Source organism: Bradyrhizobium sp. AUGA SZCCT0182, from assembly GCF_018130185.1.
Lineage (GTDB): Bacteria > Pseudomonadota > Alphaproteobacteria > Rhizobiales > Xanthobacteraceae > Bradyrhizobium.
Map to the genome: position 1 here is coordinate 1 of NZ_JAFCLY010000005.1, position 56,123 is coordinate 56,123.

Annotated in this window: 56 protein-coding genes and 1 pseudogene (1 of these 57 running past the window's edge); 37 read left to right on the forward strand and 20 right to left on the reverse strand. The window is 62.6% G+C overall.

All coding sequences use genetic code 11. From position 1 onward, the window contains the following. Positions 1-422: AMP-binding protein (locus tag JQ611_RS07380; protein WP_312011875.1), on the reverse strand; the 422-nt coding region annotated here is incomplete at its 3' end. Between the two features lie 325 nt (positions 423-747). Here JQ611_RS07380 and JQ611_RS07385 point away from each other — a divergent pair. The 7 genes from JQ611_RS07385 to JQ611_RS07415 all read left to right on the forward strand — a co-directional run bounded on the left by JQ611_RS07385 (position 748) and on the right by JQ611_RS07415 (position 7,940). After that, complete coding sequence (locus JQ611_RS07385) at positions 748-2,136, forward strand: hypothetical protein (protein WP_212465051.1); 1,389 nt, start codon at positions 748-750, stop codon at positions 2,134-2,136. A 232-nt stretch (positions 2,137-2,368) separates the two neighbouring features. Further along, positions 2,369-3,037 (forward strand): glutathione S-transferase family protein, encoded by a 669-nt coding sequence (locus tag JQ611_RS07390; protein ID WP_212465052.1) that lies wholly within the window; start codon positions 2,369-2,371, stop codon positions 3,035-3,037. Between the two features lie 205 nt (positions 3,038-3,242). Further along, entirely contained in the window at positions 3,243-4,010 is a 768-nt protein-coding gene (locus JQ611_RS07395) for an SDR family oxidoreductase (protein WP_212268174.1), read from the forward strand. Between the two features lie 24 nt (positions 4,011-4,034). Continuing rightward, positions 4,035-5,066 (forward strand): L-idonate 5-dehydrogenase, encoded by a 1,032-nt coding sequence (locus JQ611_RS07400; RefSeq protein WP_212268172.1) that lies wholly within the window; start codon positions 4,035-4,037, stop codon positions 5,064-5,066. A gap of 34 nt (positions 5,067-5,100) precedes the next feature. Then, positions 5,101-6,066 (forward strand): TRAP transporter substrate-binding protein DctP, encoded by a 966-nt coding sequence (gene dctP, locus JQ611_RS07405; protein ID WP_212465053.1) that lies wholly within the window; start codon positions 5,101-5,103, stop codon positions 6,064-6,066. Between the two features lie 36 nt (positions 6,067-6,102). Then, complete coding sequence (locus JQ611_RS07410; RefSeq protein ID WP_212268168.1) at positions 6,103-6,630, forward strand: TRAP transporter small permease; 528 nt, start codon at positions 6,103-6,105, stop codon at positions 6,628-6,630. Next, entirely contained in the window at positions 6,627-7,940 is a 1,314-nt protein-coding gene (locus JQ611_RS07415) for a TRAP transporter large permease subunit (RefSeq protein ID WP_249133011.1), read from the forward strand. The genes JQ611_RS07410 and JQ611_RS07415 overlap by 4 nt, the downstream gene beginning before the upstream one ends. Before the next feature lie 166 nt (positions 7,941-8,106). Here JQ611_RS07415 and JQ611_RS07420 read toward each other — a convergent pair whose 3' ends face one another. Together JQ611_RS07420 and JQ611_RS07425 are read right to left on the reverse strand one after the other, a co-directional pair. Further along, positions 8,107-8,418, reverse strand: a complete 312-nt coding sequence (locus JQ611_RS07420) for a hypothetical protein (RefSeq protein WP_212268166.1) — start codon at positions 8,416-8,418, stop codon at positions 8,107-8,109. Positions 8,419-8,620: 202 nt separating this feature from the next. Continuing rightward, entirely contained in the window at positions 8,621-8,875 is a 255-nt protein-coding gene (locus tag JQ611_RS07425; protein ID WP_212268164.1) for a hypothetical protein, read from the reverse strand. 179 nt (positions 8,876-9,054) lie between these two features. Here JQ611_RS07425 and JQ611_RS07430 point away from each other — a divergent pair, with 179 nt between their 5' ends. Continuing rightward, positions 9,055-10,587 carry a porin gene (locus JQ611_RS07430; protein WP_212268162.1) on the forward strand — a complete coding sequence of 511 codons (1,533 nt, stop codon included), beginning with the start codon at positions 9,055-9,057 and terminating at the stop codon, positions 10,585-10,587. A 7-nt stretch (positions 10,588-10,594) separates the two neighbouring features. Here JQ611_RS07430 and JQ611_RS07435 read toward each other — a convergent pair whose 3' ends face one another. Then, complete coding sequence (locus JQ611_RS07435) at positions 10,595-11,506, reverse strand: LysR substrate-binding domain-containing protein (RefSeq protein ID WP_212268160.1); 912 nt, start codon at positions 11,504-11,506, stop codon at positions 10,595-10,597. A gap of 253 nt (positions 11,507-11,759) precedes the next feature. Between JQ611_RS07435 and JQ611_RS07440 the strand changes: the two genes are divergently transcribed. The 9 genes from JQ611_RS07440 (at position 11,760) to JQ611_RS07480 (ending at position 20,020) form a co-directional block, all read left to right on the forward strand. Then, positions 11,760-12,794 (forward strand): ABC transporter substrate-binding protein, encoded by a 1,035-nt coding sequence (locus tag JQ611_RS07440; protein ID WP_192734967.1) that lies wholly within the window; start codon positions 11,760-11,762, stop codon positions 12,792-12,794. 111 nt (positions 12,795-12,905) lie between these two features. Continuing rightward, on the forward strand, positions 12,906-13,949 hold the full coding sequence (locus JQ611_RS07445) for an ABC transporter ATP-binding protein (RefSeq protein WP_212268158.1): 1,044 nt from the start codon (positions 12,906-12,908) through the stop codon (positions 13,947-13,949). Continuing rightward, entirely contained in the window at positions 13,946-14,827 is an 882-nt protein-coding gene (locus JQ611_RS07450) for an ABC transporter permease (protein WP_212268156.1), read from the forward strand. The genes JQ611_RS07445 and JQ611_RS07450 overlap by 4 nt, the downstream gene beginning before the upstream one ends. Continuing rightward, positions 14,824-15,630, forward strand: coding sequence for an ABC transporter permease (locus JQ611_RS07455; RefSeq protein ID WP_212268154.1), 807 nt, complete (start codon positions 14,824-14,826; stop codon positions 15,628-15,630). The genes JQ611_RS07450 and JQ611_RS07455 overlap by 4 nt, the downstream gene beginning before the upstream one ends. 10 nt (positions 15,631-15,640) lie before the next feature. Next, entirely contained in the window at positions 15,641-16,780 is a 1,140-nt protein-coding gene (locus tag JQ611_RS07460) for an FAD-binding oxidoreductase (RefSeq protein WP_212268152.1), read from the forward strand. A gap of 44 nt (positions 16,781-16,824) precedes the next feature. Further along, positions 16,825-17,121, forward strand: coding sequence for a (2Fe-2S)-binding protein (locus tag JQ611_RS07465; protein WP_212268150.1), 297 nt, complete (start codon positions 16,825-16,827; stop codon positions 17,119-17,121). After that, positions 17,118-18,536, forward strand: coding sequence for an NAD(P)/FAD-dependent oxidoreductase (locus JQ611_RS07470; RefSeq protein ID WP_212268148.1), 1,419 nt, complete (start codon positions 17,118-17,120; stop codon positions 18,534-18,536). Before JQ611_RS07465 ends, JQ611_RS07470 begins: the two co-directional genes overlap by 4 nt. Then, entirely contained in the window at positions 18,533-19,654 is a 1,122-nt protein-coding gene (locus JQ611_RS07475) for an FAD-binding oxidoreductase (protein WP_212268146.1), read from the forward strand. The genes JQ611_RS07470 and JQ611_RS07475 overlap by 4 nt, the downstream gene beginning before the upstream one ends. A gap of 18 nt (positions 19,655-19,672) precedes the next feature. Next, positions 19,673-20,020, forward strand: coding sequence for a RidA family protein (locus JQ611_RS07480; RefSeq protein WP_212268144.1), 348 nt, complete (start codon positions 19,673-19,675; stop codon positions 20,018-20,020). Between the two features lie 557 nt (positions 20,021-20,577). Here the strand turns inward: JQ611_RS07480 and JQ611_RS07485 are convergent. The 5 genes from JQ611_RS07485 to JQ611_RS07510 form a co-directional block, all read right to left on the reverse strand. After that, on the reverse strand, positions 20,578-21,318 hold the full coding sequence (locus JQ611_RS07485) for a DUF3750 domain-containing protein (RefSeq protein WP_249133012.1): 741 nt from the start codon (positions 21,316-21,318) through the stop codon (positions 20,578-20,580). Between the two features lie 192 nt (positions 21,319-21,510). Continuing rightward, positions 21,511-21,960, reverse strand: coding sequence for a nuclear transport factor 2 family protein (locus tag JQ611_RS07490; protein WP_212001960.1), 450 nt, complete (start codon positions 21,958-21,960; stop codon positions 21,511-21,513). 306 nt (positions 21,961-22,266) lie between these two features. Next, complete coding sequence (locus JQ611_RS07495; protein ID WP_212268142.1) at positions 22,267-22,461, reverse strand: hypothetical protein; 195 nt, start codon at positions 22,459-22,461, stop codon at positions 22,267-22,269. A 78-nt stretch (positions 22,462-22,539) separates the two neighbouring features. Then, the gene (locus JQ611_RS07500; RefSeq protein WP_212268140.1) at positions 22,540-22,872 is read right to left on the reverse strand and encodes a hypothetical protein; all 333 of its coding nucleotides are present in this window, start codon (positions 22,870-22,872) and stop codon (positions 22,540-22,542) included. Between the two features lie 297 nt (positions 22,873-23,169). Next, positions 23,170-24,639 carry a mannitol dehydrogenase family protein gene (locus tag JQ611_RS07510; RefSeq protein ID WP_212268138.1) on the reverse strand — a complete coding sequence of 490 codons (1,470 nt, stop codon included), beginning with the start codon at positions 24,637-24,639 and terminating at the stop codon, positions 23,170-23,172. Between the two features lie 188 nt (positions 24,640-24,827). Here JQ611_RS07510 and JQ611_RS07515 point away from each other — a divergent pair, with 188 nt between their 5' ends. From JQ611_RS07515 to uxuA, 6 genes are all read left to right on the forward strand, one after another. Continuing rightward, positions 24,828-25,562, forward strand: coding sequence for a FadR/GntR family transcriptional regulator (locus tag JQ611_RS07515; protein WP_212268136.1), 735 nt, complete (start codon positions 24,828-24,830; stop codon positions 25,560-25,562). 77 nt (positions 25,563-25,639) lie between these two features. Next, a complete protein-coding gene (locus JQ611_RS07520) occupies positions 25,640-26,617 on the forward strand; it encodes a sialic acid TRAP transporter substrate-binding protein SiaP (RefSeq protein ID WP_212268133.1) in 978 nt (325 codons plus the stop codon). Between the two features lie 129 nt (positions 26,618-26,746). Continuing rightward, a complete protein-coding gene (locus tag JQ611_RS07525) occupies positions 26,747-27,325 on the forward strand; it encodes a TRAP transporter small permease (protein WP_212465054.1) in 579 nt (192 codons plus the stop codon). A 4-nt stretch (positions 27,326-27,329) separates the two neighbouring features. Next, positions 27,330-28,736 (forward strand): TRAP transporter large permease, encoded by a 1,407-nt coding sequence (locus JQ611_RS07530; protein ID WP_212268129.1) that lies wholly within the window; start codon positions 27,330-27,332, stop codon positions 28,734-28,736. Then, a complete protein-coding gene (locus JQ611_RS07535; protein WP_212268127.1) occupies positions 28,733-29,773 on the forward strand; it encodes an L-idonate 5-dehydrogenase in 1,041 nt (346 codons plus the stop codon). The genes JQ611_RS07530 and JQ611_RS07535 overlap by 4 nt, the downstream gene beginning before the upstream one ends. 25 nt (positions 29,774-29,798) lie before the next feature. After that, positions 29,799-30,992, forward strand: coding sequence for a mannonate dehydratase (gene uxuA / locus JQ611_RS07540; protein WP_212268125.1), 1,194 nt, complete (start codon positions 29,799-29,801; stop codon positions 30,990-30,992). 37 nt (positions 30,993-31,029) lie between these two features. Here uxuA and JQ611_RS07545 read toward each other — a convergent pair whose 3' ends face one another. Together JQ611_RS07545 and nirK are read right to left on the reverse strand one after the other, a co-directional pair. Next, positions 31,030-31,887, reverse strand: coding sequence for an SUMF1/EgtB/PvdO family nonheme iron enzyme (locus JQ611_RS07545; RefSeq protein WP_212465055.1), 858 nt, complete (start codon positions 31,885-31,887; stop codon positions 31,030-31,032). 55 nt (positions 31,888-31,942) lie between these two features. Continuing rightward, positions 31,943-33,064: a copper-containing nitrite reductase gene (gene nirK, locus JQ611_RS07550; RefSeq protein ID WP_212268121.1), complete on the reverse strand. Its 1,122-nt coding sequence runs from the start codon at positions 33,062-33,064 to the stop codon at positions 31,943-31,945. 176 nt (positions 33,065-33,240) lie between these two features. On the opposite strand from nirK, the gene JQ611_RS07555 reads away from it, so the two are divergent. Then, positions 33,241-33,435, forward strand: a complete 195-nt coding sequence (locus tag JQ611_RS07555) for a DUF1858 domain-containing protein (RefSeq protein ID WP_212465056.1) — start codon at positions 33,241-33,243, stop codon at positions 33,433-33,435. Between the two features lie 33 nt (positions 33,436-33,468). Here the strand turns inward: JQ611_RS07555 and JQ611_RS07560 are convergent, their stop codons facing one another. Beyond that, positions 33,469-34,167 carry a Crp/Fnr family transcriptional regulator gene (locus tag JQ611_RS07560; protein WP_212268118.1) on the reverse strand — a complete coding sequence of 233 codons (699 nt, stop codon included), beginning with the start codon at positions 34,165-34,167 and terminating at the stop codon, positions 33,469-33,471. A 208-nt stretch (positions 34,168-34,375) separates the two neighbouring features. Between JQ611_RS07560 and JQ611_RS07565 the strand changes: the two genes are divergently transcribed. The 5 genes and pseudogenes from JQ611_RS07565 (at position 34,376) to JQ611_RS07585 (ending at position 39,628) form a co-directional block, all read left to right on the forward strand. Further along, positions 34,376-34,831, forward strand: coding sequence for a pseudoazurin (locus tag JQ611_RS07565; protein WP_212268116.1), 456 nt, complete (start codon positions 34,376-34,378; stop codon positions 34,829-34,831). A gap of 382 nt (positions 34,832-35,213) precedes the next feature. After that, positions 35,214-36,389 carry an NnrS family protein gene (locus JQ611_RS07570; RefSeq protein WP_249133013.1) on the forward strand — a complete coding sequence of 392 codons (1,176 nt, stop codon included), beginning with the start codon at positions 35,214-35,216 and terminating at the stop codon, positions 36,387-36,389. 245 nt (positions 36,390-36,634) lie between these two features. Then, entirely contained in the window at positions 36,635-37,537 is a 903-nt protein-coding gene (locus tag JQ611_RS07575) for a CHAD domain-containing protein (RefSeq protein WP_212268114.1), read from the forward strand. Positions 37,538-37,648: 111 nt separating this feature from the next. Next, positions 37,649-38,884 (forward strand): annotated as a pseudogene (locus JQ611_RS07580) (SulP family inorganic anion transporter); the annotation flags it as partial. A gap of 117 nt (positions 38,885-39,001) precedes the next feature. Then, entirely contained in the window at positions 39,002-39,628 is a 627-nt protein-coding gene (locus tag JQ611_RS07585; protein WP_212465057.1) for a pyridoxamine 5'-phosphate oxidase family protein, read from the forward strand. Positions 39,629-39,637: 9 nt separating this feature from the next. Here JQ611_RS07585 and JQ611_RS07590 read toward each other — a convergent pair whose 3' ends face one another. The 4 genes from JQ611_RS07590 to JQ611_RS07605 form a co-directional block, all read right to left on the reverse strand. Continuing rightward, positions 39,638-41,872, reverse strand: coding sequence for a hypothetical protein (locus tag JQ611_RS07590; RefSeq protein ID WP_212465058.1), 2,235 nt, complete (start codon positions 41,870-41,872; stop codon positions 39,638-39,640). Between the two features lie 250 nt (positions 41,873-42,122). Further along, entirely contained in the window at positions 42,123-42,710 is a 588-nt protein-coding gene (locus tag JQ611_RS07595) for a DUF2889 domain-containing protein (RefSeq protein ID WP_212465059.1), read from the reverse strand. Between the two features lie 10 nt (positions 42,711-42,720). After that, positions 42,721-43,698 (reverse strand): NADPH:quinone oxidoreductase family protein, encoded by a 978-nt coding sequence (locus tag JQ611_RS07600; protein WP_212465060.1) that lies wholly within the window; start codon positions 43,696-43,698, stop codon positions 42,721-42,723. Between the two features lie 79 nt (positions 43,699-43,777). Further along, positions 43,778-44,851: an LLM class flavin-dependent oxidoreductase gene (locus tag JQ611_RS07605; RefSeq protein WP_212465061.1), complete on the reverse strand. Its 1,074-nt coding sequence runs from the start codon at positions 44,849-44,851 to the stop codon at positions 43,778-43,780. Between the two features lie 195 nt (positions 44,852-45,046). Here JQ611_RS07605 and JQ611_RS07610 point away from each other — a divergent pair, with 195 nt between their 5' ends. The 4 genes from JQ611_RS07610 to uraD all read left to right on the forward strand — a co-directional run bounded on the left by JQ611_RS07610 (position 45,047) and on the right by uraD (position 48,315). Beyond that, positions 45,047-45,916 (forward strand): aldose 1-epimerase family protein, encoded by an 870-nt coding sequence (locus JQ611_RS07610; protein ID WP_212465062.1) that lies wholly within the window; start codon positions 45,047-45,049, stop codon positions 45,914-45,916. A gap of 153 nt (positions 45,917-46,069) precedes the next feature. Beyond that, positions 46,070-46,483 (forward strand): DUF3830 family protein, encoded by a 414-nt coding sequence (locus JQ611_RS07615; RefSeq protein ID WP_212385963.1) that lies wholly within the window; start codon positions 46,070-46,072, stop codon positions 46,481-46,483. Beyond that, entirely contained in the window at positions 46,484-47,422 is a 939-nt protein-coding gene (puuE, locus tag JQ611_RS07620) for an allantoinase PuuE (protein WP_212465063.1), read from the forward strand. A gap of 8 nt (positions 47,423-47,430) precedes the next feature. Continuing rightward, complete coding sequence (gene uraD, locus JQ611_RS07625; RefSeq protein WP_212465064.1) at positions 47,431-48,315, forward strand: 2-oxo-4-hydroxy-4-carboxy-5-ureidoimidazoline decarboxylase; 885 nt, start codon at positions 47,431-47,433, stop codon at positions 48,313-48,315. 3 nt (positions 48,316-48,318) lie between these two features. On the opposite strand, the gene JQ611_RS07630 is transcribed toward uraD, so the two are convergent. Beyond that, positions 48,319-49,722, reverse strand: a complete 1,404-nt coding sequence (locus JQ611_RS07630) for a nucleobase:cation symporter-2 family protein (protein WP_212465065.1) — start codon at positions 49,720-49,722, stop codon at positions 48,319-48,321. A 179-nt stretch (positions 49,723-49,901) separates the two neighbouring features. Here JQ611_RS07630 and pucL point away from each other — a divergent pair, with 179 nt between their 5' ends. The 3 genes from pucL to JQ611_RS07645 all read left to right on the forward strand — a co-directional run bounded on the left by pucL (position 49,902) and on the right by JQ611_RS07645 (position 51,751). Continuing rightward, positions 49,902-50,744 carry a factor-independent urate hydroxylase gene (pucL, locus tag JQ611_RS07635; protein ID WP_212465066.1) on the forward strand — a complete coding sequence of 281 codons (843 nt, stop codon included), beginning with the start codon at positions 49,902-49,904 and terminating at the stop codon, positions 50,742-50,744. Between the two features lie 217 nt (positions 50,745-50,961). After that, the gene (locus tag JQ611_RS07640) at positions 50,962-51,291 is read left to right on the forward strand and encodes a cupin domain-containing protein (RefSeq protein WP_249133014.1); all 330 of its coding nucleotides are present in this window, start codon (positions 50,962-50,964) and stop codon (positions 51,289-51,291) included. 193 nt (positions 51,292-51,484) lie between these two features. Next, entirely contained in the window at positions 51,485-51,751 is a 267-nt protein-coding gene (locus tag JQ611_RS07645; protein ID WP_212268088.1) for a DUF3551 domain-containing protein, read from the forward strand. A gap of 17 nt (positions 51,752-51,768) precedes the next feature. Here the strand turns inward: JQ611_RS07645 and JQ611_RS07650 are convergent, their stop codons facing one another. From JQ611_RS07650 to JQ611_RS07660, 3 genes are all read right to left on the reverse strand, one after another. Further along, a complete protein-coding gene (locus tag JQ611_RS07650) occupies positions 51,769-52,041 on the reverse strand; it encodes a hypothetical protein (RefSeq protein WP_212465067.1) in 273 nt (90 codons plus the stop codon). A 222-nt stretch (positions 52,042-52,263) separates the two neighbouring features. Continuing rightward, positions 52,264-54,990, reverse strand: a complete 2,727-nt coding sequence (locus JQ611_RS07655) for a molybdopterin cofactor-binding domain-containing protein (protein ID WP_212465068.1) — start codon at positions 54,988-54,990, stop codon at positions 52,264-52,266. Beyond that, complete coding sequence (locus JQ611_RS07660; protein ID WP_212268082.1) at positions 54,987-55,820, reverse strand: FAD binding domain-containing protein; 834 nt, start codon at positions 55,818-55,820, stop codon at positions 54,987-54,989. The genes JQ611_RS07655 and JQ611_RS07660 overlap by 4 nt, the downstream gene beginning before the upstream one ends. A 144-nt stretch (positions 55,821-55,964) precedes the next feature. Here JQ611_RS07660 and JQ611_RS07665 point away from each other — a divergent pair, with 144 nt between their 5' ends. Next, positions 55,965-56,123 carry the start of an 8-oxoguanine deaminase gene (locus JQ611_RS07665; RefSeq protein WP_212465069.1) on the forward strand. The gene runs 1,191 nt beyond the window's last position, so 159 of the gene's 1,350 nt are visible here — the first part of the coding sequence; the start codon lies at positions 55,965-55,967; its stop codon lies beyond the right edge, outside the window.

Genomic DNA, 56,123 nt, shown 5'->3' on the forward strand with positions numbered 1-56,123 from the left:
GCCCTGCCTTGCGGCACGAGAAGCGCGTCCAGGCGCAGCATGTCGAGACGTTGATCGAATTCCGCCTCGGACAGTCGCGGATCGAGAGGAACCGCGATGCTGCAGCAGGCCACTGCCACGATGGCGAGAACCGCCTCCGCGCCGTTCGGCATCAGTACCCCGATGCGGGCCTTGCAATCGAACCCGGCCAAACGAAGCTGCCGGCGGATGCCGTCCAACTGGCCCTGAAGATCGCAGTACGTCAGCGGCGCAAACTTGGTGGAGACGATCGCAGGCTGGTCCGGGAACCGGCTGGCAGTCCGACCTATGACTTGGCCCAGCGTGCATTGGACCTCGGGCTCTGCGCCGTCGCGGACGGACGAGGCTCCCTCGGACCAGATCGCGCGAGCGGAGTTCGCGTTCTCCAGGAGCAAATTCGTCACACAAGCCTCCCGTGACCACAAGAATGTGACCGCTGTGTGCCGCCGCTACACCAAGCCACTGCAATCGCCAGTGGCAAGGATTACATCCACCTCCCCACTGACCGGACAACTGGCAATGATGAGTACCTCGGATGGGTAGGTGAATTCTGCCTATGGAGTTCTGTATCCGTTGGCAGCGTATCGGGCACGCGATAGAGCTCTGGAAGGCACATGGCCTTTCCTACGAAAATGGTCGCAGGCAGGCGTTGCTCGTCATGTAACAGGGGTCGCCCGCCTTGTTTGCTCACGTGCGGCCGGCCAGGCTCCGATGGGCGCGGATGATTCTATGTCTCTATTCCGGTTTCACCCACCACTGGCAATTCGCAAGCGAGGCCTGAGAAGTGCAATACTAGCGGGCCTGGGCCGCGGCACGCATAGCTGGCCAGCTCTTCTTGTGCTGAAGGGGCTCAATGCCGCACTTATGGCGGTATCGAATTTTGTCCTCGCGTATGTGCTGATTCGAACAGTTGGCCTCGAGTCGTATGCTTTTATTGCGGGCTTGCTGGCGGTCGCTGCTCTCGTGGTGCAATGCGATCTCGGAATTACCGTTCTGACATTTTCCGAACTGCGGTCTCACTACCTGAGTGAGGCTCACAAACGTAAGGCGAACCAGGGTGACCATGACCTGGTGCGAGCGACCGTGACGATCTACACCGCGATCGCTGCCATCGCCGTCACAATTCTGGGTGTGGCGTTGATTGCCGGCATTGTTCCTGTCGCACATCATGGCATCGCCTACTTCCTGATTTTCGCCGGAGCTGTCTGTCCGTTGCCACGTATGCCGCTTCGCGCGGCCATCAACGCCAGGGATGGCTTTGTTTGGACGGAGGGCGTTGATCTGGTGAGACGTGTTGCGATCCTGGCGGTGACCATCGCGATGCTTTTTGGCCTTTCGTTTGTCGCATATGGCGCGCTGAGCTTGTTCATATGGGTGACGTCGATAGCGGCTCTGGTCTGGCTCGCCCGCCCACACGGCTTTGCATTGCAGAGTGGAGTGTTTTTCAAGGGTTTGCTTTTTCTGAGGCGAAAATTTCGGAAGGCGCGCGCGGCGGTCGTGTCGTCATCGGCTGAGTTTGTGATCAGCATTTTTCCGTATTACTTGCTGTCTGCAACAGGGGATGGATCGGCAATTGTCGCGTTCGATATGTTCCATAAGGTGTCGCGCTTCGCGATGGTGACCTACCTGATTGGCGCAGAAACGGCCCTCCCTCATCAAACGCGCGCGCTACATAACGCAAATGCGTCCGGATTGGGTAGGGCAACTGCGGCCGGATTCCTGTTGGGTTTATTGCCGATGACCCTGGGCATTGTCGCGGTCTCCATGTTCGGCGAAAGGATATTTGGTACTATTTTGAACCATAGCGGAATAGTCTCGCCGACCATGCGCACCGCACTTTGTGCAATGCTCGTGTTCATGCTGATACAAACAACGTGCGCATTTGTGCTGGTCGGCGCGGGAAAATTTGAGGCGCTCGCCCGTCGCGCCAACATTACCCTTGCGGGGATGGTGCTGATCAGCGCTCTTATGTTTCTGTTTCATTGGAGCATCGACACGTTTATCGTCGCCTATGTGTGTGTCTATGGAGGAGGCGCTTTGCTGTACGCGGCGTGTCTGTATTCGCTGAGCAGATCCTTGTGGGAAAAGAGCTCTCACGCCTTCAAAATGGGAACGTAAATCGGCGATGGAAATGTGCCAATCTGCGGTGGCGCCGGCGGCTTCTCACGAAAGCAGGGGAGAGGCAATCGCCCGCAAGGACGCTCGACGGGATTGTCGCGCGTATCCGGCCAGGCTTCGATCACTTCACAGTATCCTGCGGTTTTGCGTTGACATCAAACTGTGATGCATTGGACCATGGCGCACGCGTTCATCGCACCGGCCGCAAACTCAGAACAACAAGAAGCTGAAAATGATGATCCTCTATTCCGCAGCGCTTAGCATGTTTGGTGCCAAGGTCCAGATCGCCCTGATCGAGAAGGCAATCGATTTCCAGCTGGTCATGGTGCCATACGATCGCGATCGCGGCTACGAGCCGAAACATCCCGAGGTGCTGCGGGTCAATCCGAAGCGGCAGGTGCCGGTGCTGATCGACGGTGACGTGGAGATTTTCGACTCGACACAGATCGTCGAGTACCTGGAGGACGTGCAACCGGCGCCGCCGCTGTGGCCCCGCAAGCCCGCCGCGCGGGCCGCCGCACGCCTGCTCGAGATGAAGTCCGATGAAGTTTACTTCCCGCACGTCGTTAAGTTAATGGGACTGCAGGACAGGGCCGACGACCCGGCCGCAGTCGCAGCACGTGACCGTGCGTCACGCTATTACTTGGAGATGGATGCGCTTCTGGCTGATCGCGAATGGCTCGCTGGCGATTACACCTACGCAGACATTGCGTTCTACATGGCTTCCCTGTTCGGCGAACGCATGGGAGCGGTGCTGGGGCAGGAGACACCGAGGCTGCTTGCATGGCGCGACCGCATGACCTTGCGGCCCGCCGTGATGCCGGTTGTCACCGCGCTGGCGCGTTACCTGTCGAGTCAGGGGCGACCGGTGCCGGGGTGGCTCGATGCAGCCGTGAGATAGCCGAGCGGCGTTCACCCCAGGCGCCAACGCGCATCATGAGCCGCGATACGGTCCAGGCGCTTTTGGTCGTCGACAAAGCCGAGCTCGTCGCGTTCGAGCCAGCCCGCAACACCATTCCGCCCCCTTCCTGCGGCCTGGATTGAGCGGTATCAAGGAGCTGCTCGGGCGGTGAGCTGTTGCCCCCGACGCCAGCAGGGGTCGTTACATGGCATTTGAACTGTTCCAACTGACCGGCCAAAGGGCGCTCATTACCGGCTCGTCGCAGGGCATCGGCTTCGCGCTGGCGCAGGGCCTTGCCGAACACGGCGCCGAGATCGTCCTCAACGGCCGCGACGCCGGCAAGCTGGAGGCGGCCGCGGCGAAACTCAAGTCCGCCGGACACAAGGTATCGGTCGCCGGCTTCGACGTCACGAACGCGCAAGCCGCCAAGGATGGCGTCGGGGCGATCGAGCAGAATACCGGGCCGATCGATGTCCTGATCAATAACGCCGGCATGCAGTTCCGCTCGCCGCTCGAAGACTTTCCCATCGAGAGGTGGGAGCAATTGCTCGCCACCAACATTTCGAGCGCGTTCTATGTCGGCCAGGCCGTCGCCCGCCACATGATCCCGCGCGGCCGGGGCAAGATCATCAACATCGCCTCGGTGCAGAGCGAGCTCGCGCGCCCGGGTATTGCGCCCTACACCGCAACCAAGGGGGCGATCAAGAACCTGACCCGCGGCATGTGCACCGACTGGGCCAAATACGGCCTGCAGATCAACGCGCTCGCGCCGGGTTACTTCAAGACCCCGCTCAACCAGGCGCTGGTGGACAATCCGGAATTCTCGGGCTGGCTCGAAAAGCGAACCCCTGCCGGACGCTGGGGCAATGTCGAGGAGTTGGTCGGCGCCGCCGTGTTCCTGTCCGGCAAGGCGTCGTCCTTTGTCAACGGGCACACGCTCTATGTCGATGGCGGGATCACCACCAGTCTGTAAGGTTCGTGCCGCGGGAGTTTCACCATGAAAGCCGTCGTCATCCATGCCGCCCGCGATCTGCGGGTCGAGGAACGCGAACCCGAGGCTGCCGGCGCGGGACAGGTCGAGATCGCCGTCGAGGCCGGCGGCATCTGCGGCTCGGATCTGCATTATTTCAACCATGGCGGCTTCGGCACGGTGCGGGTGCGCGAGCCGATGATCCTCGGTCACGAAGTGGCCGGGACCATCAGGGCGCTGGGGGCGTCGGTATCAGGGCTTGCGATCGGCGACCGCGTCGCGGTGTCGCCGAGCCGGCCCTGCAACGCCTGCGACTATTGCCTGAAGGGCCAGCAGAACCAGTGCCTCAACATGCGCTTCTACGGCAGCGCGATGCCGATGCCGCATATCCAGGGTGCGTTTCGCCAGCGCCTCGTCGCGGAAGCCTGGCAATGCCACAAGGTCGCCGACGGCGTCTCGATCAACGAGGCGGCTTTTGCCGAGCCGTTCGCCGTTGTCCTGCATGCGGTCAACCGCGCCGGATCGCTGCTCGGCAAGCGGGTGCTGGTAACGGGATGCGGCCCGATCGGCGCCCTGGCGATCGTGGCGGCGCGTCTGCACGGTGCGCGGGAGATCGTTGCGACCGACGTCATGGCCGCGGTTCTCCAGAAAGCGCTCGGGCTCGGCGCCGACCGGGTGATCAATGTCGCTGAAGCCCCCGATCAACTCGGCGCCTATTCGGCCAACAAGGGCTATTTCGATGTCCAGTTCGAGGCGTCCGGCAACGAACGGGCGGTCCGCTCGGGGCTGGAGGTGCTCAAGCCGCGCGGCATACTGGTTCAGCTCGGCCTCGGCGGCGACGTTTCGATCCCGCAGAACATGGTGGTGGCCAAGGAGATCGAAATGCGCGGCACCTTCCGCTTCCATGAAGAATTCGGACTCGCCGTCGACCTCATCAACCAGAAACGGGTGGATCTGGCGCCGCTGCTGACCGGCGTTTTTGGACTGGAAGAGGCGATACACGCCTTCGAGGTTGCGGGAGATCGCAGCCGATCCATGAAGGTTCAGCTAAGCTTCTGAAGATACCGGACAAAGATAATAGGGGGAGTACAAAATGAAGCTCGTACGTCTGTTGGGTGCGGTGGCGTGCCTGATCCTGTTTCAGGCTTCGGCAATGGCGCAGGAAGTGTCGCTGCGTCTCGTTACGGCCTTTCCGGAAAACAGTTTTTACGTTTCCCATCTTTTGAAGTGGGTGAAATCGGTAAACGAGCGCGGCAAAGGGGTCCTGCAGATAAACTTCATTGGCGGCCCGCGCGCCATTCCCACATTTGAAGTCGGCAACGCGGTGAAGACGGGTGTCGTCGACATAGCCCTGTCGACGGGGGCTTTTTACACCAATGTCATGCCCGAAGCCGACATGTTGAAGCTCGCTGAAAGGCCGGTCGCTGAGCAACGAAGGAACGGAGCCTTCGACTACATCAACAAGGTGTGGAACGAGAAGGCCAACATGCAGTACCTGGCACGGATGGTCGAGAACCAGCCGTTCCATCTCTATCTCAACAAGAAGATCGACAAGGCGGACCTTACCGGCCTCAAGATCCGGATCACGCCGGTTTATCGCGAGTTTTTTCAGGCGCTCAATGCGAATGTCGTCACGACGGCTCCAGGTGAAGTCTATACAGCGCTGGAGCGAGGGGTTGTTGATGGCTATGGCTGGCCGATCGGCGGGTTGTTCGACCTGAACTGGCAGCAGCACACCAAATTTCGCGTCGATCCGGGCTTTTACGATGCGGAGGTTTCCATCATCGTCAATCTGGACAAATGGAAGGGCCTTACCGAGAAGCAGCGTGACTTCCTGAACGGCATGGCGTTGGAGCTGGAGGCCGGCAACGGCTTCTGGAAGCAGTACGCCGTCGATGAGGAAAAGCGGCAGGCGGATGCCGGCATCCAGACGATCAAGCTGGATGGCGACAAAGCGAAGGTCTTCGTCGATACCGCCTATAGCGTCGCTTGGGCGGCTGCGAGCAAGGCGAGCCCGGTGCATGCTGAAAAGCTGAAAGCGTTGTTCGGGAATCGCTGATATTTGCGACGTCCGCCAGTGTCGAGAGTGTGGTCAATGGATGTGCTGGATCGGTCGATTGGCAAGCTTTGCCTCGCGTTGGTATCCCTGGCATGTGCGTTACTGTTCGGGATGATGTTGGTCATTTGCGTTGACGTGTTCTTGCGCAATGTGGCCGTGCCAGGGATGCCGCGCGGCTTCGCTTTGGCCAGCGACTTGTCCGAGTCTGCGATCTACCTGATGACCTTGCTGTCGGCGCCGTATCTGTTGCGAAGCGGTCGGCATATCCGGATCGATATTTTGCTCCACATGGTGCCGGCGCGGATCGGCTGGCTGATGGAGTTGTTTGCTGCCTGCGCGATGCTGGCTTGTTGCGTTACGATGATCTGGTACGGCTTCGTTGTTACCGGGCGAAGCGCGGGCAGTAGCGCAATGCTCATTAAAACGGTGGTTTATCCGGAGTGGTGGAGCCTGCTGCCGCTGCCGTGTGTGTTCGTGCTGTTGTCGCTCGAGGCAATCTTCCGGCTGCGAAGCCTCATTGACGGGCCGCGGCAGCCGCGCAACGAGCAGGTGTCGGTGTCATGATGAGTTGGGAAGCTGCAGCCTGGTTGCTGCTTGGTGGATCAACCGTTCTGATGTTCGCCGGATTGCCGGTCGGCTTTGCGTTTCTCCTCATCAATCTGATTGGAGCTTACCTTTTTATGGCCGGTGAAGCCGGCCTGTCCCAACTCGTGCGCAGCTCGGTCTCCTCGATCACCACGTTCTCCCTGACGCCGATTCCGCTTTTTGTCCTGATGGGTGAAGTCCTTTTTCACACCGGTTTGGCGGTCAAGGTCATCGACGGAATTGAGAGGGTCATCAAGCACGTCCCGGGCAGACTTGCGGTGGTCGCGGTCGTGGCCGGAACCGTGTTCAGCGCGATTTCGGGATCGACAATCGCAACGACGGCGATGCTCGGCAGCCTGATGGTGCCGATCATGCTGTCGAGGGGCTATCATCCCACGATGGCAACGGGCCCCATCATGGCGATTGGCGCGGTCGATATGCTGATTCCGCCGAGCGCCCTTGCCGTTCTGTTGGGGAGTCTCTCCGGCATTTCGATCTCCAAACTCCTCATCGGGGGAGTTATGCCGGGCATCATTCTTTCGGTTCTCTTCGTGGGGTGGATTATCCTGCGCACGCTATCCAAGCCGGAATTGGCGCCCGATAGCGATTTCAAGGAATACAGCGGATGGGCGAGGTTCAGTCCCCTCGTACTTTACGTGGTGCCGCTGGTTTCGATCTTCGGGCTCGTGGTCGGTGCGATGGTGGCCGGCTGGGCAACGCCGACAGAGTCTGCTGCGATCGGCGCTTTCGCGACGATCGTCCTCGCGGGCGTCTACCGAGCGTTGACGCCGAAAGTTCTGTGGCAATCCCTGCATGGCACGGTGCTTATTTCCGGGATGATTCTCTTCATCATCATCGGAGCAACGACCTTTTCTCAAATATTGTCGTTTTCCGGCGCCACGAATGGAATCGTCAACATCATCACGCAAAGCGGGCTTTCGGCCAACGCCCTGGTCATCGTCATGTTGTTGATCCTGATCGCGCTCGGCGTCTTCATCGATCAGGTCAGCATGATGCTGATCACGCTTCCCATCTTCATGCCTCTGGTGAACTCACTTGCGATCGACCCGGTGTGGTTTGGGGTGCTGTTCCTGATCTGCATGCAACTTGGAATGCTGCTGCCGCCCCACGGCCTGTTGCTGATGACGATGAAGGGGGTGACGCCGCCTCAAGTATCGATGGGGCATATCTTCCAGGCGGTCGTTCCATACCTCGTCATCAGCATTGCAGTTCTCGCGCTGGTCTATCTGGTGCCTGGAGTGGCGACCTGGATGACGAAGGCGTTGTAGCGCATGAGACCTGGCACGATGCCGGCAAGGGATCGTTTTGGTCGCATAGCCAGGCTCCCGGTTTAAGCGAAACGCGACATGACGGATTGGGTACTCAAGAAGGATTACTGAGCTCCCTCGATCTCGGCGGTGTGAGTGTTGAGGACGACAATGGTCCCGCTACAGCTCAGCGCCGGACAGCGGTTTCCAAGAACTCCTGCACCGAGTGCGGCACCTCATCGAATTCAGGAAAGCGCCGACGCAACTCGTCGGCAATATCCACCGTGACGTCGCGCGACCAGCCCTCGGCCGTATTGAAGGCGACGATCCGCACCGGATGGCTAAACTGGTCTTCCAGAAGACGGCGGATCAGCGCCTCGCGGTCGGTGCCTTCCTCGTCTGCCTCGCACCAGGCGCGTCCGAGCCTGCCAAAATCGTTTAGCACCAGATAGATGTCGTGATCGCCGCGATGCGGCACGATGGACGGGGAGCGAGGCATGCGGAATAACTCCCGCGCGAGAACAGGGTATGGAACCTTACTCTGTTCCAATCCCTTGTGTTTGGAAAATCCGAGGTAAATCAAACGGATGATAGATGAGGGCGCGATGGGAGCCTATGCTCACGCCGCTGGGCTTTCAGCGCATCTGGTCCAGCAAGCCTTGGCCTCAGCTCGCAAGCCTCCGAGCTGGGGCTTTTTCCTTCTACGAACAGTGGCGTTGCCCTGAGCATTTCCAGGGCCTGAGGTGCCAAAACGATCCCGGTTGCTGAAGTCCCGGTGACGACAACCACTCATCGCGATGAGCGGTAGTGTCGACTGCCTGATCTTTTTCGATGGCCGTCTCAGCAGCGGCCGGCATCGTTGCAATCTGTGCCTCCAGCAGCGCCCGCTCGGCTTCCGCGATCATCGCCAGCGCAAGGCGCGCAGCACTGCAAACGACGCAGAGCAGTGCTTCCATTTTATGAGGGAAGCCGGTCCCTGTGCCTTTCGCGTAACACTCTCCAGGAAAGAAGTCTGAAGACACATGTGCTGACTGTCTGGTGCTTGGATCGTTACCTAAATCTGTGACCTAAGATAATCGAATCGTTTCGGAGCGAGGCCTGAACGAGGTCCCTCCGAAACAGCAGGAAGCGGACCATGAAGTCAATCAACAGCGCAGTGCTTGCCTCGGTAGCATGTCTCGTCGCCACGGGCGGAGCCCAGGCCGCGGATCTTCCAGTCAAGGCCAAGGCGGTCGAATATGTCAGGATATGCTCCCTCTATGGAAATGGCTTCTACTTCATCCCGGGTACCGACACCTGCTTCAAGCTCGGCGGATACCTGCGCGCCGATGTCACCTTCAACGGCGGTGGCATTCAGGGCACCCCGGCCTGGAGTGGCGCCGCGGGTCAAAAAAGCCGGCTGAGCAACTACTATTTCGCGCGCGCCCGCGAAAACCTCAACATCGATACGCGTACCGCGACCGAATATGGTGTGCTCCGTACATACTTCGATGCGAATTTCTCCTGGACCTCGGGTACCTATGCCTCCACCGGCGCTGGCGGCACCGTTTACTCTGCGGCCGCCCAGGCTGGTGGCTTTGGTGGTGTTGGTAACCCCTCTGACGGCGGTCTATCCGGTGGTTCGTTCGCCCTCAACCTCGCGTTCATCCAGTTCGCCGGCTTCACGATCGGCAGGGCAATATCCCAGTTCGACACACCATTCGCCGGCTATCCCGCCAACATCACTGACGCGCTGCTCGGCGGCCACTCCGACACGACAGGCGTGAACCAGTTCTCCTATACGGCGGATTTTGGTCAGGGCATCACCGGTGCGATCTCGTTGCAGGATCAAGTCACCTACTACCAGACCAATTTGTGGAACGCGTCCACCCTCACCGCGGCCAACTTCGCGGGCGGCGTGTATGGCGCCAATGCCTTCGGCGGCACGCGGTCTCCGGACATCGTCGGCATGCTTCGCGTCGACCAGGCTTGGGGCATGTTCCAGGCCTCGGTAGCCGCGCACAACATCCACGCGGCCTATTACGGCGGGACAGAAACTTCAGGTCATCCCAGCGACAAGTGGGGCTGGGCTGGTCAACTGGCCATGACGATCAAGAACCTGCCGACCGGCCCGGGCGACGACATCGATATTTCATTTGGCTATTCGGACGGTGCCAGCCGTTACGTCTGGCAGAGTCTGGTCGCGCCCACCGTCGCCATGTATGGCAGCAGCGGCCTGGCTGGCGTTTACCAAGGGCTGAGTATTGGGGGCGTTTCTGACGGCATTTTCACGACCGGCAATGGGATCGAGACGACCAAGCTGTGGGGCTTTCGTACTGGCTACACGCACAACTGGAACAGCCAGTGGAATTCAGCGCTCTTCGGCTCCTACACGTCGGTCAGCTACAATGCCACGGCAAGAGGTTATATCTGCGCCACCGTCGCCACCTTCCTGACGCCCGGCTCGACCTGCAACCCGAACTTCAACGTCGCGCAGATCGGTGCGAACACGCGCTGGTCCCCGGTGAAGAACCTCACTTTCACGAGTGAGCTGATGTACACACTGGTAGATCAGCAATATTCCGGCGTCGCCGCCTTGCCGGCCGTCAGTGTCAAGCCGGCAGCCCTGTACGAACTCAAGGACCAGGGCACATTGTCACTCGCCTTCCGCGCGCAGCGTAACTGGTAAGACGGGCCTACGCTTGCGGCGGGTTGCTCATCTCGCTGAGCGACTGCCGCATGGCTTCCACTAGGTCCAAAGCCACTGGCGAGGGACTGCGCTGCGGCGGAAACACCGCAGCGAATTCGAAATCGATCCGCGGCAGGAAAGGGCGCGCCACGACGCCGCGGCTCTCGAACTCCTGTGCCGTAAAGGGATCGCAGATCGCAACCCCGAGCCCGGATGACACCAGCCCGCACATGATCTCGGACAGGCTGGTCTCGACCCGAAGAACCCGGCGGACATCGTCGCGATTGAAGGCCTGGTCGATCAGATGTCGGCCGGTCGATCCCGCCGTCAGGGACACGAAGGTCTCGCCTTCGAAATCGCGCGGCTGCAGCGTCGCCTTGGCCGCGAGCCGGTGTCCGGCTGGCAGAACCGCGACGCGGGCCGGCGCAGGCAACCGCACGCTCGACAGGCCTGCATGGGCGATCGGCACTTCGGCGAAACCGATGTCACATTGGTTGTTCAGCACCCAGTCGACCACAATCGGTGAGATCACGCCGAAGAACGACAGATTGAGGTTTGGCCGCTCCATCAGGAATCGCCCGGAGAGCCTCGGCAGATAGCCGTTGGACAGCGCCGGCAGGGCCGCGATCCGCAGCGTGCCGGTCCGGCGGCTGCGGATTTCCTCGGCTGCCGCCGCGATCCGCTCCAGACCGACGAAGGACCGTTCGACCTCCATGTAGAGCGCCGTCGCGGCAGCCCTCGGCACCAGTCCGGTGCCGCGCTTGTCGAACAGCTCCATTTTCAGCAGCGCCTGGAAGTCGCGCAGCAACCGGCTGACGGCCGGCTGCGTCACAGCCATCAGCTTTGCCGCTTCCGTCACGCTGCCTGTCAGCATCATCGCGCGGAAGGCCTCGACCTGCCGCGAATTGATCCGCGCCATCTTCATTCCATCCATAATATTCCGGCATGAAGAGGGTGCCATTATTAATTGGACGACGAAAGCGTGGATTGCGATCTTTTTCATCAAGGGTGGAGGTAGCTGATTTTTTGGGCGACGCCGGTCGGGAGCGGACCGGTGAAGGCCAAATTTCCACGCGGATCCGACGTTGCGTCGTACCGCGATACCGAGAGCCGGTCAGAACAAGGATGCGCTCCGGGTGTCACCTAGCAAACGGATACGGAGATCGATCGATATGAAGCATCTCGCCCTTGTCGGAGCCGTCAGCATTGCCGCGATCGCCTTAGCCCCGTCGGCGGGTTTGGCGCAGCAGAAGACGCTCTATGTCGCCGGTTACGGCGGCTCGTTTGAGAAGACGATCCGCGACGAGGTCATCCCGGCCTTCGAAAAGGCGAACGGCGTCAAGGTCGAATATGTCGCCGGCAACTCGACCGACACGCTCGCCAAGCTGCAGGCGCAGAAGGGCAATCAGCAGATCGATGTGGCGATCGTCGATGACGGTCCGATGTACCAGGCCATCCAGCTCGGCTTCTGCGGCAAGCTCGAAGGCCTTCCCGCTGATATCTACGAGGCCGCACGCTTCAAGGACGACCGCGCGGTTGGCATTGGTCTGGTCGCAACCGGCCTGATGTACAACACCAAGATCTTCGCTGAGAAAGGCTGGGCACCGCCGACCTCCTGGAACGATCTCAAGGATCCAAAATATCAGAAGCAACTGGTCATTCCGCCCATCAACAACACCTATGGTCTGCACACATTGCTGATGCTCGCCCGGATGAACGGTGGCAGCGAGGCCAACGTCGACGCGGGCTTCAAGATCATCAAGGCCGACGTCAATCCCAACGTGCTGGCCTATGAGCCTTCGCCGGGCAAGATGACCGAGCTGTTCCAGTCCGGCCAGGCCGTGTTGGCCGTGTGGGGTACGGCCCGGGTCCAGAGCTTCGCCAACACCGGCTTCCCCGTCGACTTCGTCTATCCGAAGGAAGGTGCGGCCACGCTGCTGACGACCGCCTGTCCGATCACCAAGCCAAACGCATCGCCGCTTGCCTCGGCATTCGTCAAGACGCTGCTCGAGCCGAAAATACAGCTCGTGCTGCTGAAGGACTACGGCTACGGCCCGGTATTGAAGTCGGTCGTGGTCCCGCCGGAGCTCGGCAAGATGGCGCCGATCGGCGAGCGCGCCGCAAAACTCTATACGCCCGACTGGACCGTCATCAACGACAAGCGCGAGGAATGGACCAAGCGCTGGAATCGCGAGGTCGAGCGCTGAGCCAAGAGCTGAGCCACAGCTCGGCGCCGGCGGACACGATTTCGGCGATGGCTCCGCGCGACGCCGCAGGCCCATCGTCGCGCTTTGCCACAGCAGCACCCGGAAGCATCCATGTCCTTTCTTGAGCTCGACCGTGTCGCAAAACAGTTCGGCGCGCAGACTGTGGTCGATGACTTCAGTCTGACCGTCGGCAAGGGCGAGTTCGTCTCCTTCCTCGGTCCGTCGGGCTGTGGCAAGACCACGACACTGCAGATGATCGCGGGCTTCCTCGATCCCACGCGCGGCGCGATTCGGCTCGAGGGACACGACCTGACCGTGGTGCAGCCGGCGAAGCGCGGGCTCGGCATCGTATTTCAGAGTTATGCGCTGTTCCCGCATATGACGGCGGCCGAGAACGTCGCCTTTGGCCTCGAGATGCGGCGCGTGCCGCGGTCCGAGTGCAGCGAGCGCGTCCGCGCCACGCTGGCCATGGTCGGGCTCGCCGGCTACGAGGAGCGTTATCCGCGCCGGATGTCCGGCGGTCAGCAGCAACGCGTCGCGCTTGCCCGCGCGCTCGTGATCCGGCCGAGCGTGCTGCTGCTCGACGAGCCGCTGTCGAACCTCGACGCCAAGCTGCGCGAGGAGATGCAGATCGAGCTGCGCCAGATCCAGCGAAATCTCGGCACCACCACGATTCTCGTCACCCACGACCAGAACGAGGCGATGTCGCTGTCCGACCGGATTGTGGTGATGAGCCAGGGCCGCATCGAGCAGATCGGAACGCCGCAGGAAACCTATGAGCGGCCGGCTTCCGCCTTCGTGTCCCAGTTCCTCGGCAAGACCAATGATTTCGCCGCGACCATCGACCGGACCGCCACGCCGGGACAGCTGATCGCGGGCTCCTGGAGCGCGCCGGCGCCGGCCGGCCTTGCGGGTCCGGTGACGGTCAGCATCCGCCCCGAAAGGATCGGCTTCGGCGACGCCGGGCTCGCGGCGAAGATCGTCACCCGCATCTTCCAGGGCAATCACTGGCTGTTCCAGTGCGAGAGCGAATGCGGCTCGGTGATCGTGATCCGCCAGAACGACGGCCAGCCACAGCCCGTGGAGGGCGAGGCCGTCCGGCTCGCCTGGCGGCCGGAGGACATGAGCCTGCGCCGCGCCGGAGGCGCCGCATGAGCGCGAAACCTGCGACGGACGGGCGCGATGCGCGCACGGCGTGGCTGCTGACCGCGCCCGCGCTGATGCTGTTCGTCGGCGTTCTGGTGATTCCGCTCGCCATGACGGTGATGCTCTCGTTCCACGACTGGGGCCAGTACAAGGGCATCGAGCCGGTCTTCATCCTGAAGAACTGGCACGAGGTCGCGACCGATCCTTATTTTGCCGAGATGTTCTGGCGGACGTTCCGCATCGCGCTGCTGACGACGCTGATCACCGCCGTGCTCGGCGCGCCGGAGGCCTACATCCTCAACCGCATGAGTGGACGCTGGAAGAGCTTCTTCCTGCTCGTGATCCTTGGCCCGTTGCTGATCTCCGTGGTGGCGCGCACGCTGGGCTGGGCGCTGCTGTTCGGCGGCAATAACGGCCTGGTCAACAAGCTCCTGATGTCGCTCGGGCTGATCGGATCGCCGCTGCCCTTCATGTTCACCGAGACCGGCATCGTGATCGCACTCGCGCATGTGATGATGCCGTTCATGGTGCTGTCGGTCTGGGCCGCGCTGCAGCGCGTCGACCCGCAGATCGAGAACGCCGCTCTGTCGCTCGGCGCCGGCCCGTTCACGATCATCCGCCGCATCGTGCTGCCGCAGATCATGCCGGGCGTGCTGTCGGGCGCGATCATCGTGTTCTCGCTGTCGGCCAGCGCTTTCGCGACGCCCGCCATCATCGGTGGCCGCCGGCTCAAGGTCGCGGCGACGCTGGCCTATGACGAGTTTCTCAACACGCTGAACTGGCCGCTCGGTGCGGCGGTGGCGGTGCTGCTGCTGGTGGCGCTGGTGCTGATCGTCGTCGGCAGCAACGCGCTGATCGAGCGGCGCTATGCCGAGGTGTTCCGATGAGGACCAACGGCCCGCTCGCGCTGATCTTCCATACGATCTTCGTTGTCGTCATGCTGGCGCCGATCCTGGTGGTCTGCCTCGTCGCTTTCACGCCCGAGGGCTATTTGTCGCTGCCGACCACCAGTTTCTCGCTGCGCTGGTTCAGGGCGATCGCGAACTATCCCGAGTTCGTCCATGCGTTCTGGGTGAGCCTCGGGTTGGGTGCGCTGTCCTCGCTGGTGGCGGTGCTGTTCGCGGTGCCGGCGGCGCTTGCCATCGCGCGTTACAGTTTTCGTGGCCGCGACACGCTCGCAGCGTTGTTCCTGTCGCCGCTGATGATCCCGCATGTCGTGCTCGGCATCGCCTTCCTGCGCTTCTTCACGGCGATCGGCATTGGCGGCAGTTTCGCAGGATTGCTGGTCGCGCATGTGGTGGTGGTGTTTCCGTTCGCATTGCGGCTGACGCTGGCCGCGGCGACCGGCATGGATCGCTCGATCGAGATGGCCGCGGTCTCGCTCGGCGCCGGCGACTGGACGCTGTTCCGCCGCGTGACGTTGCCGCTGATCCTGCCGGGCGTCATCAGCGGCTGGGCGCTCGCCTTTATTCAGTCCTTTGACGATCTGACCATGACCGTCTTCCTGGCCACACCCGGCACCGAGACGCTGCCGGTTCGCATGTTCCTTTACATCCAGGACAACATCGATCCGCTGGTGACGTCAGTCTCGGCCAGCGTGATCGCGATCACCATGACCGCCCTGATCCTGCTCGACCGCTTCTACGGGCTCGACCGCGTGCTGGCCGGCAAGAACGACCCGGGGCGCTAGGAGAACCCATATGTCAAAAGACTATGACGTCGCGGTCGTGGGCGGCGGACTGCTCGGCTCCGCTATCGCCTGGGGTCTTGGCCGGCTCGGAAAGCGGGTCGTTGTCCTCGACGAGGGCGACATCGCCAAGCGCGCCTCGCGGGCAAACTTCGCGCTGGTCTGGGTGCAGAGCAAGGGCCTCGGCATGCCGGCGTATACCGGCTGGACCATGCGGGCCTCCGAAACCTGGGGCAAGCTCGCCGCCGAATTGAAAGACCAGACCGGGCTCGACGTCGCCCTGCAGCAGAATGGCGGTTTCCACCTGACCCTCGGCGAGAACGAGTTTGCGCAGCGCGCGCAGCTTGTGACGCGGATGCACAACCAGGTCGGCGCGGCTGATTACCGGATGGAGATGCTGTCGGCCTCCGAGGTCAAGAAGATGCTGCCGCTGATCGGGCCGGAGGTCTCCGGCGGCAGCTTCTGCCCCTGGGACGGGCACGTCAATTCGCTGCGCACCTTCCGCGCCTTCCACACTGGGCTGAAATTGTTCGGCATCGACTATTTTCCCGAGCGGCCGGTCTCGGCGATCGCGCGGCGCGGCGGCGAATTCCACCTCTCGACAGCGCAGGGCGAGATCCGCGCCGGCAAGGTCGTGCTCTCCGCCGGCAACGCCAACCAGTCGCTCGCGCCGATGGTCGGCCTGTCGGCGCCGATGGGCCCGACCCGCGGCCAGATCGTGGTGACCGAGCGCACCATGCCGTTCCTGCCGCATCCCCTGACCACCATTCGCCAGACCGACGAGGGCACGGTGATGATCGGCGACAGCAAGGAAGATCAACTCGACGATCGCACACTGAACCATTCGGTCAGCGCCGTGATGGCGGATCGGGCGCAGCGCACGTTTCCGCATCTGGCGCGCCTGAACGTCATCAGGACTTGGTCCGGCATCCGCGTGATGCCGCAGGATGGTTTCCCGATTTACGATCAGTCGGAGAGCGAGCCGGGCGCTTTCGTCACCTGCTGTCATTCCGGCGTGACGCTGGCTTCCAACCACGCCTTCGAGATTGCGCGGATGGTGGCGGCGGGCGCGCTCGAACCGGAACTGGTCGGCGCGTTCTCGGCCCGCCGCTTCGACGCGAACCATGCTGCGGCAGGCAGCGGCTATTACTGACATCGATACGACCCGAACGCGACAGAAGGGCGAAGAGGCAGCCAATGTTCAAACGATCCGATCAGGACAGCAGACCATCCGTGCACATCGTCGTGGACGGGGCCGCCGTCGCGGCGCGCGAGGGCGATACGGTTTCCGCAGCATTGCTTGCCTCCGGCCGTGATGTGCGCCGTGCGACCGCAGTGAGCGGTGCGCCGCGATTGCCCTATTGCATGATGGGCGTGTGCTTCGACTGCCTCGTCACCATCGATGGCGTCGGCAATCGGCAAGGCTGCCTGGTGCCCGTTGCCGAGGGCATGCAGATCGAAATCCAGAAGGGCAAGCGGGGGATCGGCCGATGAATACGACGCCCAGGCGCGACAGCTATGATGTCGTGGTGATCGGAGCAGGGCCTGCCGGGCTCGCCGCCGCCGCGACCGCGGCCGAGGCGGGCCTCTCGGCGCTGCTGCTCGACGAGAATGCCGGCCCCGGCGGCCAGGTCTGGCGCGCCATCGCCTCGACCCCGGTCACGGAACGCGGCCATCTCGGCGCCGACTATTGGGCCGGCACCGAACTTGTCGAGGCGGTGCGATCGAGCGGCGCGGAAATCATCCAGCGCGCGACGGTCTGGAGCCTCGACCGGAATCTCGAGATCGGCATATCCCTCGGCGGCGCGTCGTGCTTCGTCAAGGCGCGTCGGGTGATTCTGGCGACGGGCGCGCTGGAGCGGCCGTTTCCGATTCCCGGCTGGACCCTCCCGGGCGTGATGACCGCAGGCGCCGCGCAGACGATGCTGAAGTCGTCGGGCCTCGTGCCGGACCGGCCGACGGTGATCGCGGGCCAGGGACCGCTGCTTTGGCTGCTCGCCGCGCAGATCCTGCGCCTTGGCGGTCGCATCGACCGCATCCTCGATACGACCGAGCGTCGCAACTATCTTGCCGCGCTGCCTCACGCCTTCGCCTTCATGACGTCGCCCTATTTCGCAAAGGGTTTTGCGTTGATGAAGCAGGTGCGCGCGAAAGTGCCTGTCGTGACTGGTATCAGCGAACTCGCTGCCGCCGGTGACGGCCAGCTCGCAACTGTAACGTATGTGTCGGGCGGCCGACGCGAGACTGTTCCGGCCGAGTTGCTGCTGCTGCACCAGGGCGTGGTGCCCAACGTCAACCTGGCGATGGCATCAGGGATCGAGCATCGCTGGGATGATTTGCAGCTGTGCTGGTCGCCGGTGCTTGATCGCGACGGCAATACATCGGTCAAGGGAATCGCGATCGCCGGCGATGGGGCCGGGATCGGCGGCGCTGAAGCCGCCATTATCCGCGGCCGTATCGCTGCACGCGCAGCGGTCGAGGCGCTGGCGCCTGCGGCTGCTTTCAAGCTCGCGCCGATGGCGACGTTCAGGGCATCGCTGGTAAAGGCGGAGCGCGGTCGCATTTTTCTCGACACGCTGTTCCGTCCGGCCCCGCAATTTCGCATCCCCTCTGACGACACCATCGTCTGCCGCTGCGAGGAGGTATCGGCCAAGGACATTCTCGACGCCGTCGCGATCGGTGCGACCGGTCCGAACCAGCTCAAGGCCTATCGCCGCACCGGCATGGGTCCCTGCCAGGGCCGGCTCTGCGGCCTGACCGTCACCGAGCTGATGGCGCAAGCCCGTAACAAGACGCCCCAGGAGATCGGCTATTACCGGCTGCGTGCACCGGTGAAGCCGATCACGCTGGCGGAACTGGCGGCCGTGCCGAAGACCGAGGCCGACGTCAATGCGGTGGTGCGCGGATGACGAAGCTTGCGGATGCCATCATCGTCGGTGGCGGCATCCACGGATGCTCGACCGCGCTTCACCTGTGCCTCGCCGGCATGAAGCCGGTGCTGATCGAAAAGGACTATGCCGGCCGCCACGCCTCGGGCGTGAATGCCGGCGGCGTCCGCCAGCTTGCACGGCATGTCGCCGAGATCCCGCTCTCGATCCGCTCGATGGGAATTTGGGAGCGGATCGAAGAACTGGTCGACGATAGCTGCGGCTTCGAAAGCCACGGCCAGGTGCTGGTCGCCGAGAACGACGCCGAATTCGATGCCTGTCGCGCGCGCGTCGCCGAGCTGAACGCGCTCGGCTTCACCCACGAGGAACTGATCGATGGGCCGGAGTTGCGGCGGCTGGTGCCGGCGGTGGCGGAGAGCTGCCCTGGCGGCGTGGTGTCGCGGCGCGACGGTGCGGCCGAACCGGCCCGGACCACCACCGCGATCCGCCGCAAGGCCGAAGCGCTCGGCGCCACCGTCGTTGAGGGCGTCGCCGCAACCAACATTCGAAAGCAGGATGGGCTGTGGCGGGTCGATGTCGGTGCGGAAACCTTTGCGGCGCCGGTGCTGGTCAATGCCGCCGGCGCCTGGGCCGGCCGCATCGCCGCTGATCTTGGCGAGCCGGTGCCGGTCGAGACCGTGGCGCCGATGCTGATGATCACCTCCCGCGTGCCGCATTTCATAGATCCCGTGGTGATCCTGCGCGGCCGCAAGCTGTCCTTCAAACAGTTCGCCAACGGCACGGTGCTGATCGGCGGCGGTCATCTGGCGACGCCGGACCAGGACCGCAACGAGACGGTGCTGGACTGGCGCAGCCTCGCCATCAGCGCCCGCACCGTGTTCGAACTGTTTCCCGTGATGCGCAGTGCCACCATCGTGCGCGCCTGGGCCGGCATCGAGGCTCGCACAAAAGACGAACTGCCCGTCTTCGGCCCGAGTGCCCGCCATGCAGGGCTCTATCACCAGTTCGGCTTTTCGCTGCACGGCTTCCAGCTCGGCCCCGGCGCCGGCGCCGTAATGACGGAGCTGATCGCGAGCGGCGGCACCCAGACCCGGATCGGCGATCTCGGCATCGACCGCTTTCATTCTTCCACACCCTAGAACCAAGATGAGGACATCATGAACATCATCCGCAACATCCGCACCCCGATCATGCACCGCGCGGTCGAAGCCAACGGTTTTGTCTTTGTCGGCGGCACGATCGCTGACGACACCAGCGTCTCGATGGGCGAGCAGACCCGCAACATCCTCGGCAAGATCGCGGGCTATCTGAAAGAGGCGGGCACGGATCGATCGCGCGTCGTCAGCGCCTCGATCTTTGTGACGGATCTCTCCGGGAAAAAGGAGATGGACGCGGCCTGGACCGAATTCTTCGGCGACAATTTGCCGGCACGCGCCACCGTCGGCGTGGCCGATCTCGGTGGCGGCGCATTGATTGAGGTCGTGGTCACCGCGCTCAAAGGCTGACGCGGGCATTTCCCTTTCGTTTCACCGGCTGACCAGTGAAACGAGGGGGACCGTGCGGGGTACAGCTATTCTTCCGCTGGGCCGGCGAGGCTGCGACGGAGGCGCTGGGTTTCGCGCCACGTCTCACGAGCCTGTTTGCCAAAACGAGCGAGCCTGGTTGCGACCTGCATGATGATGAGTGTGACCATGGCTATCGGCCCGCCCTGGAGAACAAGCGATCAATCTGGCGCTCGGCATCATCAGACAGGTTTTGCAGCCCGTGGGCGGCAACGTATGTCTCAACAATGTGGGCAGCCCGCCGCTCATTGGATTCGATACGGAGGCGCAATAATCTTGCAAGAAATGAGGGTTTTTTGGTCGGGGCAGAAAGCCAGGCCCCAGTGGTTAGAACATTCGCCATTAGATGGCTCCTTTTCGGAGTTGTCCTTGGGGCGAATTTCCTTCCTGATTCCTACATAGATATTGCAGCGCACAAATGCGAGGTCAAAAAGCGCGCATCAGGCATCAATTTTTGCCGCATCGGGTGAGCGACAATTCGGCACAAGGTTAACGGCGGGTTAAATTCCGGCCGTCATTCCCAATCGGCCGATGCCCGGAAATTTCAGCGCCGGCCGGCGAACATCGAATCCCAGCACCGCGCCGAGGAAGTTGATTTCGAAACCCTCGACCCATCCGATGGTGAGGCCGAGATAACCTCCGAGCGACGCAAAAACGCCGGTACCGGAAGCCGTCAGTCCGAATGACTTGCCCTCGTAGGGATAGTCTTTTCCGATCGCGGTGGGCGGCAGCACAGCCATCAGTTCGGGGACCGCATTGAGGACGGCCTGCACGAAGGTGTTGGAGTTCGGACCCGGCCACGGGCTGTAGTCGCCGTAGGCCCGGAATCGATAATTTTCGACGACGTGACGGATCTTGGGGATGAGGCGACTTGCTTCCTCGCCATCGACCGCGACGATGTTTTCAGGGGGGGCGCCGAACCAGCGCGCATCGGCCGCGAAGCCGTTGGTGCGGATCGGCTCGCCCCAGGCGGTGTAGTCATAGCGGGTATAGGTCGCGGCGTTCTGCTCCTTGATAACGATCCAGGTGTGGATCGCGAAGATCGCCTTCCATCGCAGCGTGCGCGCGCCATAAATGCGAATGACCGCATCGGGATGGCGGGATGCCTCGGGCAAAAGCCCGGCGCTGGAGCGGTCCGCCGTCTGCCAGCTTCCACGCGGGTCATCGGACCAATAGCGGGCCGCCGATACACCGATCGGGAAAAAAACCAACGACAGAAAGATGATGACTGGTTTGATCAAGGGGGCGTCGGGAGTGATTGATATGGAAACAACGATCCCTGATATAGTTCGACTTTCTGTCTGCGCCAGTTTGGTGCCGTGGCTTTATGAAGAGGCGCCGCTGGCAAGGGAGACTGGCGCGATCCATCGGGAGGCGTCAGCCAGCGCACCGATGATCCGGCGCGCTGGCTTGAGCGCTGCAATCCGCGGCTGCTATCCGAGCTTGGTCGCCGAGCGCGACAGCAGTTTCCAGTCCGATCCCTGCTTCTGCCAGTTCATCAGAATGTGGAGGTTGGTGGCGCTCTTCTTGCCGTCGGCGACGGCTTCCTGCTCGCCGAGCCAGTGGAACCGGACGATCGCGGCCGGGCCGACGACGCGGATCGCGGGGTCTTTATAGGTCAGCGACAGCCACTTCGATTTTCCGCTGGTCGCGCCGGCGATGAAGGCCGCCTTGTCCTCGACCCGGCCATCCGAGTGGCTGTAGCTGAGTTCGGCTGCGCAAAGCGCGGCGAGCCCCTCGGCGTTGGCGGCGGCCTGCGCGGTGCGGAAGGCCTCAAGGTTCTTGGCGACCGCATCTTCATCGGCGCCGGCGAAGGCTGGCATCACGCCGAGAAGTCCGATGGCGAGTACCGGTAACGCAAGCTGACGACGATCGATGTCCATGGATTTCCTCCGTTGTTATGGTTTTGAGACCGTGCGTTGTGCTGGCCGGGACTCGCGATCTGGGCAGGAGCCGGCCTGCGGACGCACTCGGTTGCGGTTTCCGCAGGACCGATTGAAACACAGGGTTGTGTCTTCTGAAAGTATTATCAGCGGTGTGCGCTGCGAGAGGAAGCGAAGTCGCTCGCGTAGCCCGCGCCAGATTTGCAATCTTGGTGCTTGCAATCTGGCGAGCGTCAGCGTCAGGCGAGCAGAGTTTTCGAATAGTTCTACGGCGGTTGTAAAATTCTGCCGCCATGCAGATCAGAATCAGGCCAGCGCCGTCGGCTTTGGCGGATGGACAGTCCGGGGATGATGATCGTGCAGGTAGGTTGCGAGCGTATTTGCAATGACGCCGTCATCGACGGCAGCCGCAAACAACATTTCCTGGGCGTCGCGCGACAGCTCCGGCCACACCTTCAGCGCTGCGTGACCGAGCAGTGCGGCGAATTTGTTTTCGTCCATCTACAAACCCTCAAGCGGAGGCCGAGCGCGCCGAAGGCCGCAGATTTCTCTGCGGCCTCGACTTGCGAAATTGAAATCCTACCAGCGCGGTCCTACGCCAAATCCAACACCGACTCCGCCCGGTCCCACGCCGATACCGACGCTCGGGCCGTCATTGTAATAGCCGCGGCGTTCAATGTATCGCTCGCGCGGAGCGTAATAATTGTAGCTGTCGCCGTATTCCCGCTCAACGACGACGCGGCGGCCGCCACGAGTACGGTAGCATTGGCCATATTCGTCGCAGACCATTCTGACATGTTCGATGCCGTTATCCGGCATCACGGTAATGCCATTCGAGAGCGGTGCGGCTGTTGCGCCGGTAGCGAGCAGCGTGCCGGCGCCAATCGCGAGCACTACGATAAATTTCTTCATGACTGAACTCCTTCAGGTCGATGACCACCAACCCCACCGCTTACCGAATGTTCCCGGATTTGGAATGTTCCCGGCCACGGACGTTGGGCCCTGCGGAAATAGGAACCCGGCAGCCTCGGGCGCGTTTACCCCGGACGCCCCGCGCTGCGCGAGTATCGGTACATTCATCGCGAAAACCGGACCTATCTTGTCGATCCGGGCGAGCGAATGGTGATCGAGGAAATCGACTGACGGTATTCGGATTGAAAGGCGACCTTCGGGCCGCCTTTCTCATATCGGGTGCGCTCGCCGATCAGTTTATGCCGGCCGCCAGGCCTGCACCGCCCGACGGGCGCCCAATTCGTAGAGCTGTGCCAGCGCGCGCGTCACGGCGTCGCGCAGGCGGGGGTCGTTTCCAAATTCGCCGAAGATCGAACTAACGTCGAGCAACGCCGGCGCCAGCCGATCTGCGACGGGGCCGGCTTTTTTGGCGATCGCGGCCAGGTGCGCCGCGAGGGGATCGCGGACATCGATCGCCTGTTCCTTTTCATCGCTGGCCGTGACGTAGCGCATCCAGCCTGCGACGGCGAGCGCATGCGTATCGATCGGCAAGCCCTGCCGCAGCCGGTCCTGCATGGTGCCGAGCAGCCGCTGCGGCAGTTTCTGCGATCCGTCCATCGCGATCTGCCAGGTGCGGTGACGCAGGGCGGGGTTGGCAAAGCGCTCGAGAAGCGAGGCGCTGTATCCCGCCAGGTCAGTCCCCTCGGGCATCGAAAGCGTCACGGCGGATTCTTGCATCACGCCATGGGCGAACGCCGCAAAGCGATCGTCAGTCATCGCAGCGGCAATGGTCTCATGGCCCGCGAGATAGCCGAGATAGGCCAGCGCCGAATGGCTGGCATTGAGCAGCCGCAGCTTCATGTGTTCGAACGGTGTCACATCAGTGACGAGCTGCACGCCGGCGCGTGCGAAATCGGGGCGGCCGGCCGGAAAATTGTCTTCGACGATCCATTGCGTGAACGGCTCTGATATCACGGGCCATGCGTCGATCATGCCGAGTTCGGACGAGACCGACGCGCGATCGGCGTCAGTGGTTTCGGGCACGATGCGATCGACCATCGTCGACGGGCAGGCGACGTGATCGGTGATCCACTTTCCAAGCTCGGGCGAGCGCAGGTGAGCGAACTGCGTCAGGATCCGTTTCACGGTATGGCCGTTGGCCGAAAGATTGTCGCAGGAGAGGACGGTGAAGGGCGCGATATCAGCCGCGCGGCGGCGCGCCAACGCGGCCACGATGAATCCCGGAGCCGATCGCGGTGCATCCGGGTTTGCAAGGTCGTGGACGATATCGGGATGGTCAGCGTTGAGTTCGCCGGTCTGCGGCGTGTGGCAATAACCTTTCTCGGTGATCGTCAGCGAGACGATGCGCGTGGCGGGATCAGCCATGCGCGCGATCAATTGCGCGGGGTTGCTCTTGGCGACTTCCGTCTGCAGCACCGAGCCGATGATCCGGTGTTCGGTGCCCGCGCCGGAGCGAACGGCAACCGCATAGAGACAATCCTGCGGGGCGAGGGCGTCGTAGGTGTCCGAACTTCGAAGGCTGGCGCCGATGATTCCCCAGTCCGTCGCGCCGTTTGCGAGCAGGTCGTCGATCACGACCGCCTGGTGCGCGCGGTGGAACGCGCCGATTCCGAGGTGGACGATGCCTGATGTGACGCGTCCGCGGTCGTAACCGGGGCGGCGGATATGGCCGGGAAGCCGGTCAAGGCTGGCGTTCGAGAGGCGCAAATCAGCCTCCTTTGGGTTGGAATGGCGGAATTTTCGCCATTCGCCTTGACATAGCGCGCCGGTAAGGTCAATGTTTGGTCAATTGGTAAGGCCAATTGACCGATCGGCGCCGGAACTCAAGGCCAACCGATTGGCCAAAGCCAGCCAGAAAAAGAATCGATCCACGAGGTCGTTCGGAGGAAACCAGCGTGCCGTTAGAGGCAGTGGAAGCGCGACGCCTATACCGCCAGGTTGCCGATCAGCTGCGCGCCTTGATCGACAGCGGCGAATACGCCGTCGGCTCCAGGCTCCCGACCGAACGCGATATCGCCGAACAATTGAAGGTCTCCCGTCCCACCGTGCGCGAAGCGCTGATCGCGCTCGAAGTCGAAGGACGTGTTCGCATTCGTGTCGGCTCCGGAATCTATGTCAGCGACCCGGCCGCGCTTGCCACGCCTTTGCCGGCCTCCGCAATGATCGAAGGGCCGTTCGAGCTGCTGCGCGCCCGCGAATTCATCGAAGGCGCCATCGCCGAGCAGGCGGCGAGGGTGGCCACGCCGGAAGATATCGCGCGCATCGACGCCTCGCTGCTGGCGATGGCGAATACGCAACATCCCGGCGACGCCTCGATGATCCATGACCGCGCGTTCCATGTCGCGGTGGCGGGAAGTCTCGATAACGCCGTGCTGGTTCGCGTCGTCGGCGAACTGTTCGACCAGCGGCTCAATCCCTATTTCGCCAAGCTGGCGCATTATTTCGAGAACCCGGAATCCTGGGGCGCCGCGCTCAGTGAGCATCAGGCGATCCGCGATGCCATCGCCGCGCGCGATCCCGACGCCGCGCGCCTTACCATGCGCGAGCATCTGGCGCGTTCGCAGGAACGCTTTGCACAAAATTTTGGAACCGAAGCCGCATCGCCTCGCGCGCAGGCCAGGAGCGGCTGATCAGGTATTCGAACGGTTCGGCCAAATGGCTGAGACGGTTGAGTAAGAAAAGCAAATGTAACAACGGAGGAGATTTCATGTTGAAGAAATTGACGATTGTAGTGGCGGCTTCCGCTGCCGCGCTTGTTGCCGCCACCAGCGCCGGTATGGCGCAGACCAAACTCAAATGGGCGCACGTCTATGAGACGTCAGAGCCGTTCCACACCGCTTCGGTGTGGGCCGCGCAGGAGATCGGCAAGCGCACCAACGGCCGCTATGCGGTCGACGTCTATCCGGCCTCGCAGCTCGGCAAGGAAGCCGACATCAACCAGGGCCTTTCGCTGGGTTCGGTCGACATCATCATCTCCGGCTCCAGCTTCGCCGCCAAGAGCTTCCCGCCGATCGGCGTGACCTATTATCCCTACACCTTCCGCGATGCCGATCATCTCCTGGCCTACACCAAGAGCGATGTCTTCAAGGACCTCACCAAGGGCTATGAAGACAAGACCGGCCACCGCATCGTGGCGGTGACCTATTACGGCGTGCGTCACACTTCGTCGAACCGGCCGATCAAGGCCTGCGCGGACATGAAGGGCCTCAAGATACGCGTGCCCGACGTGCCGGCGTATCTGGCGATGCCGCGCGCCTGCGGCGCCAACACCGCGCCCATCGCCTTCGCCGAGGTTTACCTGGCGTTGCAGAACGGCACCGTGGAAGCCCAGGAAAATCCGCTCACCACGATCGAGGCGAAGAAGTTCTACGAGGTGCAGAAGCACATCGTGCTGACCGGTCACATCGTCGACCACCTCAACACGATCATTTCCGGTGGGCTCTGGAAGAAGCTCAGCGAAGAGGATCGCAAGATCTTCACCGAAGTGACCCAGGAAGCCGCTGCCAAGGCAACCGGCGAGATCAAGGTCAACGAAGCCAAGCTGGTCGATTTCTTCAAGCAGAAGGGTCTCACCGTCACCGAGGTCGACAAGGCCGCGTTCCGTGACACCGTGATCAAGACCACGAGCTTTGAAAGCTTCGACTACCGCAAGGCCGACTGGGATCGCATCCAGGCGGTGAAGTGACGACGAAGTCGTCATCCCGGGGCGACGCGTCAGCGTCGAACCCGGGATCTCCAGATTCCGGGTTCGGCTCTCCGAGCCGCCCCGGAATGACGTGAGTCAATCACGCGACGCGACTTGGGGATTAAACGCATGTCTACGGCTGAAGTGCACAAGCAGATCACGGCGGAGGAGATCGCGCATACGTTCGAGGACGAGGCGCCGAAGGGCACCGACCTCAGTGGGTATGCGTTCGAAGACTGGCTGGCGCTCGCGATCTTCTGGATCATGGCGCTGTGCGTATTCCTGCAGTTCTTCACCCGCTATGTCCTCAACGACAGCTATGCCTGGACCGAGGAGATCGCGACCTATTGCCTGATCGGCGTGGTGTTTATCGGCTCGTCGATGTGCGTGCGGCTGTCGCGGCACATCCAGGTCGACCTGGTGTTCCGGTATCTGCCGCATGCGGCGGCGCGTGCGCTCTCGACCGTGATCGACCTGATCCGGATCGCGTTCTTCGGATATGCGATCAAGCTGGTCTGGGTCTACATCCAGATCATCGGCGAAGAGCGGATGACGACGATCAAGATTGAAAAAGGTTTTGTCTACTACGCCGTGTTGCTCGGCTTCGTGCTGATGTTCGGCCGCTCGATCCAGATCGCGATCGAAAACTGGCGGCGGGGCTATTCGATACTGGAGCGCCCCGGCGCGTTCGACGGAACGGAAGGCTGACGCCATGCTGCTGTTGCTTGGGGCATTTCTGCTGTTGATGCTGGTCGGCCTTCCCGTCGCGCTGGCGATGGCGGTGTCGTCGCTGTTGTATATTCTCGTCACCGGCATCACGCCCGACGTGACGCTGGCGCAGCGCATGATCGCTGGTGTCGAGAGCTTTCCGCTGCTCGCGGTTCCCTTCTTCATTCTCGCCGGCAATCTGATGAACATCGCCGGCGTCACCGGGCGCATCTACAGCTTTGCGGTCGCGCTGGTAGGCTGGATGCGCGGCGGCCTCGGCCACGTCAACATCGTCGGCTCGGTGATCTTTTCCGGCATGTCCGGCACCGCGATCGCGGATGCCGCGGGCCTCGGCACCATCGAAATCAAGGCGATGAAGGACCACGGCTATTCGACGGAATTTTCGGTCGGCGTGACCGCGGCCTCGGCTACTCTCGGGCCGATCATCCCGCCGTCGCTGCCGTTCGTGATCTACGGCATGATGGCTAACGTCTCGATCGGCGCACTGTTTCTCGCAGGCCTCATTCCCGGCCTCGTCATGACCTTGATGATGATGGCGACGGTGGCCTATTTCGCCCACAAGAACGGCTGGGGCGCCGATACGCCGTTCTCCTGGCGGCAGGTTGGATCGGCCGGGCTCGAGATCGTCGTCGTCCTGTGTTTTCCGCTTGGGGTGTGGTTGCTGGTGCTCGCCGGGCTCTCGACCAACATGGCGGTCGGGATCGGCCTTGCGGCGTTGCTGGCGATTGACTGGTATTTCGATTTCTCCGCCGTGATGGCGCTGATGGCACCGGTCATCCTGATCGGCGGCATGACGCTGGGCTGGTTCACGCCGACGGAGGCCGCGGTTGCCGCCGTGATCTGGTCGCTGTTCCTGGGGCTGGTGCGCTATCGCTCGATGACGATGCAGACCGTGGCGAAGGCGACGTTCGACACCATCGAGACCACCGCGTCCGTGCTGTTCATCGTCACGGCGGCCTCGATCTTCGCCTGGTTGCTGACGGTGTCGCAGGCTGCTCAAATCCTGACCGACACGATGCTCGGGATCACCCAGAACAAATGGGTGTTCCTGCTGCTGGCGAACATCCTGATCCTGTTCGTCGGCTGCTTCATCGACACCATCGCCGCGATTACCATTCTGGTGCCGATCCTGCTGCCGATCGTGCTGAAATTGGGCATCGATCCCATTCATTTCGGGCTGATCATGACGCTGAACCTGATGATCGGCCTGTTGCACCCGCCACTCGGCATGGTGCTGTTCGTTCTCGCCCGCGTCGCAAAGCTCTCGGTCGAGCGCACGACGATGGCGATCCTCCCCTGGCTGGTGCCGCTGTTGCTGGCGCTCGTCGCGATCACCTACATCCCGGAGCTGACGCTCTGGCTGCCAAAATATATGGGACTTGCAAAATGACATCGATGGCTTTGGCTGCAACACTGTTTGGCCCCGAGGACCTGCGCATGGTCGAGCGGCCGCTCGATCCGTTGGCGTCAGGCATGGTGCGGATTCGCTTCGGCGCCGGCGGCATTTGCGGCTCGGACATGCATTACTACCGCCATGCCCGCACCGGCGATTTCGTCGTCACCTCGCCGCTGGTGCTCGGCCATGAGATCGCAGGCGAAGTCGTCGAGATCTCGGGCAGCGCGCCCGGCCTGAAGACCGGCGATCGCGTCGCCGTCAATCCGTCGCGCTGGTGCGGCCACTGCACGCCGTGCCGCGAGGGCCGGTTGAACCTGTGCGAGAACATCTTCTTCATGGGCTCGGCTTCCAAGACGCCGCATATGCAGGGTGGCTTTTCCAGCCTGTTCGACGCCATCCCGGCGCAGTGCGTGAGGATTCCAGACCATGTGACATACCAGGCGGCGGCGCTGGCCGAGCCGCTGGCAGTCTGCCTGCACGCGGTGGCCCGCGCCGGCGACGTCAGCGGAAAACGCGCGGTGCTGTTCGGCTCGGGCCCCATTGGGCTGCTGACGATGCTGGCCGCGCGCCGCGCCGGCATTGCCGAAGTGACCGTCGTCGATATCGCCGCCGCGCCATTGGCGTTCGCCACGCGGCTCGGCGCCAATCACGTAATCGACATCTCCAAGGGCGATGAGGCCCTGAAGGCGGTGGCGCCCTACGACGTGGCGTTTGAAGTTTCCGGCACGGCGGCCGGCCTTGCCAGCGCGATCGGCGCGGTCAGGCGTGGCGGCGTCGTCGTCCAGATCGGCAACCTGCCGGGCGGACAAATTCCAATGCCGGCGAACGCCGTGATGGCCAAGGAGATCGACCTGCGCGGCTCGTTCCGCTTTGGCCCGGAATTCATGACCGCGGTCGAACTGATTTCCGACGGCAGCGTCGATGTGCTGTCGCTGGTGACCGCCGAGCGTCCGCTGTCGGTCGCACCCGATGCGGTTCGCCTCGCGCTCGACCGCTCGCAGAGCGTCAAGGTCGTGCTGACGGCACAGTGACCGGAAGATATTCAGGAGATTTCCCATGATGCTGCAGGGATGGCGGTGGTACGGGCCGGACGATCCGGTGTCGCTCGACGATATCCGCCAGGCCGGTGCCACCGACGTGGTCACCGCGCTGCACCAGGTGCCGATCGGCGAAGCCTGGACGCGATCAGGCGTCGAGCAGCGCAAGCACATCATCGAGAAAAGCCAGCCCGGTCGTTCGCAGCTGACCTGGTCGGTGGTGGAATCGATTCCGATCCCCGACGACGTCAAGCGGCTCGGCGGTAGGGCGACGCGCTCGATCGAGGCCTGGATCGCGAGTCTGGAGGCGGTGGCCTCCGCCGGGATCAAGATCATCTGCTACAATTTCATGCCTGTCGTGGACTGGTGCCGAACCGATCTGGAATGGGAACTGCCGAGCGGCGCCAAGGCGATGCGCTTCGACCAGGAACGGTTCGCGGCGTTCGATCTGCACATCCTGCAGCGCCCGGAAGCGGCGGCGGAATATTCGGAAAGCGCGCGCGCCCGTGCCAAGCAGCTTCACGCCGGGATGACGCAGGCCGATATCGATGTCCTCGTCACCAACATCGCCAGCGCCTTGCCGGGATCGACCACCGATCCCCTGACCATTCCGCAGTTCCGCGACCGCTTGCAGCAATATAGCGGCATCACCACCGCGGTGCTGCGCCAGCATCTGATCGAGTTTCTCGCGCGCGTCACGCCCGTTGCTGAGCAGCTTGGCGTGACGCTGACGCTGCATCCGGACGATCCACCGCGGCCGCTGTTCGGTCTGCCGCGCATCGCTTCATCGGCGGAAGACTACCAGGCGCTGTTCGACGCGGTTCCTTCCAAGGCGAACGGCATCTGCTTTTGCACCGGCTCGCTCGGCGTACGTGCGCAGAACGATCTGCCGGCGATCGCGAGACAATTCGCGCCGCGGATCGGCTTTGCGCATCTGCGCGCGACCAAGCGCGAGGCCGACTGCCTGTCGTTCTTCGAATCCGACCATCTCGATGGCGACGTCGACATGATCGCTGTTCTCAAGGCATTGCTGAGCGAAAACCGGAAACGTTCGGCAGGTGAAAAAATCATATTCCGGCCGGACCACGGCCATCGCATGCTCGACGATCTCGCCGAGACCAAGCGCACCAATCCCGGCTACACCGCGATCGGCCGGCTGCGTGGGCTGGCTGAACTGCGCGGCGCCATCCGCGCCATCGAGCACGCGGGTTGATCGCGGCGCGACAATTCATGACCTGACGTAGGCGGTTCTAACCCGGCGTGAAGGTCGCGACGATCATTCTTTGCAGCGCTGGCCAGTTTTTGTCTTCGACTACCAGGCGGAAGCCGAGATTGGCGGGTGGCACGCCGGCGGCGCAGCCGCCGGTGCGAGGATCGCGGATGAAGTCGGTCATATAGGTCCGGTGGGCGCCCTGCACGACGCGAACGCCGCAATTGGTGTTGGTCACGCGCGCAGCCCCCGTCGGCTCCAGCGTCATGCGAAGGAAGCAGCTGTTGGTCCATTCCCAGATATTGCCGCCGACATCCAGCAGCCCGTTTTCGTTGCGACCGAAGGCGCCGACCGGTTGCGGGTCGAGCGCGCCGGGCCGCGCCCGGTTGGCTTCCGCCTCGTAACGCGCAATCCAGGCCTGCGCGGGATCGACCGGGTCGACCAGCGGCAGCGCTTCGTCGCGGACCTTCTGGCCGGCAGCGAACACCCATTCCTCGTCGGTGGGAAGGCGGTGCAGGACCCCGGTCTGGTTCGTCAGCCATTCGGCATAGGCCGTTGCATCCCGCCAGCTGACGCCGACCATTGGACGCTCCGCCATCGCGGAGGCTTGCGGGATTTTAGGACATCGGCCGTCATCGGCGCAGCGCGCATATTCGCCCGCGGTGACCTGACGGTTCATGATCTTGATGCTGGCGGCTAGAAGCGCTTCACCTAGCGGGGCTGGCGCGGGTTTGCCGTCGCGGGAGAAATCGCCGGCGAGCCGATACTGAAACGGTTTTGCGGCAATTTCGGTGATCGCGGAATCGACGGGGTGGGCAACAGGGGCGACCGTCAGCGCGATCGGACTGGCCAGAACGGCCGCTGTTATCGCGGCCTTAATTTTCATGGCGAGCAGCATGGGGCGGTCCTCCGGTCACCGCGGCCCGCAGCAATTGCTTCAGGCCGCGAGGTCGTTATCTGGTTTTCACCACAGCATCAGCCGCGCTGGACTTGCCGGGCAGGATCGGGCCGGGAGGCTGTACCTGCTTCATGAGGTCGTTGTTCCATTTGCCCTCGACCTTGAAGTGGGCAGTGGCGCCGAGTTCGACGGCCTCGATCAGGTTGTGGTTGACGTAGGCGTAGATGCCGGGCTGCCTGAACGTGTAGAGCGCCGCTCCTGCTGAGCCGCCACGAATGAACCAGGTCTCGAGATCCTTCTCCGGCGGGTTGACGAACTTGCCGGTCTCCCAGACGTAATCGCCGTGACCGCCGATCAGATGCGGACGGCTGTCGCGATTGGCCTGCGAATGAACGATCATGACGGTCTCGCCGACCTTCGACGTCATCGCATTCTTGCCGGTGAGGGCGCCGACCTTGCCGTTGAAGACGACGTGGGTCGGGATCAGCTTGCGCATGACCTCGGTGGTGTCGGCGAACGATTCTCCGACCGTTTCGTAGCTCTTGTATTTTCCCTTCTCGTCCTTGGGCACGTAGAGGTCGTTCTCGCCAACGTAATAGAGGCGGTCGTAGCGCAGCGCCTTGCCCTCGCGGTTTTTCAGGCCGTCGCGCGGCAGCACCATCACGGTGCCGTGCATGCCCGACACGACGTGCCAGGGAATCATGCCTTCCGGGGCACAGTGATAGATGAACGTTCCGGTGCGCGTTGCTTTCCAGCGCAGAACCACCTGTTCGCCGGGGTTCACATGGGTCAGAGCGCCGCCGCCCAATGCGCCCGTCGCGGCATGGAAGTCGATGTTATGAGGCATCGCATTGGTTTCGGGGTTGACCAGCGTCACCTCGACGTAATCGCCCTCATGGACGACCATCAGCGGACCGGGCATCGAGCCGTTGAAGGTCATCGCCTGGAACTTGGTGCCGGCCTCGTCGATGACGACTTCCTTCTCCGTGATGACAAGTTTGAACTCGATGATCTTCGGGCCTTCCTTGGTGGCCTGTTCGTGCGGATGCACGAACGGCGGCGCCACCAGCGCAACCGCCTGACGCGGCAGGTTGAGATCGTCGGCGGCCAGCGCGGGGACGGCAACGACAAGCGCGGCGACTGCGACGCCGAGCAATGCGATACGGCGGGTGATCATGACACTCTCCTGTTGGTGTCTGCATTTGAATTTCGTGTCACCCTTGTGCCCCAAGGATCGGAAGCGCTCTTTGCGCCAGCGCAAGCTTTCCGGAAAGAAGACCAATCGCGCCGCTGTTTGCTCCCGAACAAAGAAAGAAGTGGTCGGGTGCCTAGGCTGGCAGCATGAAAAAGAGCATGCCCACGCCTGACATGACGGTCGACCAGGTGATGAACCGCTGGCCTGCTTCGATACGGGTGTTCATGGATTTCAGGATGGGCTGCGTCGGCTGCCCGATCGCGACATTCCACTCGATTGACGAAGCCAGCCGCGAGCACGAGGTAGACGGCGGTGCGTTCCTGACGGCACTGCGCGCCATCGTTCAAGCCTGAACGGGTCCTAGTTGCCGATCTTACCGGTCGATCTTATTTGCCTTGGCCTTCCGCGATTTCGAACAGTCGGTGGGGATCGCGCAGCACGATGCGCTGTCGTCCGCCCTCGACCAGGCCCTGTTGCTCCCATGCGCTGAGAATGCGGCTCACGGTGTGCAGGGTGGTGCCGGTCATCTCGGCGACATCCTGCCGGCTGATCGGAAAATCGATCTCGACGCCATGCTCGACCTTGCGGCCTGCCTGCTTGGCCAGGCGCAGCAGCGCATGCGCGACGCGCTGCTCGACCTGTTCGCTGGACATTTCGAGGACGCGGTCCTGCGTATCCTGCAATCTGCTGCCGACGGTCTGCAACGCGCCTGCCGCCAGCGCCGGGAACTTCGCGGTCAGCTGCGGCCACAGCGGCGATGGCCACGACAAGGCCACGCTGTCGACGACCGCAATCGCAGTTGCCGGATAATTTTTGAGCGCCAGCGCCTGCGCGACGCCAAACAATTCACCCGCCGAGACGTAGCGAACCACGATTTGCTGACCCTGCGGCGTGGTCTTTTCAACCCGTAGATGGCCGTGCAGCAAAACGAAGAACGAATGAGCTTCGCCGCCCTGGTCGAATACGCTGCTGTCTTTCGGATATCTGACCGATCGGGCGTCGCACAGGATGGCGTCGAGATCGTCGGCGCTCAAGGAGGCGAAGATCGGGACATTTGCGACAATTGAACGGTCGAGGGGGGCCATGGGAGGTTCCGGATGCCGTTCTGAAATCGGACGTAGAACTAGGGATGGCAATCGGCCGCCTTCATTTGGCGTGACCGGCGCTGCAGCCTCATCATACCGCGACAATCGGCTGGGAGCTTGCGCTAAAACAAGTTCCGCCCGGCGATTGGGGACTAGAAGGCGCGCATGGGGTCCGAATGGAGACCCGACCGATCGACAGGAGATCAGGATGCGCAGATATTTGGTAATGGTCGTGGTGGCCGCAGCCATGGCGGTGGCCGGTGGCGCAACGGCGGCCGAAGTCGAAGTCAAGATGCTCAACAAGGGAACCGAAGGATTGATGGTTTTCGAGCCGGCCCTGGTAAAGGTTGCGCCGGGCGATACCGTCAAGTTCGTGTCGACCGACAAGGGGCATAACGCGGAGACCATCAAAGGCATGCTGCCGGACGGCGGGGCCACCTTCATCGGAAAGATGGGTGAGGATGTCGCCGCCAAATTCGATCAGGCCGGAATCTATGGCGTCAAATGCGCGCCACATTACGGCATGGGCATGGTGGCGATGATCGTGGTGGGGACGCCCGCCAATGAGGAGCAGGCCAAGGCCGTGCCTCAGGTCGGCAAAGCCAAACAGGTATTTGCCGGGCTGTTCGCAAAGCTTGCCGCGACAAAGACGGCAGCGAAATAAATTGATGGCATGAAAGAAAGGAAAGCGGCCTTGTCGGCCGCTTTCCTTGTTTTATCGCGCGCCAGGCAGTTCCGAAATGTGCCCTTCGGCGTTGCCTGAACAATGGCCGCAGCACATGCTTTCGGCTGTAGGGGAACTGGATGGTGCCGTCGCAACCATTTCTGTCCCGTCGCGAGTGATTTTCGAGTCGTCCTGAGGCTGGATCGGCAACAGTCCCAAGCCCGTCCGTAGTCGCGCAAAGATTCGCATCGTCTATCTCCATTTTGCTGAACCTTCTTGCGAATACGCCTGGGCGGGGCCGTCGTCTTTGCGCCTCGACAAAGAGGACGCGCTTCGCGCCGGCTAGGGTGCGGCCAGCAACAGCCAGAGCAGGGTCCAAATCATGTCAGTATCGCGCTTGAGAGATTATCGAGGCCCCGCCTTGTTTTCGTATGGCTTCCGACCGTTCTTCTTTTTCGGATCCGTCTATGCTGGTGCCATCATTCTGATGTGGCTGCCGGTGTTTTACGGTCGGCTGCAGCTCAGCACGGCGTTCGCGCCCCGGGACTGGCATGTCCATGAGATGCTGTTCGGATATATCGCGGCCGTTGTCGCCGGTTTTCTGCTCACAGCGGTGCCGAACTGGACGGGCAGATTGCCGCTGCAGGGCAGGCCGCTGATCCTGCTGTTCTCGACCTGGGTTGCAGGCCGAATTGCCGTCAGCTTTTCGGCCTGGATTGGCTGGGCGCCGGCCGCGGCGATCGATTCGGTGTTTCTCATCCTGCTGGCGGCTTCCGCCGCGCGCGAGATCATTGCGGGCAAGAAGTGGGGCAATCTCATGATCGTCGCCATCATCAGCCTGCTCGCCGCCGGCAATCTGGCGTTTCATCTGGAGGCGCATTTCGAAGGCTTGGCCGAATACACCACCCGTGGCGGCATCGCCGTGGTGATCAGCCTCATTGCGCTGATCGGCGGGAGGATCATTCCAAGCTTCACCCGCAACTGGCTGGCAAAACGAACTCCCGGCCAGATGCCCGCGCCGTTCGGCCGCTTCGATGTCGCGACCATCGCCTTGAGCGTGCTCGTCCTCCTGTTCTGGGTTGTGCGACCGCTGGACCGGACCACCGGCGGATTGTTGCTGGTCTGCGGCGGCATGCACCTGATCCGGCTTGTGCGCTGGACCGGATACCGGACATTCGCCGACCGGCTGGTGCTGATCCTGCACGTTGCCTATGCGTTCGTCCCGGCGGGATTCATCCTCACCGCGCTCAGCGCCTTCGACCTCGTGGCGCCGAGCGCTGGAATCCATGCGTGGACTGGAGGAGCGATCGGCACTATGACACTGGCGGTGATGAGCCGGGCAACGCTCGGTCATACCGGACAGCGGCTCCAAGCGTCTCCGGCGACACAGCTGATTTACGCTGCGGTGATTATCGCCGCCCTCGCGCGGGTCTGCGCCGTGCTGGAAACGGACCACACGGGTCCGCTGCTGGTGGCTGCCGGTATCGCCTGGGCTGCGGCGTTTCTCGGATTTGCCGCAATCTACTCGGTGGCGTTCTGGTCGCCACGCCGGCACTAAGAGCGATAGGCCGAACGACGTAAGGCATCTCAACTGCTGATTGGCCTGACACAAAACTCTCTATCCCGGCTCGACGGTTGCGGTGATCATTTCCGCAAGCCGCGGCCTGCTTTTGGCCGGCCGTACGGGCTGGCGCCGTGCGACGGGTCAGGCCATGTTAGGCGAGTTCGACCGGAGCGCGTGACGGGGATGAAACCTTTGCGGTGCGGCAGCCTATACGCTCGGCGCGCCATCGGGCGTGTCAGATGAAGGACGCTGGCAAAACCAAAATGGGCCTGCGCAAGGCCGCTGCGGCGGCGCAGTTCGATTGCGCGACCGCGTTCCAGAAAATTGCGCTGGACTGCGTCGGCAAGGTCAGGCTGCATCACAGCAGCGCCTGCGCCGGCGATGCCGAAGCCGTGCATCAGATTCGTGTCGCCATTACCCGGCTGCGGTCCGCCGTATTCTTCTTCGCTTCGATCGTGGTTGATGCGGAATGGCGGCGCCTGAAGAAGGAGCTTGCATGGCTGAACGGCTCGCTCGGCGCCGCGCGCGACAGCGACGTGGTCGTGGAATATGCACGCCGCGAACGGTACCGGGACTGGGCGCAACGCATGATCGGCGAGGATATCGATGCGCATCAGACGCGCGATCATCGCCGGATGGTTCGCTGCCTGCGTTCCCCGCGATTTCATGACCTGATCGAGGCGATGTCCGGCTGGATCGGGGGCGGATCATGGCTCCCGCGTTGGGAGCGGATGCTGCGCCGCAAGTCCGCAAGGCCGCTGAAGGCCTATTGCAAGCGCGAGCTCAATCGCTGGCGCCGGCGGCTGATCCGCAAAGGCCGGCGGCTCAAAGCCCTCGGCGCATCAGATCGTCACCGGCTGCGGATCAGGGCGAAGCGATTTCGCTACATGCTGGAGGCGCTGACGGGCATCGTCCCGGTGTTCGGCGATAGCGAATTCCGTCACGTCCACAAGCCGGCGAAGCAGCTGCAACGCACGCTCGGCGATCTTCGCGATCTCAAGCGCTTCGCAAGGCCCGGACTGTCGGCTCAAGGCGATAATCCAGGCCAACGCTGGCCACCGGGCTATCGCCGGCAACGGCAAAGGTTGCGGAGCGCCGCGATATCAGCCTATCGCGGTCTCAAGGACGCAGGGGCATGCTGACCGGCGCTTGATCCGGATCAAACGAAAGTTGCGGAGGAAACGCATTTTCCGCGCATGGCCCCGTATCCGGTCCTCGGCTATGATGCCCAAGTCCAAATCGGCTTACCCGCAATGCCTGACGGCTCCGCTACGGCCCATACCTATCGTCCGAAACTCGCTACCGTGCTGGCCGAGGGATACAATCTTGGCCACCTCCGCCGCGATATGCTGGCGGCGCTGACGGTTGCGATCGTGGCGCTGCCGCTGTCGATGGCGATCGCCGTCGCCTCGGGCGTTTCGCCCGAGCGGGGATTATATGCCGCCGTCATCGGCGGCTTTTTAGTCTCGGCGCTCGGGGGCAGCCGCTATCAGATCGGCGGCCCGGCCGGCGCTTTCATCGTGCTGGTCGCGGCCACCGTCACCAAATTCGGCCTGGAAGGCCTGTTGCTGACCGTCTTCCTCTCCGGGTTCATGCTGGCCCTGATCGGCCTGCTGCGGCTTGGCGCGCTCATTCGCTACATTCCGCACGCCGTGACCGTCGGCTTCACCTGCGGCATCGCGGTCACGATCTTTGCCAGCCAGCTGCGCGATCTCGGCGGCCTGAAATTAGGCGGTGCCGAACCCGGACCGTTGCTGCCCAAGCTTGCGGCACTCGGTCAGGCGCTGCCGACCATCAGCGCGGCCGCACTTGCGGTCGGCATCGGCTCGGTCGCCTTGATCTTAATGCTGCGGCGGCTGGCGTTGAACTGGCCGGGCATGCTGATCGCGGTGACGCTCGCCTCGGTGGCGGCATGGCTGTTCGGCCTGTCGGTCGAGACCATCGGCAGCCGCTTTGGCCAGCTGCCGGACGGATTGCCGGGACCGCGGTTGCCATCGATCTCGTATGCGTCCGTGCTCGAAGTGCTGCCGGCCGCGCTCTCCTTCACGCTGCTGGGTGCGGTCGAGAGCCTGCTCTCGGCCAAGGTCGCCGATGGCATGACGGGGCGCAAGCACCGCTACAACATGGAAGTCGTGGCGCAGGGTGTCGCCAACGTCGCCTCCGCACTGTTCGGCGGCATCTGCGTCACCGGAACGATCGCGCGCACGGCCACCAATATTCGCGCCGGTGCCGTCAGCCCGGTCTCCGGCATGATGCATGCGCTGTTCGTGCTTGTGTTCATGGTGGTCGCAGCGCCGCTGGCAAGCTTCATCCCGCTGTCGGCGCTGGCGGGCGTGCTTGTCGTGGTGTGCTGGAACATGGCGGAGAAGGAAGAATTCCTTGATCTGCTGCACGATTGGCGCGGCGCCGGCGTGCTGCTCGCCACTTTCGGCCTCACTCTGATCGAGGACCTTACGGTAGGCATCATCGCCGGCTGTGCGCTGGCGGCGGCGTTCGCGGTCTATGATCGCGTCATGCGATCGCGCGGCAACTCCTGAACACCAGCGCGGCTGGCCGCCAGCGGCGATCGGCGTTACACTTCCCAGGCAACAGAGGGAGCGACATCGATGTGGCAGCGGGCGTTCTATCACGAGGGAATGAGCGAACTGCAGGACCGGTTCGACGGGCGGCGTGTGGCCGAGGCGATCGAACGGCACCGCAAGCATTATGAGTTCTGGGATGACGAGAAGGCGTTGATCGAGAGTTCGCCGTTCTTCTTCATCGGTACTTCCTTTGCGGATTATGTCGACTGCAACATCAAGTCGGGCGATCCCGGTTTCGTGAAAATCGTTGGCCCCAACACAATCGAATATCCGGAGTATGACGGCAATTCGATGTACCGGACGCTCGGCAATTTGTCGCGAAATCCGAATGTCGGGTTGCTGTTCGTGCGCTTCGACGGCAAGAGCCGGCGCATGCGTATCAACGGCCGTGCTGTTATCCTCGACGACGCGGCGGCGATCAGCCGGCATTACGGCGCGCAACTCGTGGTGCGGATCGAGTGCGAAATCTATCCGAACTGCCCGCGCTATGTGCCGGACCTCGCCGGCGCCAATCCGTCGCCCTACGTTCCCCGCGAAGGCGCGGGGCCTCCGCCGGCGCCGGAATGGAAGGGCCGCGATTACATCCGGGACATCCTGCCCGCCGGCGATCCGCATGCGGAGGTCGTCAAGGCGGGTCCGCGCGAGAGCTGAACGTTTGCCCTAAGGCCGCGGCCGGTGGGCGGCCGACACCGTCACGTCAGGGCCAGGTTTGATGGGCCCGCTGACATACTTGTGTGAGTCGAGCGGATCGCACGTGACCGTGCGTGTCTTGTCGATTTCCTCGCCGACTGTTTTCGTCATTGGCGCGAAGCTGCCGTCTTTTGTCTTCAGGATGATGGGTTCCCCCTGCAGGCAGAAATCGGGGAATGCGATGCCGTGTCCGTCCTGACCTGCGAATTTTCCGACCAGCAGTTGGGATGCCTGCATCCTGGCGGCCGCCGATGCCCGCATCGGGCGTTTCGGATCGAACGGGCGATAGCAGGGGTAATCAGGAAGCGATTGGAACTTGTACTTCACCGTGCAGGCCGCCCCGCCGGTCTTCACGAAAGGCGCGTCCGAGGGGCCGTCCGCAGCACGCTCGAATACCAGCGTTTCCAGACTCAATGATTCGGCATTGGGACCGGCAGATCCGTCCGCAATTTCTGCACGCGAGAAAACAAGCTTGGTTTTCGAATGCTCCTCGCGTGTTTCGAGCACAAGGACAGGCCGCGAGGCCCAGGATGGGTGCAGGTTTACGTCACTTCCATTCATCGTGAGCTTCACATCGCCGACGGCAGGGCTTTCTTTATCAAAATCAATCATGCGGACACCGACTTCATCCTTCGAAGACTCCAGACTGAGGAAGCGGAGATCGTCTCTTTTGCGCGTGATCGGCATCATCGGATCAAAACGGTCGTCGATGTCAAACTTCACCGTCTTCTTGATTCTTGATCCCGAAGCTTTTTTTTCCTGGGAGTGCGCGGTGACATCGATAACCAGCATGGTTCCTTTAGACGAGTATTTGACGCCCAGAGCATTCTGGAGAAGTCTGACCGGAAGCAATGCCGGTGATGGTGCAATATCACGCGCGAACAGGATTTGCTGACCTGGACGGACGACTGCAAAGTTTTGAAAGGCGCCGAGGCCGGCGCCGCCGGAAACTTCCGGTCCGGAGAGGAGAATGCAATCGGCTTGGTCGTCGTTCTTTACCGTTTCTCGCTCGACCTTCCTGGACGCGGACCGCAGACAGAAGCTCAGGCTGCGATCATCTTCCCGCTTCGCGCTGATCGCGGCTGCGAAAATGCCATTCGCAGTTGGTATCTCCATTGGAAGTGGTGAGCTCGCATACATATCGACCTCAACCATTGTAAGTTGGGAGCCCGCCTCCTCGGAGCAGAGGTCACGCTTTGGCAATGTGTGGGTCAACAGCTTCGCGGCATCCGCCAGGACCAGGCAGGAGATGGTGTCTCCCGGATTGTTCCGCGTCACCCAGATCAGATGATTCTTGCCCGCACCATCGACCAGCAGATGCGGTGCGGCGTGATGACGTCGCGGCGGCAGCCAAACCGGACTGGTGTTGGATAGAATTTGATCTTCGCGCCTGAGCAAGGCGTCGGGAAGCCGATCGATCCCGACCGATCGGAGTTCCGCGCTGACGTCGCTCCGGCGTTCGGTGGTTTGAAAGACCGGTACGTCCTTGCAGGTGACACAGGTCACCGTAAGGTTTGATCGTTTATTCTCGAATGTCAGAATGACTTGATCGGGCTCGTCGTGGTACTTCTCCCGATCGATGGATTTAAAGGGATGATCGACCACCCGGCTGACCAGGAATCCGCTGGAACGCCAGGGATCCGAATCGAATTCGAAGTAGGTCGACCGGTCCCAGGCGCGATAGGCGTCGGCGCCGCCGATGCTCACGCCCGCCAGAACCATTTTTGAATCGGTCTCGCAACGTGCCGCCTGATCCGCATCGTCGCCGTTCCGGATATAGAGGCAGAGCCGGAAAGCCGCATTCTGCATGATGCGATCGCAGTCGTTCTGGTTATAGCCGTAGGTGGCCAGGCCATGGCGATAGCACAGATCGTGAAACACGCACGCCTGCCGGAACCTTTGCAACACGAGATGGCGTCTGCCTTTATCGTCTGCGCGATGGTCGAAGAAAATGTTCGTCAGGGCAGGGAGGCTGCAGTTCAATCCTTCGCCGCTGCCGCCGATGGTGCTGACGACGTCGGGGCCGGATTGGAAGGAAGCAACGGTGGGTGGCATCTCGCTGTCGGAAACGTCATCGACGTTCTTGTAGATGGAGTTGACCATCGTCTGGTGAAGGAAAATCATGTCAACGAGTACGATCAGCACCGGAAGCACAACTGCCGTCACGCAGGCGGCCAGCAATCCAACTCCAAAACGCTTCGACATGAGATCCCCCGCGCGCCAGGAGCGAGAAACGGCCGGAACAGGCGCTTTGCTTCAAGCGCGATGTCCGGTCAGATTGCCGTTCGCGACTTCACAAAATGAAAGAGACTTATCTCGGAGGAAAGACAACCATAGGTTAGGGCGATGTCAAGCGCGTGGTTTCACAAGGCAGCATAGCCGGCGATTGCAACTTCGTGATCAGGCCCGCGCCGGATCGTCGCATGCGCGGATGGGCTTGGACGCGGTGCCACGCCTAATCCCGCGGGGCCGGCTTGGTCGCAAATTGCGGGAACTTGTCGGCGACGATGGGGCCGTCGGTGCGCCAGGAATAGCAGCCGCCGATGAAGAACGGCCGTTCACCGGAGTTGCGCTGCTCGTCCATCGAATCGCGGCCTTCCGGATCCTTGCCGTACGACATGGTCTGAAACAGCGTGGTCACGGCCGGGCCCAATAGCTCCGACAGATGGGTGCAGCCCTCGAGCCGGCCGATCTTGCGGCGGACCACCTCGCGCCATCCCTTGCCGATGCTCTCGCCGACCAGCCGCTGCAGGATCGGCTCGACGTCGATGCAGGTGGGATAAGGCGTCTCCGCCATGGTGGCTTCGGCCTCGTGGATCCTCATGGTGTCGTCGATCGCCAGCCGCAGGCGGATATCGTGCACGGGATCGCCGGGCTTCAGTTCCTCGCGATAGTGGTCGGCGGCCTGCGTGAACGGCTTTGTATCGACCAGCCGCGCCTCGACTTCCCAGAGCCCGTCGTCCCTGATGTAGCCGTTGCATTCGACCGTTCGCGTATGCATCAGGCGACGCCCGGTTCCGTCGGCGGCCTTGTCTTGGGGCATGTTGCTGTCCTCAGGCGAATTTGACGATCATTTTACCGAGCGCGGATCGCGACTGCATGGTCTTGAACGCCTCGCGAAAATTCTCGAACGGAACGACCTTGCCGACCACGGGACTCAACTGGCCCGAGGCGAGCCATTCGAACAATTGTGCGATCAGGCGGGTATGGGTTTCCGGCTCGCGCTTCTGGATTTGCGCCAGATCGACGCCGAGCAGGGCGCCGCCCTTGAGCAGCGGCAGATTGAAGGCCAGGGCCGGAATGGTGCCGGAGGCAAATCCGACCACCAGGTGCCGTCCGCGCCAGGCGATCGAGCGAAACGCCTGCAGCGCCACCTCGCCGCCAACAGGGTCGAAAATAACATCCGGACCGTTGCCGCCGGTCAGCGTCTTCAGGCTGTCGCGCCAGTCCGCCTTGGTGTAGTCGATGGTTTCATCGGCGCCGTAACCTGCGGCGAATTCGCGCTTCTCATGCGTCGAGGCCGCCGCGATCACCTTGGCGCCCATCAGCTTGCCGAGTTGTACCGCCGCGATGCCGACGCCGCCTGCCGCGCCCAGCACCAGCAGCGTTTCGCCCTTGCGCAGTTCGGCGCGCGCATCCAGCGCGTAAAGTCCGGTCAGATAGTTCGCCTGAAAAGACGCTCCCGCCTCAAAGGTAGTCTTTGGCGGCAAGTGCTTCAGCGCCGCTGACGGCACGCAGATGTATTCGGCGAGCGCGCCGGATCTGACCATGCCAACCACGGGCATGCCCGGCTTGAACGCGGCGACGTCGCCTGCGGCAGCGTCGACCACGCCAGCGAATTCCGTGCCCGGCACGAACGGCAGCGGGTCCTTGGTCTGATACAGCCCTTGCACCTTCAAGCCGTCGACGAAGCCGATGGCAGCGGCGCCGATCCTGACGCGGACACCGCCGGACGGGATATCGGGCATCGGCATCTCCTTGATGGAGATGCCGTCAATCGAATCGTAATTCTCGACCACCACGGCTTTCATGCAATTGGTCCCAAAGTCTTTCCTGGCGCCGTGCTGTGACCCGGCATCTTGATGTGTTTGCAGATTCTGAGAGCCAACGCTACTCGGCCGCCTCGGCCTGCCGGTCGATCTGCTCGGCACCGGCCTTGATCAGGGGAATGAGGTCGCGGCCGATCGCCATCGTGTCATGCGGATTCTCAAATCCGCGCAGCAGGAACGAATGGATGCCGAGCCGGTAATACCTGAGCACCGCAGCCGCGATCTGCTCGGGCGTTCCCACCAGGCAGGACGTATTGCCGGGCGCGCCGGTGGCGCGCGCGATCCCCATCCATAAGCGCTCATCATGCACGTCGGCGCGCGCGGCATAGCCCAGCAGGCGTTCGCTGGAATGGTTGCTCGGCTTCGGCGCTTCGCCCGTTTTGCGTTCGACATCCGCCAGCAGCGCATGCGCCTTGTCCCAGGCTGCGCCCTCGGTTTCCGCCATGATCGGGCGCAGCGACATGTTGAAATCGGCGCGCCGTCCGAACGCGGCGGCGCGACGGCGGAAATCATCGACGCGGGCGCGCGTCTCGGCGAGCGGCTCGCCGAAGATAGCGAACACATCGCAATGCGCGGCGCCCATTTCCAGCGCGCCTTCCGAGGAGCCGCCGAAGAACAGACGGGGATAGGGCTGCTGAAACGGTTTGATATCGCTGTACGCGCCCTCGATGCGATAGAATTCGCCCTTGTGGTCGAAGGGGCTGTCGCTGGTCCAGATCCGGCGCATGACATCGAGATATTCCGCGGCGCGGCGGTAGCGGTCGTTCTTGGGCAGGAAGTCGCCTTCGCTGGCCTGGTCCTGGTCGCTGGTGCCGGCGATGACGTGCAGCCACATCCGTCCCTGCGTCAGCTGGTCGAAGGTCGCGATCTGCCGTGCCGCCAGCGCCGGTGCCACCGAGCCCGGGCGATGCGCGATCAGGAATTTTATTCGCTCGGTATGATCAGCGGCATACAGCGCGATCGCAAAACCTTCGGCGGCCGAGGCGTAATATCCGACCAGCACGGAATCATAGTTCCACTGCTCATGCAGGCGGGTGAAATCGATCACCCATTCGCGCGATATCTGGCCCTTGATCAGGTGAACCGCGACGCCCTCCTGCTGGGTGCCGATCATACCGATGATTTTCGCTGGCATGGCTGTTTCCCCGGGGTATTTGTTCGTTGTCCGAATGAAACGCGCAACAACAGGGGAAATCAAGCGCTTCAGGGGCCGGAAGCTGTGTCAGCCTTGCAACCATGCCATCAGGAAATAACGCCGCCAGGGCATCGCCGTTGCTGGGGGCAATGCCATGACTTATGAGAGGGGCAGGGGCACCTCGCGTGGTGAAGTATGAGCATGGACAAGCATACGCTTCGCAGCGGCGCGACTGAGGCGACCATCAAGGCCGATGGCGCCGAACTGTGCTCGCTCCGAAATGAAGGGATAGAGCTGCTTTGGCAGGCGGGGCCGGCATGGCCGCGCCACTCGCCGTTGTTGTTTCCGATCGTCGGCCGCCTCAACAATGATCAACTGCGCCACCGTGGCAAAACCTATCCGATGACCCAGCATGGCTTTGCCAGGGATCACCGGTTCGAGTGGGTGGAGCAGGGAGCGACGTCCTGCAAGCTGGTGCTTGTCGACAGCGAGGCGACGCGCGCCCGCTATCCCTTCGCGTTCCGGCTCGAGGTTACCTACAGCGTTGAAAATGCCGGCCTGAAACTGGCGTTCGACATCACCAACACCGGCAACGAGACTTTGCCGGCTTCGATCGGCGCCCATCCCGCGTTCAACTGGCCATTGCTGCCGGGGTTGGAAAAGGAAGCCTACGCGCTTACCTTCTCGGACGAAGAGCCCGCGCCGATCCGCAGGCTGGCAGGCGGCCTGATGCGCGCCAAGGCCGAACCGTCGCCGGTTCGCGGCAACAGCCTCCCCCTTTCGGAGCGGCTGTTCGAAGACGATGCGGTTATCATCGACCAGCTCGCGAGCGGATCGGTTCGCTATGCGGCCGATCGTGGGCCTTCGATCGAGATGTCCTGGGAAGGATTTTCCGAGCTCGGCGTCTGGTCGAAACCTGATGGCGCGGCGTTTCTCTGCATCGAGCCCTGGCATGGATTCGCCAGCCCGTCGGAGTTCGACGGCGAATTCACCGGCAAGCCCGGATTGATGCAGATTGCGCCGGGCGAGAAGCGGAGCCTCTGCTATCGGATACGCGCGGGTTGAGGTTGCGAACGTCAATCGACGGGCATTTTCGGCTGATTTTAGGGGCAGGGCGCCAAACAAACCGCATTTTCCGGGTTGAATGGTCCTTGCTTCCGCTTTTCCCGGCTGCAATGGATATGGCTGAACCCTATCCCCACCCAAGAGAAGAGATCGATGAGCCAACTAATTGTCCGCGCCGGCGACTTCACCTTTGAGGCCCGTTTCGAAGAGCAACTGGCGCCAAAGACGGTAGCCGCCTTTCGCAAGGCGATGCCGTTCGAGAGCCAGGCGATCCATGTCCGCTGGAGCGGCGAGGCGGTCTGGATGCCGCTCGGCGATCTCGATTTCGGCGTTTCCTACGAGAACCACACCAGCTATCCCGCGCCGGGTCAGATCATTCTCTATCCCGGCGGCATCAGCGAGACCGAAATCCTGCTCGCCTATGGCGGCGTGCATTTCGCCAGCAAGATGGGCCAGCTCGCCGGCAACCACTTCATCACCCTGACCTCGGGGCTTGAGAACCTCACCGCATTCGGCAAGACCGTGCTGTGGAAGGGTGCACAGAAGATCCGCTTCGAGGAAATCTAGGTGACGGAGCCCGGCTACCCCCGCGACCTCCGCGGCTACGGCCGCAATCCGCCCGATCCGCGCTGGCCTGATAATGCGCGGGTCGCCGTGCAGTTCGTGGTGAATTTCGAAGAGGGCGGCGAGAACAACATCCTGCACGGCGATCGCGCCTCCGAGGCGTTCCTGTCGGATGTGCTGGGCGCGCAGCCCTGGCCCGGCAAACGTCACGCCAATATCGAATCGATGTTCGAGTATGGCTCCCGCGCCGGCTTCTGGCGGCTGTGGCGGATGTTCACCGAGCGCAAGATGCCGGCCACGGTGTTCGGCGTCGCGACCGCGCTGAAGCGCAATCCCGAAGTGGTCGCGGCCATGAAGGAGGCCCGCTGGGATATCGCCAGCCACAGCCTGAAATGGATCGAACACAAGGACATGTCGGAGGCCGAAGAGCGGGCGGAAATCGCCGAGGCGATCCGCGTTCATACCGAGGCGACCGGCGAGCGTCCGCTCGGCTGGTACACCGGACGTTCCTCGATCAATACGCTGCGGCTTTTGATGGAAGCCGGCGGCCTGCTCTACCTCAGCGATTCCTATGCCGACGATCTGCCATACTGGATCAAGGCAGGCGGATTGCAGCCGCATCTGGTCATTCCCTACACGCTCGACGCCAACGACATGCGCTTTGTGAACCCGCAAGGCTTTGGCGGCGGCGATGAGTTCTTCACCTATCTGAAGGACAGTTTCGACGTGCTCTATGCCGAGGGCGCGACCGCGCCGAAGATGATGTCGGTCGGCCTGCATTGCCGCGTCGTCGGCCGCCCCGGCCGCGCAGCGTCGCTGTTGCGCTTCCTCGACTACGTCATGAAGCATGACGGCGTCTGGGTGCCGACGCGGTTGCAGATCGCGCAGCATTTTCACGCCAATCTCAGCCATCTCGCCGAGAGCGCCGCTGAGATCGGATAGGCCGGGGAATGCCGATGAAGCTTTCCGATCTCAATCTCGCTGGCAAGGACGAGTTCGTCAAAGCGCTCGGCAATATCTTCGAATATTCACCCTGGATCGCCGAACAGGCGGCCGCAGCGCGGCCGTTTGTCAGCCTGAAAACGCTGTTCGATGCGATGCAGGCCGTGGTCGATCGCGCACCAGCCGACATTCGCCTGGCGCTGATCAAGGCGCATCCGGATCTCGCCAACAAGACCCAGCGCGCCTCGGGGCTCACGGCCGAATCCAACGCCGAACAAAACAGTGTCGGCCTCGATCGGTTGTCAGATGCCGAATTTGAGGCGTTCGAGCGCGTCAACAATGCCTACCGCGCAAAATTCGGTTTCCCCTACATCGTCTGTGCGCGCCGGCAGACCCGGGATTCCATCCTGCGTGATTTCGAGCACCGGCTGCCGCACGATACCAAAACCGAAACGCAGGTCTCGATCGCGGAAATTTATCGGATCGCGGCGCTGCGTCTCGACCAGCTGGTGACGGCGGACGACAAGCTCGCCGTGCACGGACGGCTGTCGACCCACGTGCTGGATACCCACAGCGGCAAGCCTGCGGCGGGAATTTCGGTGGTACTGACCGAACTGTCCGATCTCGGCGAAGCCCGCGTGGTGGCGCGCGCGATCACCAACAGCGACGGCCGCACCGATCAACCCCTGATCGGCGGCCGCCCGGTCCCGATCGGGCGCTATGAGCTGATGTTTCGCGTCGGCGACTACTTTGCGGGGCGCAACGTGCCGATGTCGGACCCGCCGTTCCTCGACCAGATTCCCCTGCGCTTCTCGGTCAGCGATCCCGAGGGCCACCTCCACGTGCCGCTGCTGGTCACGCCGTGGAGTTATGCGACGTATCGGGGCAGCTGATCCCTACACATGCTGCGCCGATGACGCCGCCGCCGCGGCATCCGCTTCCGCCGCCGCCTTGCCGCCAAGGCCGTTGAAGAACGCGTTCAGCACCACGGCAACCAATGCGCAGAGCAGGATGCCGGACTCCATTAGCGGATGCAGGCCGTGCGGCAGGTTCTTGAAGAAATTCGGCGCCACCAGCGGGATCATGCCGAAGCCGACGGAGATCGCGACCACGAACAGGTTGAACTGGTTGTTCTTGAAGTCGACGGTCGCAAGAATCCGCGCGCCGGTCGCGGCCACCATGCCGAACATCACGAGCCCGGCGCCGCCGAGCACGACCAGCGGCACCGCTTCGACCAATGCGGCCATCTTCGGCAGCAGCCCGAGCAGCAGCATGATGGCGCCGCCTGTTATCGTGACCCAGCGCGAGCGCACGCCGGTGACGCTGACGAGGCCGACATTCTGCGAGAAGGATGTGTAGGGGAACGTGTTGAAGATGCCGCCGAGGAAGGTGCCGACACCGTCGGCGCGCAGGCCGCGGGTCAGCGCGTCGCGATCGACCTTCTTGCCGGTGATCTCGCCGAGCGCCAGGAACATGCCGAGCGATTCGATCATCACCACGATCATCACGATGCACATGGTGATAACAGGCACCAAATGGAATGTCGGCATGCCGAAGCGGAACGGGATCACCAGCGCGCCCCATTGCGCCGCCGTGACTTTATCGAAATGCATGACGCCGAGCACGCTGGCGAGCGCCGCACCCGCGACGATGCCGAGCAGCACGGCCACGTTGGCGACGAAGCCGGTGCCCCATTTGATCAAGGCGAGAATGACCAGCAGCACGAACAGCGCGATGCCAAGCCCTTGAAGCTGGCCATAATTAGGATTGGGGAAAGCGCCGGGGACGCCGTCGATCACCTTGGTCAGGGTCGGCAGGCCGCCGCCGGCCCAATTGATCCCGACGCGCATAAGCGAGATGCCGATCACCAGGATGATGGTTCCGGTGACCACCGGCGGAAACAGCGGCAGCAGCCGGCTGATGAAGGGCGCGGCAATGATGCCGAAGATTCCGGCAGCGATCACCGAGCCGTAGATGCCGAGCAGGCCGATATCGGGCGCCGCGGCCATTGACAGCATCGGGCCAACGGAGGCGAACGTGACCCCCATCATCACGGGCAGCCGGATACCGACCCCGGGGAAGCCGATACATTGCACCAGGGTCGCCAGCCCGCAGGCGAACAGATCGGCCGAGATCAGGAAGGCGACGTCTTCCGGCGGCAGTTTCAACGCCCGGCCGATGATCAAGGGTACCGCGACAGCGCCGGCATACATGACAAGCACGTGCTGCAGGCCAAGCGCCAGCAACCGCGGCGCCGGCAGCGTCTGGTCGACCGGATGGATTTCAGTGGTCGTGGTCATGAATGGCTCCCCCTGGCGCGGGCACGCCGGCCCATGCGAACCGTTACAAGGCCCGTGCCAAAGCTTGCCCCCGGAAGCCAGTCCCGGCACTTGCTCAATGGCACGAACGTTGCTCAATATTGGATCATATCGGGCGACCATAGTCCCGCAAGATTGCTGGCTGAACTGGAGGCTTCCACGTGCCGCTGATCAGGAACAGATACGGGAAGGGCCGCGTCCGCGTGATGCGCCTCCACCGCGACGGCGACCGTCACGAGGTCAGCCAGCTCAACGTCAAAGCGATGGTCGAGGGCGACTTTGCGCCTGCCTATACCCATGGCGACAATTCGACTTCGGTTTCGACCGACACCATCAAGAACGTCGTCAACGTCATCGCGCGCGAAAACACCGGCCTGTGCACCGAGGAATTTTGCCAGGTGCTGGCGACGAAATATCTCGACACCTATCCGCAGATCGCCTCCGTCGCGCTGACCGTGCACGAGACCAAATGGAGCCGGCTCAGTTTCGACGGCAAGCCGCATCCGCATAGTTTCGTGCTCGACAGCAACGGCAAGCCCACCGTTGAACTATCTTCCGTCCGTGGCGGTGTCACCACGATGTCATCAGGCATCGACGGCTTTGCCTTCCTGAAGTCGACGCAGTCGGGCTGGGAGAATTACGTCAAGGACGCCTACACCACGATCCCCCCGACCGCCGACCGGCTGTGCGCGACCAGCATGGTGGCGTCGTGGAAATGGTCGGGCAAGCCTCTGAGCTATCCCGCGACCAACAGGAAGGTCCTCGACACCGTGCTCGAAGTGTTCTCGATGACCTACAGCAAGAGCGTGCAGGACAGCCTCTACCGGATGGGCGAGGCGGCGCTGGCAACGGTGCCGGAGATTTCCGAGATCAGCATGGCCTGCCCGAACATGCACTTCATCCCGATGAACCTGTCGGCATTCGGGTTCGATAACAACAACGACGTATTCCTGCCGACCGACGAGCCGCACGGCCAGATCGAGTGCACGGTGGGTCGGGGATAATTCTGTCGTGTCCCGGACGCGGTGTAACGTGTTCCTGGCGATGCGAAGCATCGTCCAGTACGTTGCTCCGCAGAGCACGAGACTTACCCAAGGTTCTCACGAAAAGAGGAATAAATGCCGGAATTGATCAATATGGGCACGCTGCAGCTCAGGTTCTTGCACACCAAGGATGACACCGGAGGCAGTCTTGATATGTTCGAGATGACGCTGCAGCCGAATGCCCGCATGCCGGTGCCGCATTCACGAGAACTGGGACGAAATCATCTATGGCCTGACGGGAACGACAACCTGGCGCATCGATGGCCAAGACATCGATGTAGCGCCCGGCGAAAGTGTCTTCATCAAGCGCGGCGTCGTCCACGGTTTTACAAATAACACCGCCGGGCCGGCAGTTTGTCTCTGCACGCTTACCCCCGGTGTGCTGGGGCCGTCTTACTTCAAGGAGATGTCCGCGCTGCTGGTTGGTGGCGCGCCCGATCCGGCAAAAATGAAGGCAACGATGCTCCGCTATGGGCTTATTCCGGCGCCACCGCCATCAGCGACATAGTTGCGAAGGATAGCTAAAGGCGCGCTTGCGCCGTGCCGAGCAACTATCTCAATATCCCTGAATGGTGGGCATTGTCTGAATTCGACGCAGGGCGCTTTCGCGGACCCGCGCGTGAATGTGAATTGACTGCCGGCAGTATGGCTTGTCTGGTTGGTGGGTTGATGCTGTGACGTCAATCCCGATGGAGGTCCCGATGCGCATTCCGGCTTTGATGATATTGACGGCCGTCACTGTTCTGACGTCTGCGCCGGCTCCGGCCCAGACGTATGGCGGCAATTATCCGATCTGCATCCAGAACTACCGCTGGGGAGGAAGCGACATCGATTGCCGCTTTACCTCGATGGAGCAGTGCGCCGCGACGGCGTCGGGTCTCTCCGCCCAGTGCCTCGCCAATCCCTATTTTGCGAACGCGCAAATGCCCCGCGGGTCGTCTCGTCGGCCGTATCCTCCCGCGTACTGATTTATCATGCCATCGTTTCACTGCAACGAACGACGTCGATGGCGTTGGACCCCGGTTGATGGCGCAGCGCTGCCCAATCCCGCGTTGGCTTTGTTCAGCGCATAGAGCGCGGCAGCGGCATCACCAGGTTGCTCCCGCGCCAGTCTGCCTGCAGGCGTGAGCACGCCGCCATTCAGCACATCCCGATCCGGATTCTGTGCCGCATAGGCTGCCGGCTCCTGCGCCAGCGCAGATGTCGCCAGAACGATCGACATCAGCGCTGCCGCGACCAGCGTCCCGGGTCCAGTCATGGTCATTCTCCATTATCGCTTTTTTGCGCAATAGTTTGCGGTGGCGCGTGCTGCCTTCGGGCGCACTCTCCGGATTGTTCTAAGGGGCCATCTAGCCATTGCCGCCCGAAAAAGCGTGCTGCCGGCAGATCACTATTCCGCGAATGCGCGAAGGGCAGATATGCCCATCCGCGGGCGCCCAGCCAAGTTTACGTCATTCGCGCAGGGCTGACAGGCGCCCCTTCACCCGGACCCAAACTTCTCATGCAACGCCGGCCACAGCCGGTCCGGCTTGAACGGCGTCGCCGTGAAGCGGATGCCGGTGGCATCGGCGATGGCGTTGCCGAGCGCGGCGGCGACCGGGTTGTACGGGCTCTCGCTCATCGATTTGGCGCCCATCGGCCCCAGCGCGTCCGACGTGTCGGCGAACAGCACGTCAGTGCGGGGGACGTCGGCGAACGACGGCAGATGATAGTCGCGGAACTTGGGATTGATGACGCGGCCGCCTTCGTCGATCACCATCTCCTCATAGAGCGCAGCGCCCAGCGATTGCGCGACACCGCCTTCGATCTGGCCGCGGCACTGCAAGGGATTGGCGACGCGGCCGGCGTCGGCGGCCTGCACGCTTTTCAGGATCTTGAGTTCGCCGGTGAATTTGTTCACCGCGACGCGAAAGCCCTGCACGTTGAAAGCGATCGAGCGCGGCGTGCCTGATGAATTCCCGCTGGCGCTCAGCACCTTGCCGAGCGATTGCGCTGAAGCGGCGAGCATGGCGTAGGGCGTGCGGCGTCCGGCGCAGACCGCGGCGTGGTTGTCCAGCGCGCAGGCATCAGGGTTTTCGCCCAGCATCGACGCCGCGAATTGTTTCAACTGATCCGCCAGCGCCGCCGCTGCCGCCAGCGTTGCGTTCCCCGCGACAAAGATGCCGGCGCTGCCATAGGCGCCGGTGTCGTGGCCGCCATGCGCGGTGTCGGACTGGCGCAAGGAAATGCGATCGACGGTGGTTGCGAGCGCGGATGCGGCGATCTGGCGATGCACGGTGCTGGTGCCGTTGCCGAATTCCGCGGTGCCGACCGTGAGGTCGAAGCCGCCGTCGTCGCGCAACGAGATGCTGCAATCGGCGAAATGCCCGGCCGGCGGCACGGTGTCGATCATGGTCAGCGCGATGCCGTCGCCGGTCAGCCAGTCCGCTGACAGATCGGGCGTCGGCGCCTCCGCCGCCATCGCGCGCTCGACCAGGTCGAGGCACTGGTCGAGGCCGTAACTGCCGTAGAGCACGTCGTGATACTTGGATTTCGGCGGCGAACGCATGGGATCGCCTGACTTCACCACATTGCGGCGGCGCATCTCGAACGGGCTGATGCCGAGCTGCTTCGCCAGCTCGTCGATCGCGGCTTCGACCGCGATCAGGGTTTGCGGCAGGCCATAGCCGCGAAACGCGCCTGAAGGCACGGTGTTGGTATAGGCGGCGATGCCGTCGACCTTCTTGTTCGGACAATGATAGACGCCGAGGGATTCGCCGACCGAATGAAACAGCACCGGCCCGGCGTGGTTGCCATAGGCCCCGGTGTTGGAGAGCACGTCGAGCTGCAGCGCCGTGAGCTTGCCGTCGCTGTCGGCGCCCGCTTTGACGGTGACCAGCATCGGATGCCGCGTCGAGGTCGCGACGAACTGCTCCTCCCGCGTCAGTTCGAATTTGACGGCGCGGCCGGTCTTCAGCGCCGCCAGCGCCAGGATGTCCTCGACGAACATTTCCTGCTTGCCGCCGAAACCGCCGCCGACGCGCTCACAGAACACCCGCACCTTGTCCGGCGGCAAATCAAACAGGTCGGCGAGCGTGCGCCGGGTCAGGAACGGCACTTGCGTGCTGGAGCGGACGTTCAAAATTCCGTCGGCGTCGACCCAGGCGAGGCCGCCATGGGTTTCCAGCGCGGCGTGCTGGACCCGCTGCGTTGTGAACGTGCCTTGATAGGTGACGGCGGCCTGCGCCAGCGCGGCTGCGACATCGCCAAATTCGCCATGGATTTCGGCCACGATATTGCGGGCAGCGTTGGCGACACGGTTTTCTTTCGTCTTGTCGCCGTGCAGCACGGGCGCATCAGCGGCAATCGCGGCGGCGGGATCGATTACGTCAGGCAGGATTTCATATTCGACCTTGAGCCGCCGGCAGCCTTCCTCGGCGGCGGCTTCGGTGTCGGCGATCACGGCGGCGACCTTCTGGCCGATGAAGCGAACAACGGTGTCGAGCACCTTGGTGTCATCAGGGTCCATCCAGTCCCATTCGTGGCGCGCCGTCGAGAACAGGCGATCCGGCGCGTCTTCTGACGTCAAGACGGTATGCACGCCGGGGACGCCGAGCGCCGCAGTCTTGACGATCGAAATGATTCTCGCGTGCGGATGCGGCGAGCGCAGCATCTTGACGTGCAGCAATCCGCCCAGTGCGACATCGAACGTATAGCGTTCCGTGCCGCGCACCACATGCGGGCCGGCGGGCGCGGGCAGGCTGCGGCCGAACGCGGCGCCGGCGTCGGCATCCTCAATGTTGCTTTTGCCGTTAAGGGCGTCCTCGATCGAGCGGTAGCCGGTGCAGCGGCAGATATTGCCTTTCAGCGCGGCGCTGAGGTCTTGCCGCTGCGCCTGGTTCAGCGATGCGCAGGTCAGGATCATGCCCGACGTGCAGAAGCCGCATTGAAACCCCTGCGCATCGAGAAACGCCTGTTGCATCGGGTGAATGCCGTCGTCAGGCGCAAGGCCTTCGATCGTGGTGACGGCGTGACCGGCGGCGCGGAACGCCGGGATCAGGCAGCTATGCACCGGCTCGCCATCGAGCAGCACGGTGCAGGCGCCGCAGTCGCCGGCATCGCAACCCTTCTTGACGCCGAAATGCCCGAGCTCGCGCAGGAAAGTGCGCAGGCATTGTCCGGGCTGTGGGGATTCCGAGAATGATTTGCCATTGATCTCGATGCTCATGGCGTCACTCTTGGCACCGCCTGCAATTCGCCGCGGATTTCTTCGGCCAGCCGCAGCGTCATTGCCTTGCGCCACATCGGCTTGCCGTGGACGTCGGTGTGATAAAGGCCGTCGGGGATACGCTGCAGGATCGCATCGCGCAGGTCCTTTGCTGCTGGAACACCCGCAAAGGAAAACTGAACGGGCCGCGCGGTAGACGCCGTCACGGTCAGCGCCAGTCCGCCGTCACTGTTCAGGCCGCCGATCAAGAGCGCTGCCGAACGGCCGACCGGCGTCAGCGAGATCTGACGGAACGCGGAGCGTCGCTTCAACGCCGCCAGAGGAATATCGATCTGCCGCAGGAGATCACCGGGCGCCAGCACGTTACGCTGGTCACCGGTGACGAAATCCGCCACCGGAATTTGCCGTTCACCGCCGCCGGCCTGCCAGATCGTACAGACGCCGTCGAGCGCCGCGGTCAGAGAGATCATCGGCCCCGCCGGCAGCGACATGCAGATGTTGCCGCCTACGGTCGCGGTCTTCCAGATCTTGAAGGAGGCCAGGAACGCACGGCAGCATTGGTTGATCAGCGGCGAGGCGGTCCATTCCGGCGGGCAGGAAAGTGCATCGATTTGCGCCACCGTGCAGGTGGCGGCAATCGACAAGCCGGTTTCGCTGACGGTCAGCGCCGGCCATTTCAGACCGGTGAGGTCGATCAGCCGGGTCAGATGGGTTTGCGGTTCCGAGAACAACCAGGTCCCGCCGGCAAGCCAGGCGGCGTCTGCCGTCCAAACAGGCAATTCGTCCCGCGTGGTCGGTCGTGCAACGGCGCGGATAGTGTTCAGGTCCATGGATACGCTAACGCTTTCAAGGTGATGCATCTCCGATTATGAAGTGTTGCAAGACCAGCGCCAATTGCCAATGCCGTTGGGATGGTCTTTGCATTGGTGAAGGTGGAAGTTCGCAACGGCGCCTTCCGCAAATCAGGTGGGATCATGGACCAAACGCAGGCGATATGGATCAAGGATCCGCTCTCTATTTTCGCCGACGGCGCCGAGCGCGGCGTTGTGGTCCGCGGCGGCAAGATCGTCGAACTGGTGCCGCGCGGCCGGGAACCCGCGACATCAGATACCGCCGTCTATGATGCCGGCGCC

Excerpts from the sequence above, each read along its gene's own strand:
- JQ611_RS07385 (WP_212465051.1), top strand. The coding sequence starts at position 748 with ATGTCTCTATTCCGGTTTCACCCACCACTGGCAATTCGCAAGCGAGGC.
- JQ611_RS07390 (WP_212465052.1), top strand. The coding sequence starts at position 2,369 with ATGATGATCCTCTATTCCGCAGCGCTTAGCATGTTTGGTGCCAAGGTC.
- JQ611_RS07395 (WP_212268174.1), top strand. The coding sequence starts at position 3,243 with ATGGCATTTGAACTGTTCCAACTGACCGGCCAAAGGGCGCTCATTACC.
- JQ611_RS07400 (WP_212268172.1), top strand. The coding sequence starts at position 4,035 with ATGAAAGCCGTCGTCATCCATGCCGCCCGCGATCTGCGGGTCGAGGAA.
- dctP (WP_212465053.1), top strand. The coding sequence starts at position 5,101 with ATGAAGCTCGTACGTCTGTTGGGTGCGGTGGCGTGCCTGATCCTGTTT.
- JQ611_RS07410 (WP_212268168.1), top strand. The coding sequence starts at position 6,103 with ATGGATGTGCTGGATCGGTCGATTGGCAAGCTTTGCCTCGCGTTGGTA.
- JQ611_RS07415 (WP_249133011.1), top strand. The coding sequence starts at position 6,627 with ATGATGAGTTGGGAAGCTGCAGCCTGGTTGCTGCTTGGTGGATCAACC.
- JQ611_RS07420 (WP_212268166.1), bottom strand. The coding sequence starts at position 8,418 with ATGCCTCGCTCCCCGTCCATCGTGCCGCATCGCGGCGATCACGACATC.
- JQ611_RS07425 (WP_212268164.1), bottom strand. The coding sequence starts at position 8,875 with ATGGAAGCACTGCTCTGCGTCGTTTGCAGTGCTGCGCGCCTTGCGCTG.
- JQ611_RS07430 (WP_212268162.1), top strand. The coding sequence starts at position 9,055 with ATGAAGTCAATCAACAGCGCAGTGCTTGCCTCGGTAGCATGTCTCGTC.
- JQ611_RS07435 (WP_212268160.1), bottom strand. The coding sequence starts at position 11,506 with ATGGCGCGGATCAATTCGCGGCAGGTCGAGGCCTTCCGCGCGATGATG.
- JQ611_RS07440 (WP_192734967.1), top strand. The coding sequence starts at position 11,760 with ATGAAGCATCTCGCCCTTGTCGGAGCCGTCAGCATTGCCGCGATCGCC.
- JQ611_RS07445 (WP_212268158.1), top strand. The coding sequence starts at position 12,906 with ATGTCCTTTCTTGAGCTCGACCGTGTCGCAAAACAGTTCGGCGCGCAG.
- JQ611_RS07450 (WP_212268156.1), top strand. The coding sequence starts at position 13,946 with ATGAGCGCGAAACCTGCGACGGACGGGCGCGATGCGCGCACGGCGTGG.
- JQ611_RS07455 (WP_212268154.1), top strand. The coding sequence starts at position 14,824 with ATGAGGACCAACGGCCCGCTCGCGCTGATCTTCCATACGATCTTCGTT.
- JQ611_RS07460 (WP_212268152.1), top strand. The coding sequence starts at position 15,641 with ATGTCAAAAGACTATGACGTCGCGGTCGTGGGCGGCGGACTGCTCGGC.
- JQ611_RS07465 (WP_212268150.1), top strand. The coding sequence starts at position 16,825 with ATGTTCAAACGATCCGATCAGGACAGCAGACCATCCGTGCACATCGTC.
- JQ611_RS07470 (WP_212268148.1), top strand. The coding sequence starts at position 17,118 with ATGAATACGACGCCCAGGCGCGACAGCTATGATGTCGTGGTGATCGGA.
- JQ611_RS07475 (WP_212268146.1), top strand. The coding sequence starts at position 18,533 with ATGACGAAGCTTGCGGATGCCATCATCGTCGGTGGCGGCATCCACGGA.
- JQ611_RS07480 (WP_212268144.1), top strand. The coding sequence starts at position 19,673 with ATGAACATCATCCGCAACATCCGCACCCCGATCATGCACCGCGCGGTC.
- JQ611_RS07490 (WP_212001960.1), bottom strand. The coding sequence starts at position 21,960 with ATGGACATCGATCGTCGTCAGCTTGCGTTACCGGTACTCGCCATCGGA.
- JQ611_RS07495 (WP_212268142.1), bottom strand. The coding sequence starts at position 22,461 with ATGGACGAAAACAAATTCGCCGCACTGCTCGGTCACGCAGCGCTGAAG.
- JQ611_RS07500 (WP_212268140.1), bottom strand. The coding sequence starts at position 22,872 with ATGAAGAAATTTATCGTAGTGCTCGCGATTGGCGCCGGCACGCTGCTC.
- JQ611_RS07520 (WP_212268133.1), top strand. The coding sequence starts at position 25,640 with ATGTTGAAGAAATTGACGATTGTAGTGGCGGCTTCCGCTGCCGCGCTT.
- JQ611_RS07525 (WP_212465054.1), top strand. The coding sequence starts at position 26,747 with ATGTCTACGGCTGAAGTGCACAAGCAGATCACGGCGGAGGAGATCGCG.
- JQ611_RS07530 (WP_212268129.1), top strand. The coding sequence starts at position 27,330 with ATGCTGCTGTTGCTTGGGGCATTTCTGCTGTTGATGCTGGTCGGCCTT.
- JQ611_RS07535 (WP_212268127.1), top strand. The coding sequence starts at position 28,733 with ATGACATCGATGGCTTTGGCTGCAACACTGTTTGGCCCCGAGGACCTG.
- uxuA (WP_212268125.1), top strand. The coding sequence starts at position 29,799 with ATGATGCTGCAGGGATGGCGGTGGTACGGGCCGGACGATCCGGTGTCG.
- JQ611_RS07545 (WP_212465055.1), bottom strand. The coding sequence starts at position 31,887 with ATGCTGCTCGCCATGAAAATTAAGGCCGCGATAACAGCGGCCGTTCTG.
- nirK (WP_212268121.1), bottom strand. The coding sequence starts at position 33,064 with ATGATCACCCGCCGTATCGCATTGCTCGGCGTCGCAGTCGCCGCGCTT.
- JQ611_RS07555 (WP_212465056.1), top strand. The coding sequence starts at position 33,241 with ATGCCCACGCCTGACATGACGGTCGACCAGGTGATGAACCGCTGGCCT.
- JQ611_RS07560 (WP_212268118.1), bottom strand. The coding sequence starts at position 34,167 with ATGGCCCCCCTCGACCGTTCAATTGTCGCAAATGTCCCGATCTTCGCC.
- JQ611_RS07565 (WP_212268116.1), top strand. The coding sequence starts at position 34,376 with ATGCGCAGATATTTGGTAATGGTCGTGGTGGCCGCAGCCATGGCGGTG.
- JQ611_RS07570 (WP_249133013.1), top strand. The coding sequence starts at position 35,214 with ATGTCAGTATCGCGCTTGAGAGATTATCGAGGCCCCGCCTTGTTTTCG.
- JQ611_RS07575 (WP_212268114.1), top strand. The coding sequence starts at position 36,635 with ATGAAGGACGCTGGCAAAACCAAAATGGGCCTGCGCAAGGCCGCTGCG.
- JQ611_RS07585 (WP_212465057.1), top strand. The coding sequence starts at position 39,002 with ATGTGGCAGCGGGCGTTCTATCACGAGGGAATGAGCGAACTGCAGGAC.
- JQ611_RS07590 (WP_212465058.1), bottom strand. The coding sequence starts at position 41,872 with ATGTCGAAGCGTTTTGGAGTTGGATTGCTGGCCGCCTGCGTGACGGCA.
- JQ611_RS07595 (WP_212465059.1), bottom strand. The coding sequence starts at position 42,710 with ATGCCCCAAGACAAGGCCGCCGACGGAACCGGGCGTCGCCTGATGCAT.
- JQ611_RS07600 (WP_212465060.1), bottom strand. The coding sequence starts at position 43,698 with ATGAAAGCCGTGGTGGTCGAGAATTACGATTCGATTGACGGCATCTCC.
- JQ611_RS07605 (WP_212465061.1), bottom strand. The coding sequence starts at position 44,851 with ATGCCAGCGAAAATCATCGGTATGATCGGCACCCAGCAGGAGGGCGTC.
- JQ611_RS07610 (WP_212465062.1), top strand. The coding sequence starts at position 45,047 with ATGAGCATGGACAAGCATACGCTTCGCAGCGGCGCGACTGAGGCGACC.
- JQ611_RS07615 (WP_212385963.1), top strand. The coding sequence starts at position 46,070 with ATGAGCCAACTAATTGTCCGCGCCGGCGACTTCACCTTTGAGGCCCGT.
- uraD (WP_212465064.1), top strand. The coding sequence starts at position 47,431 with ATGCCGATGAAGCTTTCCGATCTCAATCTCGCTGGCAAGGACGAGTTC.
- JQ611_RS07630 (WP_212465065.1), bottom strand. The coding sequence starts at position 49,722 with ATGACCACGACCACTGAAATCCATCCGGTCGACCAGACGCTGCCGGCG.
- JQ611_RS07640 (WP_249133014.1), top strand. The coding sequence starts at position 50,962 with ATGCCCGCATGCCGGTGCCGCATTCACGAGAACTGGGACGAAATCATC.
- JQ611_RS07645 (WP_212268088.1), top strand. The coding sequence starts at position 51,485 with ATGCGCATTCCGGCTTTGATGATATTGACGGCCGTCACTGTTCTGACG.
- JQ611_RS07650 (WP_212465067.1), bottom strand. The coding sequence starts at position 52,041 with ATGACTGGACCCGGGACGCTGGTCGCGGCAGCGCTGATGTCGATCGTT.
- JQ611_RS07655 (WP_212465068.1), bottom strand. The coding sequence starts at position 54,990 with ATGAGCATCGAGATCAATGGCAAATCATTCTCGGAATCCCCACAGCCC.
- JQ611_RS07660 (WP_212268082.1), bottom strand. The coding sequence starts at position 55,820 with ATGGACCTGAACACTATCCGCGCCGTTGCACGACCGACCACGCGGGAC.